Below are 55,369 nucleotides of genomic sequence, written 5' to 3'. Positions count from 1 at the left end.
GCGCCCGCAAGCCAATAGCTCCAGTCCACATAACCGAGCAGGGCCGGTGCGTGGGCGGAAAGAAAGAGATCACTCACCTGGAACGGTTCGCCCGTGGCATCGCGCTTGATGGCCGAGATGGTGCCGACCAGCAGCAGCGTGGCGGCCAGCAGCAGGGCTGCGGGAAAAAGCCGGATGAAGGATGCGAGCACGCCCAGCATCACCATGGCGACGATCATCCGCGTCACGAGGAAATGCCACAGGTCACGGCCTGCGAGATACTCCGGTGTCCAGCGCCCAAGCCAGGCCATCACCGCGAGCAGCAACACATAGGCGGCGATGAATTTCCAAAGATCACGCTTGAGCAAGGCGAGCACGCGTTGCCGCAGGCGCTGCGGCGGCAGGTCCGGCTTGCCCATCGCTATTCCGCCGCCTGCAGAACTGTGGTGATGGCAACGGGCGTGGCGGCGGCTTCATCTTCCTCGGGAATGCGGAAGACGTTGGCGCGCCACAGGGCACGGCCAATGGCAGGATGGCCCGTAGCCCAGGATACGGCGGGGGACAGCACAAGTCCGGCCATGATGGGAAGGAACCACAGGAACGTGGCCCAGGAGATTGCGAAACTCGCAGCCCCCAGGATCAATCCTGCCAGCGCGTGAATGGCGTGGCGGTGCAGTGTTTCGGCAAAGGGCACGGCAGCGTCGTCGCGATTCTGGGTGTTCCAGCCGGAGTCGCGGCCCATGACGATGTCGATCACGAAGCGCGTCTGCAACAGCATCATCACCGGCGACAGCAACATGGAGAGAACGGTTTCGGCGGCAACGCTGCGGATGAGCCCCGTGGCCCCGCCGCAGCCCTTGCGCAGATCGGGGTCGCGCAGCGCCAGCACGAGGCCGAGGCACTTGGGCAGGTAGAGAACGATACCCGTGACGCCGAGGAGGCGCAGCGCCAGCTCCGGATCGAACACGGGCCAGGCCGGGAAGAGCGAGAAGCCCTCCGAGAAATAATTGGGCTCGGTGTAACGCGCCACAAGTGCGAGACCGAGACCCGCCAGCAGCATCAACAGCCACAGCGGCGAAGCGAGATAGGACATGATGCCCTGGACGAGATGCACGCGGCTGACCCAGCTCAGGCCCTTCGCTGCAACGATCTTGATGTGCTGCAAATTGCCCTGGGCCCAGCGTTTGTCACGTGTTGCGAGATCAATCAGCGACGGCGGCGTTTCCTCGTAGGACCCTTGCAGGTGCGGCAGCATGTAGACGGCCCAACCGGCGCGGCGCATGAGGGCAGCCTCGATGAAGTCATGGCTAAGGATGTGGCCGCCGAAAGGTTTCCGTCCCCGCAGTTCGGGAAGTCCCGCAGAGTGCGCGAAGGCTCGCGTCCTGATGATGGCGTTGTGGCCCCAGTAGTTGCCGTCGCGCCCGTGCCAGGCCGCAAGGCCTGCGGCCACGACCGGGCCATAGACCCGTCCGGCAAACTGCGTCATGCGCGCATAGGGACTCCAGCGGTTGCGCAGCAGCGGCAGTGTCTGGATGATGCCCGCAGCCGGGTCCGCCGCCATGGCCGATGCCAGGGATACGAGGAGTGCCCCGCTCATCTCGCTGTCGGCATCGAGGACGATCATGTGATCGTAGGAGCCGCCCCAGCGGCTGACGAAGTCGGCTATGTTGCCGGCCTTGCGGTGATGATTGTCGGCGCGGCGGCGGTAGTAGACGCCCATCTCGCCACGCAGCGCGGTGCGGAGCGACTGGAAGCACTGCAACTCTTCCACCGCCACCGGGTCGTTGCGGGTGTCGCTGAGAATGAAGATGTCGAAATGGCGTTGCGCGCCCTGCCAGATGAGGCTGCGCGCCATGCGTTCCAGCGTGGCGAAGACCTGCTGCGGGTTTTCATTGTAGACTGGCATGAGCAATGCCGTCCGGCCGATTTCCGCGTGCGGCAACGGGGCCGGTGCCTTGTTGCGCAACAGTACGGCGAAGCCCACGATGGCGCTGGCGCAGGCGAAGGAAATCCAGGTGAAGGTCATCGCGAAGACGGCGGCGAAGAAGAGCTGCAGCCACGTGACGTTCACAGGGCTGATCACCTCGTACATGCCATAGGTGCCGGCGCTGGTGAGGAGCGCCGTCAATCCGAACACGAAGATGCGCGCCAGATACACATCCGCCGAAGGGCGATGCGACCGCTCGGGCGCGGTGCACGTCGTGAGGCTTTGCACCGGCATGTCGAGCCGGGATTCCGGCGGCATGTGGATCAAGACCGTGTCCACCTGAAAAGCCACGTCTCACCCGCGATCACGCCGCCGCGCTTGATGACGGCGCGCAGTTCGGCGACGTCGATGCCTGTGGTATCGTGGGCAAAGGAGAGGCGCGTCGTGTTCTTGACCGGATTGGGATAGGTCACGATCTTGCTGATGGTGCCCGCGCTTGCGGTCACGTCCGCGGTGAATTCACCAGCTCCCGGCCCACCATCGAACTCCACCACGTAGAGGCGGAGGTTGGGATCGTAGGCGGGCGGATTGGCGGTGTAGTTGTAGTCCACGCCGGAGCCAGAATAGGACACGAGGCCAACAGGCGGCGGTTGCTCCGCAGGCCAGTGCTCGCACCAGTGCAGCCGGTAAACAAAGGTGTAGCTCGCCCCCGCGGCAAGCGCGTCCTTGGGCTGCCAGTAGGAAACGATGTTGTCGTTGGTCTCAAGCTGCGTCGGGATTTCGAAGAGCTGCACGAAGCCTGCTCCCCAGTCGCCGATCGGTTCAACCCACAGGCTGGGGCGGCGCTCATAGCGGGATTCGAGATCGAGAAAGTCCTCGTAGCGGCGCGTGCGCTGCATCAGGCCAAAGCCGCGCGGGCTCTTGTCCTGGAAGGCGCTTACTTGCAGCGTCTTGGGATTTGAGAGAGGGCGCCAGAGCCATTCCCCGGTTCCCGTCTGCATCATCAGTCCATCCGAATCATGGACGGCGTTGCGATAGTCTTCCACCGGGCGGCCGATGGCGTTGAAAAGGAACATGCTGGTCAGCGGCGCGATACCGACATGCGGCAGGTCACGGCGCGGGAACAGCGTCACTTCCGTGTCCATCTGCGTGTCTTCTCCGGGCTTCACGGAAAAGCGGTAGGCGCCCGTGACCGAGGGACTGTCGAGAAGGGCTTCCACCACGATGATCCCGGTGGCGGGTTCGGGCCTGCGAATCCAGAACGACTTGAAGAAGGGGAACTCCTCGCCAGAGGGCTGGCCCGTGTCGACGGCGAGGCCGCGCGCCGACAAACCATAAAGCAATCCCTTGCCGACGGCGCGAAAGTAGGAGGCGCCCTGGAAAACGAGAAACTCGTCATCGACATCGGGTGAGTTGATGGGATGGCGGAGGCGGAAACCGGCATAATGCAGATCCGTCTTGCCGTCGGGGCGCTTCACCGAAGGGCCGAAGACGAAGAGTGCGGGATCGTAGTTCAGCTTGGCCTGCCGGCCGTCCTGCACGACGTAGATGTCGACCGGACGCGTGAACAGGAATCCGGAGTGAAAGAGGTCGAAGGAGAACTTGTGTTCCTCACCCTTCCAGATCGCCCGGTCCGGGTTGAAACGGATGTCGCGGTACTGGTCGTATGTGCTCACGTCGAATCCGGCGGGCATCTCGATCTTCTCGTCGACGAAGGGCTTGGCCGCGAGATCGCGGGCGAGATTGCGGACGAAGTCGTCACGAAAATCCGTGAACGGTCCATACATGTCTTCGGCGGCGGCTTCGGGTACGAATCCCGACTTGAGGGCGGTGGCGAGCGCAGCGAGTCGCGCTGCCTGCCCGATGAAATTCCTGCGGGACGTGTTCATGTCTTGTACTGTCAGTCTATGCGGCGGACGTGTGGGCTTGCTGGTTATTTTTGTAAAGTGGCATTTTCACAGAGCCGTCATGAACTTGTGGGTCGAATTCGGGTCGCCCTGCACCACGAAAAGAAGGCGAATTCCGGACGCCCGGGCCTGACATGGCGCCGCACCAAACGAACAGGGGGCCAAGAGGCCCCCTGCGCATCCGATGTTCCGAATAGGTTCGCTCAACTCTCGCGATAGGTGCCTGATTTCTTGGCAGCTTCAGTGGCGAGATAGTCCATCAGTGCCGGCGACAGGCAGTCATAGGGCTCAAGGCCAAGCTGCTTGAGGCGCTTGCGGATGGCGGGCATCCTGGAGGGCGGCACGCCGCCTTCGATGGCAGACGAGACGAAAGCTGCGAAGGTGGGCGGCGACCAGCCCTTGTCCCTGGACAGTTCAGTGTGGACGAAGGTCAATCCCTGGAAGGGGTGGCCGGCACGTTCCACGGGACCATGGAGATGGGCGCCGCAGCCGGTGCAGGCATGGCGCTGGATGAGGGCGGAGGGGTCGACGACCTTCAGCTTGTCGCCGTTCTGCACGACCTTCACCTTGTCGCTCGGCACAACGGCCACGACCGAGAAGATGGCGCCTTCCGGCTTCCAGCACTTGGTGCAGCCGCAGGCATGGTTATGCATGCTCTGCGACGACAGTTCGACCACCACCGGGTCGGTGCTGCAGTTGCAGGTGAGCCTGCCGCCCGCGAAGCCCTTCTTGCCGGATTTGGCAACGCCCTTGTCGATCGAGGGATGCAACGCAATTGCCGGAGCGCTTTTCCGCGCGGGCTTGCGTGCTGCCTTCTTTGCCTTTGCGGCCTTCTTAACTGCCTTACGCGCCATTCTCGTTCTCCCTGTGTTTGAACCCGGCTTCCGTAATACTCAGAATACGACGACGCTTCTGATCGACTTGCCTTCGTGCATGAGATCGAAGGCCTTGTTGATGTCTTCCAGCGGCAGGATGTGGGTGATCATGGGATCAATCTGGATCTTGCCGTCCATGTACCAGTCGACGATCTTCGGAACGTCGGTGCGACCGCGGGCACCGCCGAAGGCCGTGCCCTTCCATGTGCGCCCGGTCACAAGCTGGAAGGGACGGGTGGAAATCTCCTGGCCCGCGCCCGCCACGCCGATGATGACCGACTGGCCCCAGCCGCGGTGCGAACATTCCAGCGCCTGGCGCATGACCTTCACATTGCCCGTGCAGTCGAAGGTGTAGTCGGCGCCGCCGATCTGGTCAGCACCACGCTTCGTCATGTTGACGATGTGGGAGACGACGTCGCCCTCGATCTCGGCCGGATTGACGAAATGGGTCATGCCGAAGCGCTCGCCCCACTCCTTCTTGGAGTTGTTGAGGTCCACGCCGATGATCATGTCGGCGCCGGCCATCTTGAGACCCTGGATCACGTTGAGGCCGATGCCGCCGAGGCCGAAGACGGCGGCGGTAGCGCCCTGTTCGACCTTGGCCGTGTTGAGGACCGCGCCCACGCCCGTGGTGACGCCGCAGCCGATGTAGCAGATCTTGTCGAAGGGGGCGGCTGGATTGACCTTGGCCACCGCGATCTCGGGCAGCACCGTGTAGTTCGAGAAGGTCGAACAGCCCATGTAGTGATGAATCTTCTGCCCCTTGTAGGAGAAGCGCGAGGTGCCGTCGGGCATCAGCCCCTGACCTTGCGTCGAGCGAATGGCCGTGCAGAGGTTGGTCTTGCGCGACAGGCAGGAGGGGCACTGGCGGCATTCCGGCGTGTAGAGCGGAATGACATGGTCACCCTTCTTCACGGTGGTCACGCCCGGGCCCACGTCGACCACGACGCCTGCACCTTCATGTCCGAGGATGGCCGGGAACAGGCCTTCGGGATCAGCGCCCGAGAGGGTGAATTCGTCGGTGTGGCAGATGCCGGTGGCCTTCACTTCGACGAGGACTTCGCCTGCCTTCGGGCCCTCCAGATCCACCTCGACAATTTCCAAAGGTTTGCCTGCTGCAAAAGCCACAGCTGCGCGCGTCTTCATGCCTACTCCCCGCGTGATGATTTTTTATGCGCCGGACTATTTCACAAGTGTATGCCTATGTCCATGGAACAGCGTGGCCCAGGGCCTTTGAATGCCATCACGGTCGGGGCATGATCGCGCCAGAGGCAGACATGACCACACTCAGCATCCGAATCGACTTCGGTCCGAACAGCCGCATCGGCCCCGGCAAGATTGCGCTGCTGGAGATGATCGCGGCTGAGGGGTCGATTGCCGCGGGCGGGCGGGCACTCGGCATGTCCTATCGCCGCGCCTGGGAACTGATCGATGAACTGAACGGCATCTTTGGCCGCCCCGTGGTCACGCCCAGGTCGGGCGGCAAGAAGGGGGGCGGTGCCGCGCTCACGCCCCTGGGTGAGGCGCTCATTTCCCGCTACCGCGCCATCGAGCGGGCCGCCACGGCAGCGGCGGCGGAACAGATGGATGCGCTCCGCATAGAACTCCCGGCCCTGCGCCGTTGATCGCCGTCAGGCACCCGGCGGGCGTACCGACATGGCCTTGACCACGGCATAAACCGTCTTGCCCTGCGCCAGGGCGAGGCGGCGGGCCGAGAAGCGGGTGATGCGGGCCGAGAGGAACGTGGCACCCACACCCATCCGCACATCAACGGAGGCACCGTCGCCTTCGGCGATGGCGGCGATGGTGCCCTGCAACACGTTGAGCGCACTCACGCCACTGGGAGGGCTGGTTGCCAGCATCACGTCGGTGGCTCGGATGTGGATGCGCAACGCCTTGCCGGGTGTGCCGACAGCCCCCGCAATCCGTAATTCGCCGAGCGGGGAGGCGAGTGTCGTCAAGCCATCGTCAGAATCATAGGCGCGGACCGAGGCATCGATGAGCGAGCCTGCTTCCTGTGCCAGTTCGCCGCTTGCGGCCGCAAGGGTCGGGAGGACGTCGCGCACGGGTCCGGCGCTGATCACATGGCCCTTCGACATGAGGATGATGTCACTGGCGAGGCGCGTCACCTCACCGAGGACGTGGCTCACATAGACGACCGGAATCTTGACCTCGTCGCGCAGCCGTTCCACGTAGGGCAGGATCTCGTGCTTGCGGGCGTCATCAAGCGAGGCCAGCGGCTCGTCCATGAGCAGCAGGCGCGGAGACTGCAGGAGCGCACGGCCAATCGCCACGCGCTGCCGCTCACCCCCGGAGAGATGGGCGGGGCGGCGCGCGAGCAGGGCAGAGAGTCCGAGAAGTTCCACCACCGCCACCTCGTCCACGTAGCGTGCCGATGCTGCCGTGAACCACCGCCCGTAGCGGAGGTTCTGCTGCACCGTCAGATGGGGCAGGAGGCGCGCGTCCTGGAAGACGCAGCCGATGCGCCGCAGGTGAGGAGGCGTCCAGCGGCCGCTCGCCGTATCGACAAAGACGTCGCCGTCGAGGGCGATGCGCGCTTCCGCCGGGCGCAGCAATCCGGCGATCACATTGATGACGGTGGTCTTGCCGCAGCCGGAGGGGCCAAACAGCGCCGTCAGCCGGCCCATGCTCTCGAAGTTGACGTCGATGTCGAGAGAGGCAAGGCGGTGGCGAATGGAAACGGAAAGGCTCATGCGGCGATCCGCTGTCCGGCGCGCCGGGCCAGAACTTCCGACGCCATGAGGGCCGCGAGTGAAATCATCACCGAGATGGCGGTGAGTCGGAGCGCCTGGGGATCGCCGCCCGGCACCTGCGTGTAGGCATAGATGGCGGTAGGCAATGTTTGCGTTTCGCCGGGAATGTTGGAGACAAAGGTGATGGTCGCTCCGAATTCACCCATGGCTTTGGCGAAACTGAGGATCATGCCTGCGATAATACCGGGCAATGTGAGCGGCAGGGTGACGGTGAGGAACACCCACAGCGGATTTGCACCGAGGGTGGAAGCGGCGTCTTCCAGGCGTGTATCCACTGCTTCAACCGACAGGCGAATGGCCCGCACCATCAGGGGAAAGCCCATCACCGCGCAGGCCAGTGCTGCCCCGGTCCAGCGAAAGGAAAAGACGAGCCCGAAGGCGTCGGCGAGGAAGCTGCCCACAAGTCCCTTCCTGCCGAAGGTGAGCAGGAGCACATAGCCCGTCACCACCGGCGGCAGCACGAGCGGCAGGTGCACCACGCCGTTCAGCAGCGACTTTCCCCAGAATTCACGGCGGGCGAGGAGCAGGGCCACGGCGATGGCAACAGGCAGGCTTGCCACCATCGCGACGGCGGCGACCTTGACGCTCAGCCCGACGGCATTCCATTCATCGGGGCTGAGCGAAAAGAAATCCATGCCTCACTTTGCAGGAGGCACGAGAACTGTAAAGCCCTGGGCCTTGAAAATGGACTGGGCCTTGGCTCCCTGCAGATAGCTGATGAAATCCGCTGCCGACGCGTTCTCCGATGTGGCGACGCGGCCGACAGGATAGACAATGGCGGGGTGGGAAGCGGCAGGGAAGGTTGCCACCACCTTCACCGCAGGTTCGGCCATCGCGTCCGTTTTGTAGACGATGCCGAGCGGTGCCTCGCCCGTCGCAACAAGTTTGAGGGCGGCGCGGACATTCTCCGCCATTGCCACCTTGCCTTCGACGGACGGCCAGAGGCCGAGCTGCTCCAGCGCGGCCTTGCCATATTTTCCGGCGGGGACTCCCTTCACGTCACCCATGGCGAGCTTGCCACTACCCAGTGCCGCAGAAAGGGCGGCACCGTCTCCGAGTGTGACCGCGAGGGATGACTCTTTTGGCGCGATGAGGACGAGGTCGTTGCCCAGCAGCTTGACGATGGAGCCATCGGAAATGTGCTTTTCAACGGCAAGCGTGTTCATCCAATCCATGTCGGCAGACATGAACACGTCCGCTGGCGCACCCTCCTGGATTTGCTTGGCGAGTGCCGAACTTGCGGCATAGGACACCGCCACGTCCATGCCGGTGTCTGCGGTCCAGGCCGCGCCCACGGCATCCAAAGCGTTCTTCAGGCTGGCGGCGGCGAAGACTGTGATCTTGTCTGCGGCAAAGGCTGGTGAAGTCAGCGCGAAAGCCAACGTGCAGACTGCTGCCCAGCGTGCAAGCGATTTCAATACTATTCGGCAAGTCATGAGATTTCCTTTCCGTTATAGCCAATGAACTATAACGGAAAGAAACGCAAGGTACCTTCTCCGGATCAGCCAATGCCTTCGAAGAGCGCGGTCGAAAGGTAGCGTTCGGCGAAGGACGGCACGATGGCGACGATGGACTTGCCCTTGTTCTCCGGGCGCTTAGCCAGTTGCAATGCGGCCCAGATCGCCGCGCCGGAACTGATGCCGCCGGGCAGGCCCTCGGTGCGCGCAAGCTCGCGGGCGGTGGCCAAGGCATCGCCGTTGCTGACGGTCACGACCTCATCGATCACGCTCCGGTCAAGGATGCCGGGCACGAAGCCGGCGCCGATGCCCTGGATCTTGTGGGGGCCTGGGCTTCCCCCGGACAAGATGGGGGAGTCCGCCGGTTCCACCGCCACCATGCGGAGCGAGGGTTTGCGCTGTTTCAATACGCTGCCCACGCCGGTGATGGTGCCGCCGGTGCCCACGCCCGCCACGAAGATGTCGATCTTGCCGCCGGTGTCGTTCCAGATTTCTTCCGCCGTGGTGACGCGGTGGATGGCGGGGTTGGCGGGATTTTCAAACTGCTGGGGAATGATGACGTTCGGATCGGCGGCCTTGATCTCCTCCGCCCTGGCGATGGCGCCCTTCATGCCCTTGGCGGCCTCGGTGAGCACCAGTTCCGCGCCGAGGAGCGCAAACATCTTGCGCCGTTCGATGGACATGGATTCGGGCATCACCAGCTTCAGCCTGTAGCCCCGCGCCGCCGCGACGAAGGCCAGCGCGATGCCCGTATTGCCGGAGGTCGGTTCGACCAGAACAGTGTCCGGCGTCATGCGGCCCGCCTTCTCCAGTGCATCAATCATGGCGACGCCGATGCGGTCCTTCACGCTTGCCAGCGGATTGAAGAACTCCAGCTTGGCGAGAATTTCCGCCTGCGCGCCGTGGGCCTTGGCGTAACGGGACAATCTGACAATCGGCGTGTCCCCGACCGTGTCGGTGATGGAATTGAAGATGCGCCCGCGGCCCGGTTTCTGTGCACTCATTGCCTGTCTCCTTCAGTCCGTTTGCTTCGTGCAAAGAGAAACCAAAGCAGAGACATTTACAATGGGCAGGCGGGAGAAAGGGTGCGGCTGCGTCAATCATGACAGGACAGCCGTGACGCTAGGGACGTCCGGAAAAGAACACGACGATCAGCCCGTAACCGACGAGCAGCGCCAGTACGCTCCAGAACAACACATAGCGCACGTTATGCCCGGTCACACCCTGGCGGGCACGGTTCGTGGGGTCCTGCTTTTCCTGCTGGCGGGTCTGGGGTGATTTATCGTCATCTGATGTCATCGGGACCTCGAAGTTCTCCCACTAAAAATGCCACCGCGCTGCGGAAGTTCCGGGGAACCGGGGGCCGCCTTGCACCGTTCTGTTGGCGGTGTGTTTTGCGTGAAGGAGGATTTCATGCCTGCAGGACGTCGCGCGTACTGGAAGGGGTACCTCCGGCTTTCCCTGGTCTCCGTCGGGATCGAGCTTTTCGATGCCGAGGACAAGAAAAGCCAGATCAGCTTCAACCAGATTCACAAGCCCACCGGACGGCGCATCAATTACGTGAAGAGCGTGCAGGGCGTGGGACCCGTTCCCGCCTCCGAGATCATTTCCGGTTACGAGATCGACAAGGACCGTTACGTCACGCTGGATCCGGACGAACTCACCGCCGTGAAGCTGGAAAGCAAGCGTACCATCGAACTCGGCCGTTTTGCGCCTGCGGCAGAAATCGACTCGCGCTTTGTCGAGCAGCCCTATTACGTGGTACCGTCGGACGAGTATGCGGCGGAGGGCTACATGGTGATCCGCGAGGCATTGGCCAAGACAGGCCGCGCCGGCATCGGCCAGATGACCCATGGCGGCAAGGAACATCTCATAGCCGTGACGGCGCTGGGGGACGGCCTCGTCCTGTACCGGCTCCGCTATGCCAACGAAGTGAAGGCCGCGAAGGATTTCTTCGGCGACCTGCCGCGCGCCAAGCTGGACAAGGAGATGGTTGACCTCGCCAGCGAACTGATCGAGCGCAAGTCCGGTCCCTTCGATCCGGAGGACTACGACGACAAGTATGCGACGGAACTGAAGAAACTCATTGCCCGCAAGGCCAAGGGCGAAAAGATCGTGGCGGCGCCCGAGCCGGAACCGGCCGAGAGCAACGTGATCAATCTCATGGACGCGCTGCGCAAGAGCCTGGGCGACAAGAAATCCGCCCGTCCCGCCGAACGGGAAACCGCCGCTCCAGCGCCGCGCAAGAAAGCTGCGAAGTCGCCGCGGCGAAAGGCGGGATAAAGAGCCATGGCTGTGACGGCACGGAAGACATCCAAGCGGGCGGCGGCGAGCAAGGCGGCCTCGCTCAAGGCCTATCAACGCAAGCGCGACTTCAGCAAGACGACCGAACCGCCCGCGGGTCCGCGCGGCAAAGCCACGGGCCAGCGCTTCGTGGTGCAGAAACATGATGCGCGGCGCCTGCATTTCGACCTGCGGCTGGAACTGGATGGCGTGCTGAAAAGCTGGGCCGTTACCAAGGGTCCGAGCATGACAGCAGGGGTGCGCCGTCTCGCGGTGGAAACCGAGGATCACCCCATCGGCTACATTGATTGGGAAGGTGTCATTCCCAAGGGCCAATATGGCGGCGGCACCATGATCGTGTGGGACCAGGGAAGCTGGACCGCCGAGGGGGACGCTGCAGCCTCGCTGAAAGCCGGAAAGCTGTCGTTTGAATTGAAGGGACAAAGGCTGCACGGGCGCTGGACGCTGGTTCGCATGAAGCCCGAGGGCAAGCGTCACAACTGGCTGCTCATCAAGGGGCACGATGAACACGCGCTGACCGAAGGATCAGCCGAGCCGGTGGAGACCGAAACATCGTCTCTCAAATCCGGACTCGCCAACAGTGATCTTGAGGGCGGTGCTCTGCGCCCCGATCACAAGGCGCGGCAGGCGAAGGCGGGAAAGCTTCCTGCTGTCTCCACCACCAACCTCCGCAAGATCGCCGGAGCCGCGGTCGGCATCCTCCCCGCTTTTGTCGAGCCGAGCCTTGCGCTCAGCGTCACCGGACCGCCCAAGGGCAAACAGTGGATCCATGAGATCAAGCACGACGGCTACCGCATGCAGGCGCGTATCGAAGGCGGCAAGGTCACGCTTCTCACCCGCAAGGGCCTGGACTGGACGGCCCGCTTTCCACCCATTGCGCAGCGGCTTGCCGGGTTGCCCGTGGGCGCGGCCCTGATCGATGGCGAGATCATCGTGCAGGATGCGTCCGGCCATTCCAGCTTCAGCGGCCTGCAGGATGATCTCAAGGCGAAGCGGTACAACCGCCTCGTCTACTTCATGTTCGACATCATGCATTGCAATGGCGTGGACCTCAGGGGAGCACAACTTGCCGACCGCAAGGACGTGTTGCGGCAGGTCATCGCGGCGGCACCTCAATCCTTTGCGCTTCGCTTCAGCGATCATTTCGGCGAGGCCACGAGCAAGGACATTCTTGGCGAAGCCTGCCGCCTGGGCCTGGAAGGCATTGTCTCGAAGCGCGCCGATCTTCCTTACGTGTCGGGCCGGGGCGACCACTGGCAGAAATCCAAGTGCTCGCTGCGACAGGAGTTCATCGTGGTGGGCTTCGTGCGGTCTGCGGCGCAACCGCGTGCTGTGGGATCATTGGTGCTGGCCTATCACGAGGGAGACGCCTTGGTACATGCGGGCCGGGCGGGCACAGGGCTTGATGCCAAGGAAGCAGCGGCGCTGGCCGAGCGGCTGGAGCCGCTCAAGACCACCATGCCGCACTTCGCCAGCGATCCGCCGCCGCTGGCACAGCGTGGCGTCATCTGGGTAAAGCCGCAACTGGCGGCCGAGATCGAATACCGGGGCTGGTCCTCGCAGGGGCTTCTGCGCCAGGCCGCCATCAAGGGCCTGCGCGACGACAAGCCGGAAGCCGAGATCGTGCTGGAACATGCCGAAGCGCCGCATGATGATCCCGCGGGTGCCAAGCCGAAGCGCACCAGCAAGGCAAAGGTTGCCGTGAAGCCCGGCAAAGCTGCGGTGTCTGCTCATGCGTCAGGTGTTCCCACGCTCACACATCCTGACAAGCTGCTGTGGGCGGATGTGAAAGTGAGCAAGCGCATGCTGGCGGACTATTACACGCTGGTGGCCGAGCGCTGCCTTCCCCACGTGGCGGGCCGCGTGCTCGCCTTGCTGCGCTGTCCGGAGGGTACCTCCGGGCAATGTTTCTTCGCCAAGCACGCCTGGATGGGAACATCGCAACATATCCGGCAGGTGGATGCCGGCAGCGAGAAGCCGATGCTGGCGATTGACGATGCGAACGGGCTCATCAGCCTCGTGCAGATGAATGTGCTGGAGATCCATGTCTGGGGATCGCTGGTGACGCACATCGAGAAACCGGACCGCATCATCTTCGACCTCGATCCCGACGAGGCTGTCTCTTGGACAACGCTTCGCGATGCCGCCATCGAGGTGAAGGACCGCCTTTCAAAACTGGGACTGACCAGTTTCGTGAAGAGCACGGGCGGCAAGGGTCTGCATGTCGTCGTACCGGTGCTTCCGGAGGCGGACTGGGATACGGTGAAGAATTTCACCAAGGCCTTCGCCATGATCATGTCGCAGGACAGTCCGGAGAAATATCTCGCCGTGATGAGCAAGACCCGGCGCAAGGGGCGCATCTTCATCGACTACCTGCGCAACGGGCGCGGGGCCACGGCGATCGCCCCCTATTCCACCCGGGCGCGGCCGAAAGCCCCCGTTTCGCTGCCCCTGGACTGGAACGACCTCACGGGGGACAGGCCGCTGTTCACGGTGCCCGACATCTTGAAGGCCGGGAAATTGCCTGTTGATCCGTGGACGGATTTCGCCAAAATCCGCCAGAAGTTGCCGCGTCTGGGCTGACGTCAATTTCGAAACATATTGACATTTCAGAATACAAATGTTCAGTGCGGGCATCCTTTCATCGTCCGCAAGCGAGGAACATCCTGCCGTGAAGGCTGCCGTGCTGAAGCAGGTGAACGACATCAGCTGCACCTCCGTGCCGGAGCCCCGGCTGGAGGCGGGGGACCTCTTGGTGAAGGTCCGGGCGGCGACGATCTGCGGCACCGACATCCGCATCATCCGTGGCCGCAAGACGGCAGGCGTGCGCTACCCCTCCATCCTCGGCCACGAGTTTTCCGGCGAGATCGTCGATACCGGCGGCCATGCCCAGTTCTCCCTTGGCCAGGCCGTTGCCGTTTGTCCGGCCTTTGCCTGCGGCCATTGCGCGGCCTGCATGTCAGGCGCCGAGAACCTCTGTCACAACCTCGTGGCCATGGGCTACGAGATTGATGGCGGATTTGCCGAGTACGTCCGTATCCCGGCCAAAGGCGTGGCGTCGGGCAATGTCTTCGCGCTGCCGGAAGGCATGACCTTTGAAGCCGCCGCGCTGGCAGAGCCGCTGGCTTGCGTGATCAATGGCCAGGAGCGCGTCCGGGTCGGCCTGGGCGATACCGTCGTCGTACTGGGGGCGGGGCCCATCGGTTTGCTGCATGTGCAATTGGCGAAGCTCTCGGGGGCCAGTCGCATCATCGTGAGCCAGCGTAGTGCGGTGCGCCGCGCCGCTGCTCTCGCCGCCGGAGCCGATACGGTGATTGATCCCACAACGGAGAACGTGATCGAGCGGGTGCGTGCGCTGACCGGCGGGCAAGGGGCGGATGTCGCCATCTGCGCCATCGGTGATCCGTCGCTTGCCAATGATGCCATCCACATGGTGCGGCCGCGCGGGCGCGTCAGCCTCTTTGCCGGATTTGCCAAGGGCACGGAAGCACCGCTCGATGTCAATGCCATCCACTACAGCGAACTCCTGGTGACGGGCGCCTTCGGGCTCTCCCGCCTGCAATTCCGTACGGCACTCCAGATGATCGCCAGCGGACACATCAATGCCGCCTCGCTCCTCAGCCACCGCTTCCCGCTGTCGGACTTCACCGCAGCGCTGGCGACGGCGGAGCAAGGCTCCGCCATCAAGGTCTCACTCCTCAACTCCTGATCCATGCCATGACACCAACTGCACCTGCCCCCCTGAAATCCCACTATTCCGTTCTCATCATCGGCGCCGGCATCAATGGTTGCGGCACCTTCCGCGACTTGTGCCTGCAAGGCGTGGATTGCCTGCTCATCGACCGGGGCGACATCTGCGGCGGCGCCAGTGCGGCACCGTCGCGACTCATCCACGGCGGCATCAAGTATCTCGAGACACGCGAATTCCGCCTGGTGCGCGAGTCCGCCATGGAGCGGAACCGGTTGCTGCGCAACGCGCCACATTATGTGAAGGCGCTGGAAACGGTGTTTCCGTCGCGCTCGCTGTTCGCGGGCCTTGTCCCGGCGGCGCTGGGCTTTCTCGGCTTCAACACGACGATCAAGAAGCGCGGCGCCATCCTCATCGAACTCGGATTGCGGATCTATGATTTCTACAGCCGCAAGGTCCAGGCGCTGCCGGACCACTACTCGATGAACAAGACGCGACTGCACAGCGAATATCCGGCGATCACGCCTGATCTCATCGCTGCCGGTGTCTACAACGAAGGCCGTGTCACGCACGCTGAACGCCTCGGCATGGAACTGGTGCAGGATGGTCTTGCGGCCAATCCGGCAAGTGCCCTCGGCACCTATACGCAGGTGACCGGCACAAAGGGCCGCACGCTCTCGCTGAAGCACGAGGTGACGGGGACGGTGCATGAGGTCACGGCCGACGTGATCATCAATGCCGGCGGCGCCTGGATCGACAAGGTCAATGCAGGCATGGGCATTGCCTCCCGGCACATGGGCGGATCGAAGGGCGCGCATCTCATCGTCCGGAATGATGCGCTGGTGGCCGCGCTCAAGGGGCGCATGCTCTATTTCGGCACATCGGATGGGCGCTTCAACCTCATCTATCCTTTCTTCGGCAATGCGCTGGTGGGATCGACCGACATTGCGGTGAAGGATCCGGACCAGGCCTATTGCAGCACGGAAGAGGCGGACTACCTGCTGAACACGGTGCGCGAAATACTTCCGGACATCAAGGTGAGCCGCGACGACGTGGTTCTCACCTATTGTGGCGTGCGGCCGCTGCCGCGCTCCGAGGGCAAGGACATTGGTGTGGTGACGCGCGACCATGCCATCGCGCGCGACACGTTGCCGGGAACGGATGTGCCCGTGCTGTCGCTGATCGGCGGAAAGTGGACGACACACCGGGCCTTTTCCGAGCAGAGCGCGGATGCCGTGCTGGCGCTCCTCAAGCGCGCGCGCAAGCTGACGACAGAGGACCTCGCCATCGGTGGCGGGCGTGATTATCCGAAAGCGGATGAAGCCCGCGCTGCTTTCGTGAGCGGACTTGCGAAAACGCTCGGCGTCGACGCGGCGCGTGCCACGCTTCTGTTCGAGCGCTACGGCACCTCCGCGACGGCGTTGAAGGAGGCCTTCGCCAACGGTGGCAGTGCGCCGCTGTACTCCTTGCCGCACTACAGCAGGGGCGAGATCGTCCACATCTGTGCCACGGAAAATGTCTGCCGTCTCGCGGACCTTCTGTTGCGTCGCACGGCCGTGACCATGGAAGGCTTGCTCAGTGACGCGGCCATTCGAGAGACGGCTGATATTGCCGCTCCTGTTCTGGGCTGGAACACGGCGCGCCGCGATGCCGAGATTGCTTTCGCAGCGGAAGAAATGTCGAGGCGCAATGTGCGCAACACGCGCCCGCAGAAGGCCGCCTGACTCTCACGTCTGGGAGGCGCGTACCTCAGCTGCCAGCAGGTCCGTGATTTTCTGACAGGCGCCGGTGATGGAGTGAACGGGGCTCAGACTGACAATGTCTCCGAAGGTGACGGGATCGAAGGCAACGCCCATGATGCCGTAGGCCTCCGCCACCGCGGCGAGAGCGGCGGGAGACGGCGCAACGGAAATCACGGCGCCGAGATGGTAACCGTGCTTCGCCACGCGCTGGGCAACGCCAACGAGTTTCACGCGGCCACCGGCGTTGACGCTGTAGTCGCCCGCGCAATACTCACCTTCGACGGCGCCGACGCGTGCATCGAGGCCGAGAGAGGCGAGTGCCGATGCGACACTGGCCGAGAAAAGTCGGTAGCGTTCCCGCGTGTGGTCGCGCGGCTGGGCATGGGGTGCCACCAGGTCGATCACCAATGTGGCTTCGTCATAGATTGCAAGTTGTCCACCGGCACCCCGTTCGGCGGGGGCAAAGCCGCGCGCGCCCAGCAGAGAGGTCAGGTGATGATAGTGCGGATGGGTGGTATCCCGCGGTGAAAACGCCGCGGTGGGACGGGGTCGATAGGCACGGAGCGAGGCCGGACTGTCTTGCTCCAGCGACGACAGCATCCGGCGCACGCGGGCCATGTCTTCGGCAGGTGCAAGGGAAGAAGGCTCTTCCACCTGCACACTGCCGATGCCCCCGGCCGCGTGGCCAAATGGCTGTGTCACATCAGCCCCGGGCGGCGGCCTTGCCGGCGCAGCCGTAGAGTTCCATCTTCTCGATGGTCGCAGCGATCATGCGCTTGCGGCCTTCGGCCATGGCCTCTTCGAGTTGATGATCCCCCTTCGACCAGACGTCGAGCATGCCCTGGCGGAAGGCGTGGCGGAGGTCGGTGTCGGCGTTGAACTTGTGAACGCCCGCGGCCTTGGCGGCCTGCACTTCGTCCTCGGGCACTCCGGAGGCGCCATGCAGCACGAGTGGAATCTTTGTGGCGTCGCGAATTTCGAGCGTGCGCTGGATCGACAGCGGTTCCGGCTTGAGACCGGGAATGACGCCGTGCACGATGCCCACGGAAATGGCGAGATAGTCCACACCCGTCTCGGCGACGAAGCGCGTCGCTTCATCGACGGTGGTGTAATAGTCTGCCCAGTTCACGCTTTCGCCCACGTCCGGAATCTTGCCCAGCTCGGATTCCACGGGAATGCCGAAGTCATGGGCGATCTCCACGACGCGCCTCGTCATCTTGATGTTCTCTTCGAACGGCAGATGGGCGAAGTCGCACATGATGGAGTTGAAGCCGAGCTTGATGGCCTCCAGGCATTCTTCCCAGGGACCGTGATCGAGATGGATGACGAATTCGGCATCCGATTCCTCGGCGATGCGCTTGGTCATCTCGAAAGCGCGGGCCACACCCATGTGGGGGACGATGGCGCGGCCAACCTGCAGGAAGACCGGTGCCTTGGCCTGCTCGGCGGCACGGACGAGGGCCTCGGTTGTCTCGGGGTTGTGCATGTTGAAGGCGCCAACGGCATACTTGCCCTTGCGCGCATCGTTGATCAGTTGGCGGGGGTCAGCCCATGGCATGTGCAAATTCCTTGTGAGCGGGTGATCAGGCTTTTTCGATGATGGCGACAGGCGTGCGAACCGCGACAACGGTGCCGGGCTGTTCCAGGATTTCGACGAGCTTTCCGGCGGCAGGCGACTCGATCACCTCCACGGTCTTTTCGGATTCGACTTCCGCCAGCGGCTCATCTTCGGCCACGGTGTCGCCCACGGCCTTGAGCCATTTGACGATGGTGCCTTCACTCATGCCCATGCCCCATTGCGGGAGCAGTACTTTGATGCGTGCCATGGATTTATGCCTTTCGTGTTCCGGCGACCTTGCGGACGGCATCCGCGATCGTTCCGGCGTTGGGGTAGAGTTGCTTCTCCAGCGCGGGGCTGAAGGGGATGTGGGTGTCGGGCGTCGTCACGCGGATGATCGGGGCCTTCAGGCAGTCGAAGGCCTTCTCGGCCACAAGCGCTGAAATCTCGGCCGCTGCACCGCAGGTGCGGTTGGCAGGATCGGCGACGACCAGCCGCCCGGTGCGGGCCACGGAATTGAGAACGGCATCCGAGTCGAAGGGCACAAGCGTGCGCGGATCGATTACCTCGATGGAGATGCCTTCCTTCTCCAGTTGCTGGGCCGCCTGCATCGCGGCGGGAACGGCGCTCGAAATTGCAACGACGGTGACGTCGCTGCCGCTGCGCACGGTCTTGGCGACGCCGAAGGGAATGTGGAATTCGCCATCCTGCACATCTTCCTTCATGCCCCAGAGCATGCAGGCCTCGAAGGACATCACGGGATCGTCCATGTCGATTGCCGTGCGCAACAGGCCCTTGGCATCGCTGGGCGAGGCTGGGACCATGATCTTGATGCCCGGCATGTTCATGAACATGGGGTAGGGACGGTCGGAGTGGTGCGCCGCCGTGCTGAGGCCGTAGAACATGGCCGAGCGGAAGACGACGGGCATGGAGGCCTGTCCACCAAACATGTAGCGGCTCTTGGCTACCTGATTGATGAACTGGTCCATCGCCATGTAGAGGAAGGTGGAATAGGAGAGGTCCACGATGGGGCGAAGGCCCGTCATGGCGGCGCCTGCCGCCGCTCCCACCATGACCTCTTCCGAGATGGGCGTGTTCCGGATGCGGTTCGAACCGAACATCTGCAGGAAGTCACCCTTGTCGGCGCGCGACTTGCCGCCCATGGTGCCATAGACGTTGGCTTCGACGTCTTCGCCGAAGATGATCACGCGCGAGTCGGCCTCCATGGCTTCACGCTGTGCGGCGCCGATGGCGCCCAGATAGCTCATGACAGTCATTGCGCAACTCCGATCGGAACGGTGTAGACATCCTTGAAGGCAACGGACGGATCGGGATCCGGGCTGTCTTCGGCGAACTGCACGGCGGCATCGACTTCGGCAAGGATGTCGGCTTCGATGCTGTCCAGCATGGCGGCATCGGCGACGCCCTGTTCCTGCAGGTAGCTGCGGAACATCTTCACCGGATCGCGTTTGAGCCAGGATTCCTTTTCGGCGGCGTTGCGGTAGTCGACGGCAAGGCGCAGGCCTTCGGAATGTTCGTTGAAACGGTAGGTGACGACCTCGATCAGCGTCGGACCCTTGCCGGCGCGGGCGCGGTCCACGGCCTCGCGCACGGCGTCATAGACCGTGAGCACGCTCTGTCCGTCTTCAACGCGCACGCCCGGCATGCCGAAGCCGTGGGCGCGTTCAGCAACGACGCCCGCCGTCACCGTGTGTTGCGGCGTTGACAGTGCGTACTGGTTGTTCTCGCAGAGGAAGATGATGGGCAGCTTCCACACCGAGGCGAGGTTCATGGCCTCGTAGAGACAGCCCTGGTTTGCCGCGCCATCACCGAAGAAGGCGAGCGAGACTTTGCCGTTGTTCAAGACCTTGCTGGAGAGGGCGGCACCCGTGGCGATGGGGATGGATGAGCCGACGATGCCGGATTCACCGAGGCTTCCCACCTTGAAGTCGGCGAGGTGCATGGAACCGCCCTTGCCCTGGCAGACGCCCCAGGCTTTGCCGACAAGCTCGGCCATCAGGGGCCCGAGCTTCGCGCCCTTGCCGATGGGGTGGCCATGGCTGCGGTGGTTGCCGGTCATGTAGTCGCCCTCGCCCAGCGCCATGCAGGCGCCGACGACCTGGGCTTCCTGCCCGATCGAGGTGTGGACAGTGCCGGGAATTTCACCGCGCTTCACCATCTTGGAAGCGCGTTCGTCGAAGTAGCGGATGCGGAGCATGCGCCGCTGCATCTCCAGCAGCATGTCGTTGGCGAGTGTCATGCGGGTCCTTTCGGAGGTTGGGGTTGGCCGCGGGTGGCGGCGGTGAGGGCGTTGGCGGTGTTCACGTCGGTGACGAGAACGTCGATCCATTGTCCGGCGAGAGCCGCAGCAATGGCGTCGTGCTTGGCGGCGCCGCCCGCCACCACGATCTTGCGGCGGACATGACGGAGCTGATCAAGGGTGATGCCGACCACGAGGCTGTCGAGATGCGTCTTCACGGGCTGGCCCGCGGCATCGATGAAGCGCTGGTGCAACTGGCCGACTGCGCCCGCAGCGCGGACTTCCGCCAGTTGTTCGGCGGTGAAGAAGTTGTCGCCTTCCTCAAGAGGACCGTGGAAATCGGCGGGACCGACACCGACGAAGGCGATGTCGACGGTATCGAGCAGCTTCAGCGTGGCGCGGATGTGGCTGTCGGAGAGGGCCAGTTGGCGGAGGTCCACGCTCGGCATCACGCCCGGTGTGCGCAGGAAGACAGGCTCCGCCCCAAAGGCCCAGGCCACCTGTTGCGTGGCAAGGGCCGCCTCATGCTGCAGGCGCGGCGAACCGAGGTCGCCCAGCATTTCCACCACGCGGGTGATGCCGGTGTTGGCGCGGGGCTGCAGGTGGCGCGCCATTTCGCGGAGCGTGGTGCTCCATGACGTCAGCCCCAGCACGGGGCCGCCCTGCAATTCGCCGCCGAGGCATTGCGCGGCGGCGGCGCCGAGTGCGGTTTCCAGTCCGTCTTCACGGCTGCTCACGTCGACAACGTAGGCGGATTGAAGGCCGTAGGCCGAGACGAGGTTTTCCTCGAGATCAGGATAGAGCCCCTCCGGCGGCACAACGATGGTGCGGACGATGCCGTGTTCTGCCGCAAGGCTGAGGAAGCGCGAGACGCTGGCTTGCGACACGCCCATCTCATCGGCGATTTCGGCCTGGCGCTTGCCTTGCAGGTAATGCAGGCGCGCGGCGCGGGTGATGAGCCGCATCTGTTGCAGGTCAAGCCGCGTGACACGCGCAGGCGAGGTGGAGAGGGCGCGCTTCATGGCGTGGTTCCGTTGAGGAGGCGGAAGGTTTCCTTCAATCCCGGATAGATGCTGCGGTAAGATTCGAAGATGCCGGCATAGCGCGCATGGGATTGCGGGTCGGGTTCGAAGCTCTTGTGCACGCCCGTCATGGCGTCGGCGGCGTCGCGGAGTGATGCATGCAATCCTGCGGCTGCGGCGGCGTGGATGCCGGCGCCCAGTGCCGTGCTTTCCTGTTCGCGGGCGAGCTTCACGGTGCGGCCCAGCACGTTGGCGATGATCTGGCACCAGAGGGGACTGCGTGCGCCCCCGCCGAGCAGGACAATTTCGTCGAGCTGGCGGCCGGTCGCTGCTTCCACGCCCGTGGTGAGCAGGCGTTCTTCCAGCGCAATGGCTTCGAGGATGGCGCGGTACATGTGGCTCTTGCCATGCAGGCCCGACAGGCCAACGAAGGCGCCGCGGGCGTGACCGTCCCAGTAGGGAGTCATGGCACCGGTCCAGTAGGGCAGGCAGAGAAGGCCGGCGGCGCCTTCCGGCACCTTGGCCGCCATCGCTTCCAGCACTTGTTCCGCCGTTTCGCCGGGCTTCAGGGTGGTGGCGTCGAGGCCCGACAGTTGTTCCACGAACCAGACGATGTTCTGCGTGCCACCGCCGATGAAGGTTTCGAGAATGTAGGTCCCGGGCACAGGCCCGCCCATGGTGCGGTAAGCCATGCTGTGGCTGTAGGTGTCGGCGTAGACGCCCGAAACGGTGCCGGTTCCGATGTTGAGGTAGGCGCGGCCCGGCTGCGTGACATTGCAGCCAAGACCGGCCGATTGTCCGTCGCCCGCACCCACGACAACGGGAAGTCCGGCGGGCAGGCCTGTCAACGCCGCCACGTCAGGCGTGAGGCCACCGGCGATGGCGCCGGGTGGCAGGAGCCGGCTCACCTTGCTGCGCGTCAGTCCTGCCTTGTCGAGCAAAGCATCGTCATAGTCGAAGGAGCGGAGGTCCACGAGGCCGAGCGGATCGGCGCAGGCCCATGATGTGGACCATTCCCCGGTGAGCTTGTTGACCAGATAGCCGGCGACATCGACCACGTGGGCCGTGCGCCGGATCGTCTCGGGTTCATGCTTGCGCAGCCAGAGCAGCTTGTACCAGGCGGGCGTGGGGTTGGGCGGCTTGCCGGTGATGCGGTGAACATCAGCGCTGCCATGTTCGCCGACTTCGGCGGTCGCTCGAATGTCCATCCAGGTGATGCCGGGGCGGAGCGGCTTTCCCGCTGCGTCAAGGCAGACGAAGGTTTCGCGCTGGTGGGTGATGGCGACCGCCGCGATGCGATCCGCCTGAACCTGTTTCACCGCATCGGCCAGCGCGGCGGAGGTGGCGGTCCACCAGTCTTCGGCATTCTGTTCGACCCAGCCGGACTGCACATGATCCAGGCCATAGGTGCGGCGGCCGGTGGCGACGGCCTTGCCTGTCCTGTCCCAAACCACGGCCTTGCTGGCCGTGGTGGAACAATCGATGCCAATGACCAGGTCCCTGCTCATGCGGCAGCCTTGCGGCTCACGGATCCTTCCATGGCCCAGGCAATCATGTCTTCCGTCCACAGGCCCATCATGTCGAGCAGGTCAACGAGGTTGAAGCGGTTGCGCATGAGATGGCAATGCTTGACGGCCCAGTGGGCGAGGTCGGGCGAGATGGCGGGGTTCAAATCCGCAAACGTTGCTGGCGATCCTGAGGCCTTCAGTGTCGGGCGGAGAATTTCCGAGGGCTGAACCATCTTGCCGAATTCGCGGGCGTGCGATTTCCAGTCCGCCACGACAGAAACAAAGCGGTCCCAGTTCTGATCCACGAGCTTGAGCTTCTTCTGACAATCGGCCCAGCATTCGGCGGCGATTGCGCCTGCGGGGTCGAGTGGACCGAAGGCATTGCCGATGCGCTGTTCCATCGCCTTTGAATCGGGCTTGCGCAGGCGTTCGGGCGTGATGAGATCGGTGTCGATGGCGCGGCGCCAGAGGCGCGTGGCAACCAGCGTGGCCACACCAACCTGTGCGCCATGCAATCCGGTGGGCCTGTGATGGGCGGCGTGATGCAGGTCGAGCATGTGGCTGATGACGTGTTCAACGCCCGAGAGGCAGGCCGTGGTGTTGGAAACACCCGAGACGATACCGCGAAGGGCGAGGAGGCGCGTCAGGTTCTGGATGGCTTGCTTGTCTCCCGTCGCCACGCCGGCAGCCCAGCCCGGCGGTTCGGCGGCAGCGGCTTTCAGAAGCTCCATCGAGGCGGGATGAAAGGTGTTGTCCAGCCCCACGAGATTGGCGAGGTACCAGTCGGCGGGCGCGGTGAAGAGGGAGATTGCCTCGCCATAGCCGGAGGTGTTCAGTTCCAGCGGGGCATCGGCGATGGTCGTGGCATCGGCCAGCACGACGGTCGGCCAGCGCGAGGGGATGGTGCGCTTCACGCCGTTGCGCAGGATGACGGAAACGTTGTCGGTGAAGCCATCCACGGAAGCGGCCGTCTGCACCGCGACCTGGGGAATGTTGGCATTGCGGTTGGTCGCCACCTTGCCGATGTCGGTCATGGTGCCGGAGCCGATGGTGACGACGAGGTCGGCGCCCTTTACTTCGCGCGTGGCGGCATCGAGTACCTTGTCATCGGCATGGAGCGTGCGATGGCCGTCATCGAGGACAGCCGTGCGCACAGTATGGGTATCCTGCAACTGGCCTTCGACGAAGGCGCGCAGGCTGTGGCCCTGGCGCTTGATCGCCGACTTGTCCACGAGGATCACGATTGCCGCGCGGCCGCTCTTGCCGGCCTGTGCCAGCGCATCACCGACGGCAGCGGCGACGTGGAGATGGGCATCGCCGGAGATCTGCAGGTCCAGCATGTCGAGGGACGCGAGCTTGCCTGCGGCATCTTCCGCCTTCAGATAGCGCCGCAGTCCCGCCAAGTCCGTGGGGTCCGACAGATCGTGCGCGTGTGCCATGAAGCCCTCTTGAAAATTCGCAGCGTCCAGCACCTGCCGGCGTTGTCGTGATTTTTATACATAAGATGAATTTTTATGCAAGGGAGATTTGCAGTGGCGGTGCGGCAAGCAAGGCGTGCCATCGACCGACCAGACCACCGTAAGGAAAAAAATTCAAAAACAGTCGCTTACGCGAGGAGCCTTGTCCTCAGGAACCATTGCGCAGGGCGCGCCAGATGGGCCGCATGGCTTTCCGCGCGGCTACGTATTGCGGGAACACGGCATCGTATTTCGCCGCCAACTGCCCATCCGGTTTCAGAGGTTCGCCGAGGTGCGGATCAATCCAGCGGGCGGCGCAAGCGGCCATGTCCGGGTAGAGGCCCTGCTGCACGGCAGCCATCATCGCGGCACCGGCCGCACCCGCTTCCTCGCGCGTGACGCTCCGCACCTCGGCATTGAGGACGCTGGCAAGTATGAGGCGCAGCACGTTCGAGCGCGCCGCACCACCGGTGATGCGGACCTCCTGCGGCACAGGCCCCATGGCTTCGTAACAATCGCGGGAGGCGAAGGCGAGGCTCTCGAACACGGCGCGCATCATGTCGAAATAATCAGCCGTGGTGTCGAGGCCGTTGAACATGGCGCGGGCGGAGAGGTCCATGAAAGGCCCGCGTTCGCCGGCGCGCGAGATGTAGGGGTGGTAGAGGAGCTTCGCGGGCTCACGCTCAAGCAGTTTGCCGTCCATGCCGGAGAGAAGGTCGGCGCGCGTCTTGCTTATACCGCTGTCGGACAAAACGCCGCGCGCAACGTCCAGCAACCAGTCGATGTTGAGGGTCGAGGCCATGTTGGACTGCATCTGCGCCACGGTGCCAGGTGCCGGAAAGATGCAGGTGAAACCGGAGCGTTCGGCGTTGAGGCGCACATCACCGGCACTCATGCGCAGGCGCTGGTGCATGCCGGTCGATCCGACGATGGTGCAGCCCGAACGGCCGCTGGGATCGAACAACCCACCGCCGAGCCCCGAGCAGACGATGTCGATGTAACCGAGACAAACGGGTGTGCCGGTCTTCAGGTTGGCAGCCTTGGCGGCATCCGCCGACAAGGCGCCCGCGATTTCCGTGCCGTTGACGACGGGCGTCAACAGTCGCCTGGCCGTGCCCGCGCCCATCTGGTCGAGGATGTCAGGCTTGTACGTCTGCGTCTGGTAGTTGCCGAAAGTGAAGTTCGCTTCCGACGGATCGGTGACGCGCTCGCCCGTGAGCTTGAAATAGATCCAGTCCTTGCAATGGAAGGCGTGGCTAGCGCGGGCCAGCATCTCCGGGCGGTGACGCTGCATCCAGGCGAGCTTGCCGCTCATCTGCACGACGGTAAGGCCGGTTCCCGTGCGCGCATAATGCGCCGCGTAGTTTTCCGAGGCAACGAAGTCCTCGACGATGGAGGCGGCGCGGTTGTCGAGCCAGATCGTCGCAGGTCCGACCGGTTCTCCCGCCTTGTCGATGAGCCACATGCCATCGCCTTGTGCGGTGACGGAAATGGCGATGAGACGGGAGGCGAGATCCGGAATCTTCTCGCCCAATTCGCGCAATGTGGCGGCCGCGGCATTCCAGGTCACGTGCATGTCCTGTTCCACGCCGCCATCGGCATGGGTGACATAGACGTTGGGTACTGCGGCGACCGCAAGCTGGGTTCCGTCGCCCGCGAAGGCCACCGATTTGATGACGGACGTGCCCGCGTCAATGCCGATCAGAATTCCGTCGTTCATGAAATGCCCCCGAACTGCGGCCTGGTGTTTGGCGCAAAAGGCTACGCAGGAGCAAGGCGGAACTCAAGGGTGCGTGGCCCGCCATGCGCGTTTCACATCGCGGTATAGCCACCGTCCACGGTGAGAACTGTTCCGGTGATGTAGCTTGCCGCATCCGACGCGAGGAATACAACGGCATTGGCGATTTCATGCGGTTCACCGAGGCGTCCCATCGGCGTCATGCGCATCCATGTCTCGAACCACTCCGGCTTCGAGCGGCCCGCGAGGGTGAGTTCCGTTGCGGTGTATCCGGGGGCGACAGCATTCACGCGCACGCCCTTCTGCGCCCATTCCACAGCGAGGGATTTGGTCAGCAGGTTTACGCCGGCCTTGGCGGCGTTGTAGGCCGCTTGCGGTTGCGGATAGACGGCGACGCTGCCGCAGATCGACGAAATGGAAACGATCGCTCCCCGTCCGGCCTCCACCATGTGCTTGCCGAATCCTTGCGCACAATAGAACACGCCGTTGAGATTGACGTCCATCACGCGCAGCCAATCCTGCTCTGCCAGCGCTTCGGAGGGGGCGTTGTGGACGATCCCGGCATTGTTGACGAGAACATCGAGCGGGCCGTGAAGCGACTTCAGCTCCTGGGCCAATGCTTCAATGGCGGCGCGATCGGTGACGTCGAGGCGGTGAAAGGTGCCGCCGAGGTCCTTTGCGGTCTGCTGTCCCGCGGTTGGATCAACGTCGGCAATCACCACCGTGGCACCCGCCTTGACAAGGGCTTCCGCACAGGCGCGGCCGATTCCTTTTGCGCCGCCCGTGACGAGTGCGCGTTTGCCGTGAAGGGAGAAGGGCTGTGATGACATGGCGGGCTCGTGTTCCTGTGGGTTGAATGCGGAAGACGCGCATCACGCGCCTCTGCGTTGCGTCTTGCCAATGCGGCAGTTTGTGGCAGCATGACCTCGCGAGGGGGAATATGCCATGGCAACCTGTCTGATTGGAATCGATATCGGCTCCTACGAGTCGAAGGGCGTGCTGAGCGACACATCAGGCAAGGTTCTCGCCAAGGCGGCGCTGAAGCACGAATTGCAGTTTCTGCGCCCGGGTTTCGTGGAACAGGATGTGGAAGCGGTATGGTGGGGCGAATTCGTGGAGCTGGTGCGGCTGCTCATGGAGCAGGCCAGGGTGCGGGCGCAGGACGTGGCCAGCGTGGGTCTCAGCGGCATCTATTCCATGGTGCCTGTCGATGCCAATGCCGATCCGTTGCGCTCCGGCGGCATCATGTACGGTGTCGATACACGGTCGGTCGTCGAGATCGAGGACCTGGAAAAGAAACTCGGTGCCGAACAGATTTTCCGGCGCACGGGCAACGGCTTGTCGGCGCAGTCCATGGGGCCGAAGATCCTGTGGCTGCAGCGCCACGAGCCGGAGGTGTTCAAGATGGCGCACAGCTTCCTCCCTTGCGCCAACTTCATCGCAGCGCGGCTGACGGGCAACTTCTTCATCGACCATTTGACGGCCGGATTTTTTGGCCCTCTCTATGAGCCCGCCAGACTGGCCTGGGCCGAAGACCTGTGCGAGGGGATCGTCGATCCACTCCGCCTGCCCGTACCGCGCTGGGCCACGGAACTTGCGGGCCGCGTCACCGCCAGTGCGGCGCGCCGTACCGGGCTGGCTGAAGGCACGGCCGTCACCATCGGCACCTGCGACGTGGCAAGCGAGGCCATGAGCATCGGCGTCCGTTCGCCCGGCGACATGATGCTGATGTATGGCTCAACCGCGTGGATCACGCTCCTGAGCGATGCGCCCATCATGCACGAGAAACTTTTTGCCACGCCGTTCATCTTTCCCGGCACCTACTGCCTGCACGGCGGCATGGCCACCAGTGGCTCGCTCACACGCTGGTTCCGCGACAATATGGGTGCCGACCACGTGGCGGCGGAGAAGGCGGGTGGTGACGAGGCCTATTCGGTTCTCACCAGTCTTGCGTCCAAGGTGCCGCCCGGTTCTGATGGGATCGTCGTGCTTCCGTATTTTTCCGGCGAACGCTCGCCGCTCAACGATGCCGATGCGCGAGGCATGATCTTCGGCCTCGACATCGGCCATGGCCGCGGACATCTCTACCGCGCCGCCCTCGAAGGCGTGGGATATTCCATCAACCATTCGCTGCAGGTGATGAGAGGCGCGGGCGCGCAGCCCCGGATGATGACTTCGGTGGGCGGCGGCACGAAGAACGCGGTGTGGCTGCAATCCGTCTCCGACATCACCGGCCTGCCGCAACGGGTGCCAGCGCTCACCATGGGGGCTTCCTACGGCAACTGCTTCATTGCCGGTTATGCGGCGGGGCTCATCCACGATGCAGCCGCCATTTCGAGATGGGTGGAGATGGATCACACGGTGGAGCCCGACGCCAGCAATGCCGGCGTCTACAGCCGCCGCATGTCCACCTATCTCGATCTTTACACCCGCACAGCAGACCTGATGCACGCGACAAGCCGCGAGCAGCGAACGGTGTCCTGACCTCAGGCTGATGGAAGGTCCGGTGGAGGCGAAAGCGGCGGGACCAGTTTCATGACCTCTCCGAGGAATGGATGCTGCGCCGCGAGGAGGGCGATATCCTCGTCCACGAATTGTCCCCGCAACATTTCCGCCAGCTTGTGGTCGCGCCAGACCGCGCGGGCGCCATTCTCCAGCAACGTGCCGATGACGAAAAGTTTGACCTCGTGGGTGACGTCTTCGAAATCCGGGCGATGGCGATGCTGGTGCAATCCGATGACATGTTCGCTCTCGGCCGTGTTGGAATCATGGAGGCCGCGCCAGCTCAGCATCTCGTCGATGAGCAGGGTTCCGCCAAGCATGTGCGCGCCGTAGGCACAATAGGCATCGGCGAAGTGGCGTACATTCTCCATGTAGGCCTTGCGCCGTAGGAACATCAGCGCGTCCCTTCGGAACATCATGGCGGAGGTGGTGGCCCAGAGCCAGCCATTGTGTTCCGGCGGATAATAGGCCGTGAAGCCGAAGTCGGCGAGGGTGGCCTCGGCGCGTGGCAGCGTACCGCCGGTGAATGCCTTGTACCTGTAACCCACGTAAGTTCGCGCGAGCACGCTGCCGCCGATGCGGAACAGGCCCATCTCGCACGTGGCCACGGGTGCAAAGACGATGGGATTGAGGTGGCAGTCGAGCATCCGTTCGACGAACCGGGGTTCGTAGATGTCATCAGGATCGAGAAGCGCCACAAACTCTCCGCGTGCAACAGCGAGACCTTCGAACACGGCATTGATCTGTCCCTTGTTATGGGGCAGTTCGACGAGGTTTACGCGCGGGTCGCCGATGTCCTTGACGATGGTACGCAGGGCGGCGCGATGCGGCGCATCGGACGAATCATCCACGACGATGATCTCAACCAAAGAATGAGTTTGGGCGAGCGCGCTCTCCAGGGCTGTCTTCACAAAACGTGAATAATTATAATGGGTGACGATGATGGACACGAGGGCATTCCTCGCATCTGGAACACCGTGAAGTGGTCTTGCCTTTGCCGCTGTGTCTTCCGCCATACGAACTGCCGTCATACCTGTCATTTTCGCAACGCTGGTTTCAATCATTCATAATTGCCAGCGTCTCATCACCATGCAACAATTGAGTTTGAGGGGTGTCAACAAAATAGAGGTTTCTCATGAGCCGTACATCCGTCCTTGCCATCTTTGCAGCTGCCGGAATTGCATTTACCGGAGCGATGACGCCTGATGCCATGGCCCTGGCGCGTGCCATCTCTTCCGGCGACATGGGGCAATTGCAGCGCTTCGTGAAACAATATCCCGCCAGTCCCTACACTCCGGCGGCCGTTCGTCTCGCCTGTGAGACCAACTGGGTCAATGGTGCCTGCGGCAGCGATTCCGATCTCAAGGGAATCAACAACGGCAACAGCAGCAGCCCGCCGCCGAAGTCGGGCTATACCACGACCTGACGCTGGAACCTTGCTGGCCGCACGTGCGGCACAGTGCTGAAAAATGCGCCAGAGCATGATGTGCTCTGGCGTTTTCCCGATGATTCTCACGAAGTCACGCCGCACAGCCTTGCGGACGTCAATCATGCGTGCGAAATGCTCATTTGAGGGGCATTGCACACACTTGAACAAGGAACACTCATGAGCCGCACTTCCATTCTCGCGATTTTTGCCGCCGCAGGAATCGCCTTCACAGGCGCCATGACCCCGGACGCCATGGCTCTTGCCCGGGCGATTTCGTCTGGAGACATGGCCCAACTGCAACGCTTCATCACGCAATATCCTGCGAGCCCCTACAAACCGGAGGCCGTTCGCCTCGCGTGCGAAACCAATTGGGTCAACGGCGCCTGCAGCAGCGATTCCGATCTCAAGGGAATCAACAACGGCAACAGCAGCAGCCCGCCGGCGAAGTCGGGCTACGCTTCCGGCTGATCATCGTTCGTTGCATTCTGTTCGCCGGGACTCCCTGAGTCCTGGCGTTTTTTCTCATTCCGTGAAGCGCATTCGCACGTGCTGTGGTCTTGCTATCGGCTTATCCGGGTGGCAAAATGATGAATGGGGGGAGTTCAACATTTGAGGTCACTCACATGAGCCGCACATCCATTCTTGCCATCTTTGCCGCCGCGGGTATCGCCTTCACGGGTGCCATGACGCCTGATGCCATGGCCTTGGCGCGCGCCATCTCTTCCGGCGACATGGGGCAACTGCAACGCTTCATGAAGCAGTATCCAGCCAGTCCCTACACGCCGGATGCGCTTCGTCTTGCCTGCCAGACCAACTGGGTCAATGGTGCTTGCGGCAGCGATTCTGATCTCAAGGGAATCAACAACGGCAACAGCAGCAGCCCCGGCCCGAACTCCGGCTACGCCGCGCCAGCGTAGGACTGTATCACCCGTCAGAATACATGTGCCAGGGCATTCGTGCCTTGGCACGCTTCTGTTCATCTCTGTGCAATTCGACACTCCACCAGTTTCAGTTTCTGCGTGTGGCCGCCATTCTGTCGCACTTGCAGGCTGTAGCAACTGTACCACATGTGCTGTTGAGGGGTTTCAACACACTGAGGTGAACCATGAGTCGCACTTCCATTCTTGCCATCTTCGCCGCTGCGGGCATTGCCTTTACCGGTGCCATGACGCCTGATGCCCTTGCGCTGGCGCGCGCCATTTCGTCTGGAGACATGGGGCAGCTGCAACGCTTCGCGAAGCAGTTTCCTGCGAGTGCCTACAAGGGTGAGGCATTGCGCCTTGCCTGCGTGACGAACTGGGTCAACGGTGCCTGCGGCACGGATGCCGACCTCAAGGGCATCAACAACGGCAACAGCAGCAATACGCACAAGCAGATGTATGGCATGAGCGGCTGAGCGCCCGACTGCAACGTCCCGGAAAGCGCCAGAGCAGAAGTGCTCTGGCGCTTTTCATTTGGGGTGGGCGGGTTTCGTGACATGGGCTTCTATTCGCGATATGGAGTGAACTCTGGAAGCGATGCGGCGCAAACGAAATCACAAGGCCGCGCGATCAGGGAGGGGGAAAGACATGGCGAACAAGGTGATCATTTCGGTTGCGGTGACGGGGTCCATCCACACACCCACCATGTCGCCGCATCTGCCCGTCACGCCCGACGAGATTGCGGAGCAGTCGATCGCGGCGGCGAAGGCGGGCGCTGCCATCATCCACCTGCACGCCCGTGACCCCAAGGATGGGCGGCCGACGCCTGATCCGGAGGTGTTCATGCAGTTCCTGCCGCGCATCAAGCAGAACTGTGATGCCGTCATCAACATCACCACAGGAGGCGGGGCCAACATGACGGTGGACCAGCGCATGGCCGCGCCGCTGGTGGCCAAGCCGGAGATGTGCTCGCTCAACATGGGGTCGATGAATTTCGGCATCTTCGGCCTCGCCGACCGCTACAAGGACTGGAAACACGACTGGGAAGAACCCTTCCTGCGCGGCACCGACAACTTCATCTTCCGCAATACCTTCGGCGACATCACGCGCATCCTCAAGGAACTGGGCGAGACCCATGGCACGCGCTTCGAGCACGAATGCTATGACGTGGGCCACCTCTACACACTTGCCCATTTCGTGGACCGGGGCCTGGTGAAGCCGCCCTTCTTCGTACAGATGATCTTCGGCATTCTCGGCGGCATTGGCGCCGACATGCGCAATCTCATGTTCATGAAGGAAACCGCCGACAAGCTGTTCGGCGACAGCTACCGCTGGTCCGTGCTGGCGGCGGGCAAGAACCAGATGGCTTTCTGCACGCAGGCCGCCATGCTGGGCGGCAACGTGCGCGTGGGGCTGGAGGATTCACTCTGGCTCGGCAAGGGGCAACTGGCGCCCAACAATGCCGCGCAGGTTTCCAAGATCCGCCGCATCATCGAGGAACTGGGACTCGAGGTTGCGACGCCGGCGGAAGCGCGCGCGATGCTCGCCCTCAAGGGCGGCGACCGGGTGGGTTTCTGAACCCTGCCAATCTCAGGCGGACTGGACTTCTTCCATGAAAAAGTCGCGGAGCTTGCGGGTGATGGGCCCTGGCTGTCCGCCGCCCACGCGCTTGCCGTCGATTTCCACGATGGGCATCACGAATTGCGAGGCGGAGGTGAGGAAGGCTTCGTCCGCGGCGCAAGCCTCATCCGGCGTGAAGGCGCGTTCCTCGATCTTCACGCCATGCTCCCTGGCGAGGCGGAAGAGGGCACGGCGGGTGCAGCCCGCGAGGATGCGATTGGACAGGGGCCGCGTGATGACGGTGTTGTCCTTGACGATGTAGGCGTTGGATGACGTGCCTTCGGTGACGAAACCATCCTCCACCATCCAGCCTTCGCTCGCGCCCTTTTCATAGGCTTCCTGCTTGCCCAGCACGGGGGCGAGCAGCATCACCGACTTGATGTCGCGGCGCAGCCAGCGGATATCCGGCGTCGTCACCACCTTCACGCCGGTGCGGGCATTGGGGTTGTCGACGAGCACCATCACCTGCGGGAAGGCGACGAGGGAGGATTTTGCCTCCTTGGGAAAATTGAACTGGCGGTCGGCCACGCCGCGCGTCACCTGCATGTAGATGATGCCTTCGCGGAGGGCATTGCGCTTCACCAGTTCCTCATGCATGGCGCGGAGTTCGGCAGCCGTGCAGGGCCAGGCCATGCGCAATTCCTTGAGGGAGCGGTCGAGGCGCTCGATGTGCGCGTCATAATCCACGAGCCTGCCGTTCACGATCGGCGTCACCTCATACACCCCGTCGGCGAAGAGGAAGCCGCGATCAAAGATCGAAACCTTGGCGTCGGCTTCGGGCAGGTATTGACCGTTGACGTAGGCGATGCGGCTCATGGGGCAAGTCCTGAGTTATGTTGCAGTGCAAACCTGAGGGGTTGAGGTCGCCCCTTAAACCCGGCTAAGGCCATGGTCAACGGAAACAACTTTCAGGTTCATCTTGCCTTCAACCCTTTCGGACATCGCCGTCGAGGCGATGATCACGCGTGAAAAGGCTCACTTCCGGCAACGCAATCCGATTTCAAGGGCGCTCGGTGAGAAGGCGGCTGAGCACTGGCTCCGCGGTGTTCCGATGCACTGGATGGTGGACTGGGGAACGCCCTTTCCCCTGTTTGTGAACCACGCCACGGGCGTCGATCTCACCGATGCGGATGGCAATCACTACATCGACTTCTGCCTGGGCGACACGGGCGCCATGTTTGGACATTCACCACCTGCCGTGGCGGAAACGCTGGCGCGGGAAGGGGCCACCGGCCTCACCACCATGCTGCCGTCGGAAGACGCAGACGAGGTGGGGGGCTTGCTCCAGGACCGCTTCGGCCTTCCCTACTGGCAGGTGACGGCCACGGCCTCCGATGCCAACCGCGCCGTGCTGCGCTGGTGCCGCGCCATCACGGGGCGGAGCAAGATCCTCGTGTTCAATCATTGCTATCACGGCTGCGTGGATGACACCTTCGTCACCGCAGACGATGGCCGGGTGAAGATGGTGGAAGGTCTCGTCGGAGAACCGCGCGACCTCACGGCCTTTACCAAGGTCGTGGAATTCAACGACGAGGCGGCGCTGGAAGCTGCTCTCGCACCTGGCGATGTGGCCTGCGTGCTGGCCGAACCGGTGATGACGAATATCGGCATGGTGCTGCCGGCCCCGGGATTTCTTGAAAAACTCCGTGTGCTGACGGAAAAGACGGGCACGCTGCTGATCCTCGACGAAACGCATACGCTGTCCTCCGGACCCGGCGGCTATACGCGGGAGGCGGGGCTGCGGCCTGATGGTCTCGTGTTCGGAAAGCCCATCGCTGGCGGCATTCCCGCCGCGGCCTACGGTTTTTCAACAGCCGTTGCCATGCGCATCCGCGAATACCTGGCGAGCCGCGGCGAAGGCCGCTCCGGCATCGGCACCACATTGTCAGGCTCGAAGATCCAGATCGCCCTCATCAAGACGGTGCTCAAGACATTCTTCACGCCAGACGCCTTCCTGCCGCTCATCAACCGGGCGCGGCGTCTGGAAAAGGGAATTGCGGATGTCATCATCAAACATGGTGTGCCCTGGCACGTGACCCGCGTGGGAGCCCGCGTGGAATTCATGTGCTGCCCGGGCCGTCCGAAAAACGGTTGCGAGGCGTCGAAGGTGATCCACCGTCCGATTGACGAGGCCGTGCATCATTTTCTCCTGAACCGCGGCGTGGTGATCACGCCGTTCCACAACATGATGCTCATCTGCCCGGCCACCACCGACGACCACGTCGACACACTGATCCGCAACCTGGACCGCTGCATCGCCGAGCTGAAGAGCTGAAATCCCGAAAGGGAGGAGTTCAAAATGTCTTATGTCACCCCCAAGCGTGGCGCCGAGGCGCAAGCCTTCCTGGATGCCAACTCTGATATCGACAGCGTACAGATCGTCTGGACCGATCTGTGCGGCGTCGTGCGCGGCAAGGTGCTGCGCCGCGACGAAGTGGTGCCCGCCTGGAACGACGGCCGCTTCTTCCCCATCTCCGCGCTGGTGCTCGATGCCACCGGACAGGACGTGCCCGAAACGGGGCTGGTCTTTGACGAGGGCGACCGCGATTTGCTGCTCTGGCCCGTGCCGGGGTCACTGCACCGTGTGCCGTGGCTCGAGAACACGGCACAATATGTGGCGGCTATCCACGATCTCGACGGCACACCTGCCTATGCGGACCCGCGCAATGCGCTGGAGAAAATCATCCGCCGCTTCACCGAAGACCTCAAGATGGTTCCTGTCGGTGCGATCGAACTTGAATTCTTCCTCATGGACCGTGCCTCGGCCATGGCGGGCAAGCCCATTCCGCCCCGTTCGCTGATCAACGAGGCCCGGCCGCAACATTACCAGGCCTATTATCTTCAGGACACGGATGATTTCGGCCCGTTCTTCAAGGACCTCTATGCCTGGTGCGATGCGCAGGGGCTTCCTGCCAAGACGCTGATCTCGGAATATGCGCCGGGGCAGATGGAAATCGTCTTGCGTCACCGCGCCGACGTTCTGAAGGCCTGTGACGAGGCCGTCATGCTGAAGCGTGTCATCAAGGCCGCGGCCGAGAAGCACGGGCTTTGCGCAACTTTCATGGCCAAGCCCTATTCGCAATGGACCGGCTCGGGCATGCATGTGCATGTGTCGCTTGGCGATGAAGATGGCAACAATCTCTTTGCCGCCGATGTTCCGGCGGAGAACCAGTTGCTGATGCATGCCATCGGCGGATTGAAGGCGGCCATGGCGGAATCCATGCTGATCTTCGCTCCCAACGCCAATTCCTACCGCCGCTTCCGCCGCAACTCCTATGCGCCGGTTGCTGCCAACTGGGGCGTGAACAACCGCACCGTGAGCCTGCGCATTCCAGCAGGCTCTGCCAAGGCCTGCCACATCGAGCACCGTCCCTCTGGCGCTGATGCCAACCCCTATCTCGTCATGGCGGCAATCCTCGCGGGCATGCATTACGGTATTTCGGAGAAGGAAGATCCCGGCAACCCGGTCGTCGGCAATGGCTATGAAAAGCGCGCAAAATATATTCCCGGCAACTGGTTCGATGCCATTGATGCCTTCTGGCGCGCCTCGATCCTGAAGGAGTATTTCGGCAAGGAGTTCGTGGACACCTTCTGCACGTTGAAGGAGGTGGAGGCGGACCGCTTCTTCGCCGAGCCCACCGTGCGGGATTTCGAATGGTATCTGCGCACGGTCTGAGCAGCGCGCGAAAAAGAAAAGAGAGCGGGGTCTCGCCCCGCTCTTTTCATTTCTTGGTCGTGGCCATCACGCGGTCGATGTAGGCGAGCAGCAGGGCGGACGCGACGAAGGCCATGTGCATGACCGTCAGCCACATGATCTTGTCGCTGGTGTACTGGTTGGCATTGAGGAAGACCTGCAGCAGGTGGATCGAGGAGATGGCCACGATCGTCGATGCCACCTTGATCTTGAGCGAGCCCGCGTCGATCTTGCCGAGCCACGACAGTTCGCCGCTCTTTTCTTCGGCCTCATCGAAGCGGCTGACGAAGTTCTCGTAGCCGGAGATGATCACCATCACCACGAGGCTCGCAACAAGGCTTGCATCGATGAGTGCGAGGATCTTGAGGATGGCGTCGGTCTCCTCCAGCACCATGACCTTCGAGAAATACTCCCACAGCTTGCGGAGGAACGAGATGGCGTACAGCAACAGGGCCATGGCGAGGCCGAGATAGAACACCACCAGGAGCCAGCGCGAGGCCAGGATGATGCGTTCGACCATGAGTTCCAATTGCTTCATGTGTATATCGTTCCGATGCTGAATGTTGGGATGCTATTTGACGAGATCGTGCATGTCGGTGTCCATGGCGGGTTCGTTGCGGGTGCGCCACAGGGAGAAGAGAACACCCGCGGCCAGGATCGCCAGTGTCACGACCAGCGAGAGCAACGTGTCCACCTTCACGCCCAGCGGCACGAGGAAGATCTTGATGCCGACGAGGACGAGGATCGTGGCGAGTGACACCTTCAGGTACTTGAAGCGGTGCATGGCGGCGGCCAGGGCGAAATAGAGCGAACGCAGGCCGAGGATCGCGAAGATGTTTGAAGTGTAGACAATGAAGGGGTCGAGCGTGACGGCGAAGATCGCGGGCACGGAGTCGACCGCGAAGATCAGGTCCACGCATTCGACGAGGATGAGCGCCACGGCGAGCGGGGTGAGCCAGGTGACGAGCTTGCCCGAGGCGGGGTCCTTCTTCCTCACGGTGAAGTCGTGGCCGTGCAGTTCGGAGGTGATACGGAAATGCCGGCGCAGGTATTTCAGCACGGGATTGCTGTCGAAATCGGATTTCTCATCCGTGGCGGCGAACATCTTCACGCCTGTGAACACGAGGAAAGCGCCGAAAAGATAGAGGATCCAGCTGAACTGCGTGACCAGGGCAGCACCGAGCCCGATCATCAGTGCCCGCATGAGGATTGCGCCAAGGATGCCCCAGAACAGCACGCGGTGCTGATAGGCACGGGGCACGGCGAAATAGCCGAAGATGGTGGCGATGACGAAGATGTTGTCCATCGCCAGTGACTGTTCGATCACGTAGCCCGTGTAGAATTCCAGACCGCTCTGGGCACCGCGCGACCACCACACCCAGGCGCCGAAGGCCACGGCAATGCCGACGTAGCCAGCGTAGAGCGCGAAACTTTCACGGGCGGAGATCTCGTGGTCATCCCGGTGCAGGACGCCGAGGTCGAAGACCAGAAGGGCAACAACAATGGTCGCAAAGACCATCCAGAAATAGGCTGGCGTGCCGAAGACGTCGGCAGACAGGAAGGCGAAGAGGATTTCCATGCCGGGCTCTCAATCAGAAGGTTGAACTGATCCAGCTCCGACATCGCAGGAGGGAATCCTGCCAGAGGGGCCCGGCGCTGGTCTCCCCGAAATATAGAGCAATTGCGGATATTCAAGGCCATCCCCGATTAAACATTTGTAAGGTGGCGGGAGTGGCTTTATTCCGGTGCGGCTTCTGCGGAGAACCCCATGGGAACGGTGCCCATTACCTGCCTCGTTGCATCAGCCGACAGCCTCGGCGAAGGCTGCCTGTGGGACCATGACGGCCAATGCCTGTGGTGGATCGACATCGCGCGGCCCAGCACCATTCACCGGTTCGTTCCGTCGACCGGCGATCATCGCATGTGGCACTCGTCCCTGCTGTTGACCACCATCGCGCTCCGCCGCCTGGGTGGCGTCGTGCTGGGCGGGGAAGACGGCGTGTACAGTTTCGATCCTGCGACGGGTGCCATTTCGCCATTTGCTTTTCCCGAGCGCGACCGTCCGCAGAACCGTTTCAATGATGGTGCCTGCGACCCGCAGGGGCGGTTGTGGATCGGCACCATGCACCAGAACATCGGCCCGAACGGCGAGGACCTGCCGATCCCGGCCGATACGGGCGCGCTCTATTGTGTCGATGGGGAGCGCACGTCCCGCCGCGTGGAAGATAGTATCGGCGTTTCCAACGGCCCGTGCTGGTCGCCCGATGGCCGCGTCTTCTATTTCTCGGATTCGAAGAACCAGGTGATCTACGCCTATGACTTCGACGGCGCCACGGGCCAAGTGTCGAACCGCCGCGTGTTCAATGACAGCCGCGCCCATGGTTATCCGGATGGCGCCACCGTCGATGCCGAGGGTTTCGTGTGGAGCGCCCGGTGGGATGGCTCGTGCGTGGTGCGCATCGATCCGCGTGGCCGTATCGATCGCGTGGTCGCCATGCCGGCGCAGCGGCCGACATGCGTGTGCTTCGGCGGAGACAATCTCGACGTGATGTATGTGACGTCATCGCGGGCCCATCTCGATCATGCCTCCCTGATGCGTCATCCGCTGCAGGGCGGACTCTTTTGTTTCAACCCGGGTGTGAGGGGAACGCCCAAGAACAGTTTTGCTGGCTGAGAGGACAACCATGAACATCGTTCAGTACGTCAATGAAAAGGGCAAGCGCCAGGTGGCCGTCGTGAAGGACGGGCAGCTGCACCCCATCAAGGGTCTGCGCACCACGCTGGAACTTGCCGAGCATGCGCTGGTGGAGCGTGCCGGACTTGCAAAACTCGCGGCGTCTCTCGCCTCGTCCAAGGGTGAAGATTATGCCGCCGCGCTGAAGGAACGGCGCGTGCTGCCGCCTGTCGATCACGCAGATCCCGCGCATTGCATCATCACGGGCACGGGCCTCACGCATTTGGGCTCAGCCGCGGCGCGCGACTCGATGCACAAGAAGCTCGACACTGCGGAAGAGACGCTGACTGACAGCCTCAAGATGTTCAAGATGGGCATTGAGGGCGGCAAGCCTGCGAAGGGCGAGGCGGGCGTGCAGCCGGAGTGGTTCTACAAGGGCGATGGCCGCTGGCTCGTCGCCCCAGGTGCGCCGCTGCCACAGCCCTCCTTCGCGCTGGACGGCGGCGAGGAGCCAGAGATTGCCGGACTCTATCTGATTGACGGCAAAGGGCGGCCCGTGCGCCTCGGCTTTGCGCTGGGCAACGAATATTCGGATCACGTGACGGAACGGCAGAACTATCTCTATCTCGCCCATTCCAAGTTGCGCCATTCGGCGATCGGCCCGGAGATGATCATGGGCGCCCTGCCGCAGAACATCGAAGGCAAGAGCCGCATCCTCCGCAAGGGCAAGGTGGTGTGGGAGAAGCCATTCCTCACGGGTGAAGGCAACATGTCCCACACGCTGGCCAACCTCGAATACCATCACTTCAAGTATGAAGCGTTCCGCAAGCCGGGCGATCTGCACATCCATTATTTCGGCACGGCAACGCTTTCGATCGCGGACGGTTTCCGCACGGAAGAGGGCGATGTCTTCGAAATCGAAGCGGCTCCCTTCGGAGCGCCCCTGCGCAATCCGCTGAAGCTGATGAAACCCGACTTCAAGCCGGGCGGCGTGAAGGCGCTGTGATGACGAAGCCCTTCGTCGCGGTCGACTGGGGCACAACGTCCTTCCGCGCCTATCATGTCGATGGCGGCGGGCGGGTCGTGGATGAAGTGGCTGATGGAAACGGGATCCTCGCCGTCAGCGACGGTGCGTTCGATTCGGCTCTGGAACAACGCCTTTCCCGCTGGGACCGGCGGCTGCCCATCCTGGCGGCTGGCATGATCACATCACGGCAGGGCTGGATCGAACTTCCCTACCGTGATTGCCCTGCAGGCCCCGCTGACATGGCGGCGGCTTTGCACCGGCATGAGATGGCTTCGGGCCGTATTGTTCACTTCTCGACCGGCCTCCATTACCTCAGCCCCAGTCTCGGCCATGATGTGATGCGGAGCGAGGAGACGCAGGTCTTCGGGGCCCTCGAATCGGGGGCGAAACATTTCATCACGCCCGGCACGCACTCGAAATGGATCGATGTGGAGGATGGCAGAATCGTCCGCTTCGATACCTATGTGACAGGCGAGATGTATGCGGTCTTGAAAGCCCACAGCATCCTCGGCCGCCTCATCGCGGGCGAAGCAACGGACGAGCCGGCATTCCGGCGCGGTGTGGAAAAAGCGCTGGCTGATCCTGCGGGCCTCAGCCATCTCCTGTTTTCCGCGCGCAGCCTCGCACTCTATGAGGAACTGCCGGGCGCTTCGGTGTCCGCCTACCTCTCGGGTCTCGTTGTCGGGGCGGAAGTGGGCCACGCGCTGATGGGCCGCGATCCCGGTGCCCAATACCTGATCCTCGCCTCGGCAAAGATCGGGGGCGCCTATGCGTCTGCGTTGGAGGTGGCGGGGGCCAAGGCGGGCTATGGAGTTGCCACGGCCATTGTCGCAGGGCTGCGGGCCATCGGGCTGGCAGCGAACATCATCTGAGGGCGGAGCAGGACCATGAAAGTTGCACTGATCACGGGTGCAGGAACCGGTATCGGCCGGGCCTGTGCCGTTGCCCTGTCGGAGGCCGGATTTGCAGTCGTCCTCACGGGCCGGCACATGGACAAGCTGGCGGAGACCAAACGCCTGATCAAGGGCGAGTGCCTGTGCGTCACCGCTGATGTGACCAACCCGGAGAGTGTGCGCGCGCTGTTTGCCGAGACACTCAAGGCCTACGGCCGTCTCGACCTGCTGTTCAACAACGCCGGAACAGGCGCGCCGGGAACAGTGATGCTGGAGGACCTCACCTTCGCGCAGTGGAGTGCGGTGGTGAACACCAATCTCACGGGGCCTTTCCTGTGCACGCAAGAAGCCTTCAAGATCATGAAGGCGCAGGTGCCGATGGGCGGGCGCATCATCAACAACGGCTCCATCTCTGCAACGGCACCCCGCCCCAATTCCGCGCCCTACACGGCGACCAAGCACGCCATCACGGGGCTGACGAAATCAACTGCGCTCGATGGGCGCAAATACAACATTGCCTGCGGGCAGATCGACATCGGCAATGCCGCCACCGACATGACATCGCGCATGACGGATGGCGTTCCCCAGGCCGATGGACGGCTTGCGCCGGAGCCGCGCATGGATGTGGCCCATGTCGCCTCCTCCGTTGTGCACATGGCACAACTGCCGCTGGAGGCCAACGTGTTGTTCATGACCGTCATGGCCACCAAGATGCCGCTGACGGGACGGGGCTGAGCGTTTTGAACAAGGCGCATCTCGCCCTCATCCTCACCTTCGCCGCCTTCGGCTCGGTCGTGGGAACGCATGTGGGGTCCATTCCGGTCTTGATTGCGAAAAGCGGCATCTCGCCCTTTGCCTTCGGCATTGCGGGCAGCCTCGGCATGCTTGTGAACATCGGCTGCATGGCGGCGGGTGGACTGGTCAACCGCATCGCCAGTCCGCGCACGGTGTTGCTGTTCATCGTGCCCGTTTCCATCGCCGTCCTGCTTGCGGCCCTGTCGAGCAATTCGCCGGTCACATTCTTCGTCACCTTCCTGCTGCTCAACGCCTGCATCGGCACCATGGATATCTTCATGAATGCCGAAGCCTCTGTCGTGGAACATGAGTTGTCGCGGCCGGTGTTCAGCACCTATCACGCGTGCGCCATGCTCGCGATTGCCGGCTTTGCGCTGGCGGGGAGCATGACATCGGTTTTGCTGGCGCCCTGGTTTGGAATCGTGCTGGCGGCGGTGCCGCTGCTTCTGGCGTGGGGTGCAATCCACAAGCATTTCCACGAGCGCGGACCGGCCGTTGTCACGGCGGGGCACGAACGCGTTCCCCTGCCGCGTGGATTGCTGACCGTGATCGGGCTTGCCGCTGGCTTCAGTGTCACCTGCGAGGTCGCGGCCATCCAGTGGTCCGGACAATTGCTGGCCAAGGTGGCGCCGGATTTTGCTGCGTTCTCTGGCCTTGGCCTTTGCTTCTTCGGCATCTGCAGCGGCGGCATGCGGTTGTTCGGCGACCGGTTGCGCACGGGCTTCGGCGACTTGCGGGTGATGGCCGTGGGACTGGCGGTTGCCGTTGCCGGCTTTGCCGGGCTCGGCCTTGCGCCGGGGTTCTGGCTTTCGGCACTGGCCTTTGCAGCGGTTGGTTTCGGCGTGTCGCTGGTGTTCCCCTGCCTCTTTGCGCTGGCAGGCCGGCTTGCGCCGCAGGCGCGGGCGGCGGCCATGAGCTATACAGCACTGGTCGGCGGCTTGCCGCGCGTGGCGCTGCCGTGGACGCTCGGCGTGCTCGCGGCGGCGCATTCCGTGAGCACCGTCTTTGCCGCCTGCGCCATCTTCGCGCTGGCCTCACTGCTGCTGATCGTCATGGCCTTTGCGCGCGCAGGGCAAAGGTTGAGCGCCGCCTGACAACAATAAAGGGCAGTGCCTGCGCACTGCCCTCCATTCATTCGGACCTGATCGGAAGAATCAGGCGGCCTTGGCTTCGATGGCCTTCGGCTTGTCCGTCGTGTTGATGGCGATCTGGCGCGGCTTCATGGCTTCCGGAAGCACGCGGGCAAGCGCCACATGCAGGAGGCCATGAGACATCTCCGCACCCTTCACCTCGACGTAGTCGGCGAGCTGGAAGCGGCGCTCGAAGCTGCGTCCGGCGATGCCCTGATGGAGCACTTCCACCGAGGGATCGGCCTTGTCGGCCTTCTTGCCGGTGATCGTCAGGCTGTTGCCCTTGGCTTCAATCGCGATGTCGGCCGGGCCGAAGCCTGCGACAGCGATGGTGATGCGATAGTCGTTCTCGCCGAGGCGCTCGATGTTGTAGGGCGGCCAGGCCTGGGTTTCGACGTTTGCGGCTTCATCGAGCAAACGGAACAGGCGGTCGAAGCCAACGGAGGAACGGTTGAAGGGGGAATAATCAAACATGTCACACTCTCCTTGAAGCAGTGTCTGCGGTTGCCCGCCGGAATGGCCGGGCTTCTGTTGGTTTTGCGTGGCCCCGAGTGGCGGCCACGCCTCTCAGGTAGGGAGGGGGAAGGCGAGTTCAAGGGGGCGGGGCCTGGAAAAATGAACGGCAGATGAATGGAAGGTTGGGCTTCAGTTCAACTTTGCCGCGCTATCTCTGGCGACAACGATGGCCAATCGGGGCTGTCTCTGGAGTGCAAACCATGTTGAAGAAATCCCTCATCGCCGCTGCTGCTGTTGCTGCTGCCGTCGCCGGTTTTTCCGCCACCTCGGCCCAGGCCGGCAAGGTCCATGTGGACGTCGGCATCGGTCTCTATCCGAACTACGGCTACCCGGCCTACGAACCCTACTATGACGGGTATGACAGCTACCCGGTCTATGGCCACGGCCATCACGGCGGTTCGTGGGGCGTGTCTTGCGGCGAAGCCAAGTGGCAGGTGAAGAGCGCCAACTTCCACAAGGTCAACACGCTGGATTGCTCCGGCAAGACCTACACCTTCACCGGCTGGAAGCATGGCGACAAGTACCGCATCAAGGTCAGCCGCAAGTACGGCGAGATCATCTCGGTATCGGCGCTCTACTGAGCAAACGATTGAACGGGGCGCGGCAATTGCCGCGCCCGCCACATTTCCGCCACCATGCTGAACCGCAGATGAACGCGGGGGTTGGTTAACGTTCAGCAAGTTTCTGCCATTTTCGCCCTCTAGGACGGCATCCGTGGTGCGGGGCACGTCCTGTACCGGAGGGCACATCCATGACTATCAAGACGATCATCACCGCCACTGGCCTTGCCGCCATGATGCTTGCGGGCTTTGGCGGAGCAGCGGCGGAAGCCAAGCCGCATCGTCATCTGCAGCGGCCATTCTTCGAATTCGAGGACTATCCCTTCGGCCAGCATTGCATGCGTTTTGGCCATGCCCTGCATTGCTCCGAACCGCGCTGGGGCGGCACCAATCACATCATGCGCCGCGATCCGGGCTACTATTCCTGGTCCAACGATCCGTTCGACCCGGGCTACCGCGTCTACAATGATGATCCGGGCTATTCCTTCAGCCACCGCCTTTCCTGCGGCGAAGCGCGCGAACGCGTGCGCAGCCTCGGTTTCAAGAAGGTCGTGAGCAAGGATTGCAGCGGCAAGAGCTACAGCTTCACCGGCAGCAAGCGCGGTCACCGCTATCTTGTGAAGGTGAACGCCCATACGGGCCGGGTGAAACCGTACGCCATGTGAGTTCGTTGGGAGGGGAGGACATTCCACCCGCCCGCCTAAGTTTGAAGGGGATTACTGCCATGTCATTGTTCCGCGCTGCCGCCGTTTCCGCCCTGGCGCTGGTCGCCGTCCTGCAGACCACCGGTGAGGCGGCCGCCGATCACCGCTACCGCATGCGTGTGCTGTGGCCGAAGATCTACGCGCCGCATCTCTCCGGCTACCTCTACCGCGACGAGACGGATGACGAGGACGTGGGCTTCTTCGATCCGGAGGACGAGGAAGACGTGTTCATTCCGCGCCGCCATCGCGACCGCAACGTGGTGCTCGACTACGGCAACGAGGACGAGGACCTCGACCCCGTATACGAGCCGCCGGTGAAGCGCGTGGTCAAGCCCAAGACCAAGAAGGTTGCCGTGAAGAAGACGCCGGCCAAGCCCGTGCAGACGGCCTCAGCCGTGGTGAAGCCCAAGGTGAAGCCGGTGATCAAGCCTGCCGCGCCTGTGGCGACCAAGGTGTCGGCTTCGTCCAGCGAGGCCGTGACTGTAAAGTCACCGACCAGCACGGCAGCGATCAAGGCCAATCCGCCGCTGACCAGCGCGGCCGTTGTGGCGAAACCTCCGATTCCGGCGGCCAAGACTGTGACGCCTCCGCCGGCAAAGGTGGCGACTGCGGCAACGGCTGCCAAGGCTGCGGCCCCGGCGGGTGCCGGCATCGGTTGCAGCAAGGGTGCCGAGATCGTCTCGGGCTATGGCTTCACCAGCGTGAAGCCGCGGACCTGTTCGGGCGCCACCTACACCTTTGATGCCACGCGCGCCGCCAACGCCTATCTGATCAAGGTGTCATCGGCCACGGGCGAAATCAGCGACGTCCAGAAGCTGAAATAACTCCGTCTTGTCCCCTGCCGTGGCCTTGCCTATAGCTTGGCCCGGCATGGAGCTTTATCCCACACTGGAAAACCGTCTGCCCCCCGGGGCGGAAGTCATTCCGCTCAAGACGGCGGATGGCTATGACCTGCGCGGCATGAAATGCGGCACAGGCGAGCGCGGCACCATCCTGCTGCTCACCGGCCGCAGCGACTTCATGGAACGCTACTTCGAAACCATGCGCGACCTTGCGGCCCGCGGGTTCTGCGTGGCGAGTTTCGACTGGCGCGGGCAGGGCGGCTCCGAACGCCTGCTCAAGGACCGCCTGCGCGGCCACATCGGCAATTTCCGCTCCTTTGACGAGGACCTGCGCACGGCGATGGACCAACTGGTGCGGGCCCATTGTCCTGGGCCTTACTATGCGCTGGCCCACTCCACCGGCGGGCACATCCTTTTGCGCAGCATCTTGCGCGAGACGTGGTTCTCGAAGGCCATTCTCACGGCCCCGCTCATCGACCTCAACTACAATCTCTGGCCGCGCTGGATGGCGCGCTTCCTCAGCTATGTCTTCACCCAGGGCCGCTTCTCGTGGATCCTGCTGCCTGGCATGCGGCGTGAGCCCTTCATGGCCCGCGACTACGTGGACAACCCGCTGACGCTGGAACCGCGACGCTGGGAACGCGACCAGATCACCTTGCAGCGCCATCCCGAACTGGGCCTCGGCGGGCCAACCTTCGGCTGGCTCAATGCGACGATGGACAGCATCGCCTCGCTCGGCGGGAACTGGCCGAAGGGTCCCAAATGCCCGGTGCTCATGGTGCTGGCGGGCCGCGACCGGGTGGTGAACAATGCCGCCGCGCAAACTTTCGCGCGCAGGGTGCCGGGCGTGTCGCTGGTCTATATCCAGGACGCCCTGCACGAAATCCTGATGGAGCGCGACGTCATCCGCCAGGAGTTCCTGGCGGGTCTCGACAGCTACCTTGGCGTGGCCGACGCCACCAGCTGATCGTGGGCGATGTTGATGCGCGCCAACATTGCGGCCGCATAGTCTTTCATCTCAACGGGCAGGTCGAGATTGGCGAAACGGTCGGGATGGTACATCTTCACCAGCGTGCGGTAGGCGGTCTTGATGTCATCCGGTGAGGCCTCCCGGCTCACGCCGAGCACGGCCCAGGGGTTGAAGCCGCTTTGGTCCGAGTTGCGGCGCTGCAAGTTCAGTTCCGCCTTGGGCGGGTTGGCGGCGGCGACCCGGTGGACGAGATCCTTGGAGAGGAAGAACTGCTCGCCCTCCGGCCCCAGCACATCCAGGTAGCGGTCGGCATTGTTCAGGATGTCCGCCAGTTTTCCGGACATGGCGAGCTTGACGCTGGCCATCAGGGTCCGCCCGTCGGCCATGGTCAGGATGACGAGGGATCGTTGCGGGCCGCTTTTCTCGAACATGGCTGGTTTCCTGCAGGGTTCCGGGGCCGGGGAGGCTAGCCGAGAAAAATTGCCAAAGGCTTGCGGCCTGTGCTAACGCCCGGGCCAATTCCCCTTGAGCTTGTAGAGAAAGTCAGGCGCACCCCATGAAACTGCGCAACATCGCCATTATTGCCCACGTCGACCACGGCAAGACCACGCTGATCGACCGGCTGCTTACCCAATCCGGCACCTTCCGCGACAACCAGAAGGTTGCCGAACGCGTGATGGATTCCAATGATCTGGAAAGGGAGCGCGGCATCACCATCCTTGCCAAGGTCACGTCCCTCAACTGGAAGGACACGCGGATCAACATTGTCGACACGCCCGGCCACGCCGACTTCGGTGGCGAGGTGGAGCGCATCCTCAACATGGTGGATGGCGCGGTGCTGCTGGTGGACGCTGCCGAAGGCCCCATGCCGCAGACCAAGTTCGTGCTGCAGAAGGCCCTGAAGATTGGCCTGAAGCCCATCGTGTGCATCAACAAGATCGACCGTCCCGACGAGCGCCACATCGAAGTGGTGAACGAGGTGTTCGATCTCTTCGCGGCGCTGGATGCGAGCGAAGAGCAACTCGACTTCCCGATCATCTATGGTTCCGCCAAGCATGGCTGGATGGCCGACAAGCCCGAGGGCCCCCAGGACAACATGAACGCCCTGTTCGACCTGATCGTGCGCCACTTCGCGCCGCCGATTGTCGAAGACGGCCCGTTCCGCATGCTGGCGACGACGCTGGAAGCCAATCCCTTCCTCGGCCGCATTCTCACGGGGCGCATCCGCTCCGGTTCGGTGAAGCCGAACCAGGCGGTGAAGATCCTGTCGCGTGACGGATCGGTTGTCGAAACAGGTCGCGTCTCGAAGGTGCTCGCCTTCCGCGGCATCGAGCGCGTGCCGGTGGAGGAAGGCGAAGCGGGCGACATCGTGGCCATTGCCGGACTGGTGAAGGCCACCGTCTCCGATACCTTCTGCGACCCGTCGGTGACGGAACCCATTGCGGCAACGCCCATCGACCCGCCGACGCTGGCCATGGCCTTCCGCATCAACGACGGACCGCTTGCGGGCCGCGAAGGCGACAAGGTGCAGAGCCGCGTCATCCGCGACCGCCTGATGCGCGAAGCCGAAGGCAACATCGCGCTCCGCGTGACGCCCTCGGAATCCGAAACGGACGCCTTTGAAGTGGCGGGCCGTGGCGAATTGCAGCTCGGCATTCTCATTGAAACCATGCGCCGGGAGGGCTTCGAACTCACCGTGGGCCGCCCGCGCGTTGTGTTCAAGATCGACGATGCCACGGGCGAGAAGCTGGAGCCGGTGGAAGAAGTGATCATCGACGTCGATGAAGACTACGCCGGCGTGGTGGTGCAGAAGGTTTCGGAGCGCAAGGGCGAACTGCGCGACATGCGCCCCTCGGGCACCGGCCGTCAGCGCCTTATGTTCCACGCGCCGACGCGGGGCCTCATCGGCTACCAGTCGGAACTCCTGTCAGATACGCGCGGCACGGCGATCATGAACCGCCTGTTCCATGCCTATGCCCCGCACATGGGCGAAATCCCGATGCGGCACACGGGCGCGCTCATCTCCAACGGCGAAGGCGAGGCTGTGACCTATGCCATGTTCAATCTGCAAGACCGCGGACCCATGTTCATCGAGCCGGGTGCCAAGGTCTATGCGGGCATGATCATTGGCGAACACACGCGCGGCAATGACCTTGAACTCAACGTGCTGAAGGAAAAGAAACTTTCCAACGTGCGTTCCAAGGGCGCAGAGGAAGCGCAGATCCTCACACCGCCCATCAAGATGTCGCTGGAAAAGGCGCTGGCCTATATCGGCGAGGATGAATACGTCGAGGTGACGCCGAAGTCGATCCGCCTGCGCAAGGCGGTTCTCGATCCGCACGAGCGCAAGCGCATCAGCCGCGCCAAGGAAGCCGCCGCATAAAGTGATCTAGCGCTGGCAGCCGTCGTTGGCGGCGATATTTTCCGTCACCGTGCCGCTGTTTGCGATGATGATGGGCTTGCTGGTCTTGCATGAGAAACTGGTGGCGAAATCGTCCGCCAGTTTCTGTGCGGCTTCATTCGCATTCGGTGCTGCCCCCTCGACGTAGCCCATGTGGCAGGCCTCATCGCCATCAAGCTTCGTCACCACCAGCCAGGTCTTGGTCTTCTCGGCGTTCTCCGGATCATAGGACACTGTCCAGCGCAGGATGGTGGCGATGGGCTTTCCGTCGCGCAGCCGCCATTCGATCTTGTTGCCGATGCTGTTGAAGCCGCTGAAGGTTTGCCGGACCGCACATTGATCGGCGGTGTCCGTGCCGAAGGTGATGTAGCTGCGAAGGTCGCCTTCGAAAAAGGTGACGACATAGTCGCCATAGCCCCGGCATTCATAGGTCGCACTGCCCTCGCCCTCGCCGGGTTGCGGGGCGGGGCTGGTGATCATGCAGGCTTTCTTGTCGTTGAGATCGAGGGCCGTGTAGGCGCTGCTGCTTCCGGCGAAGGCAGGCGATATGGTTGCCATGGCCAGTCCCAGCGCGGCAGCAAAGCATGTCCGGCGCATCTAATCCTCCCGCGCGAGCCCCTCGATCCAAGTCTGGACTGCTTCGCCATGGCTGGCAATGCGGAAGACCTTGTGACGGTCGGTCTCGCCTGCGACCTGTTCGAGCGCGGATTTGGGGATGCGTGCAGTCTTGGCGATCAGCGCCACGATGGCGGCATTGGCCTTGCCCTTCTCGGGCACGGAAGTGACCTTCACGGCCAGCGCCGTGCTGCCATCGGCCAGCGGCACAATCCCCGTGACGCTGTCACGCGAGGCCTTGGGCGTGGCCTTGACGTGAAGGTGCAAGCCCTTGGCCGAGGTGCGGAGCGGCCCTGTCACACGAGCAGGCGGGGCAGGTAATAGGCCACCAGGTATTGCAGGAACTGCAGGCCCAGCAACGCAATGATCGGCGAGATGTCGAGGCCGCCCAGATCCGGCATGACGCGGCGGATCGGACCGAGCACCGGATCGGTCAACCGGTGCAGGGCATAGTCGATCTGGCGGACATAGGGGTTCTGCCGGTTGACGATGCCGAAGGCGACGAGCCAGCTCAACACCACGGTGGCGAGGATGATCCAGAAATAGATGTCGAGAATGGTAAGTATAAGCCAGATGAAGGGATTCATGTTGCACCAGGTTTCGTTTCCCCGGATGTAAGGGCTGGCGCGTCCGCGCGCAAGCCACCGCCTTGACGGCGCAAAAACCCCCTTCTAAAAGCGCCTCACCTTCTTGGAAGGGGCGGTAGCTCAGTTGGGAGAGCGCGGCGTTCGCAATGCCGAGGTCAGGGGTTCGATCCCCCTTCGCTCCACCAGGCAGTCCCGTGGCGGACGCGATTTACACCAGTTCTGCAGAATGGCCCGCATTTGGAGGGCTTTTTCGTGTCCGGGAGCAGCGGATTGGTCTCTGGAGCGGTCTCCGTGCGGGCTTCTAAAGGCAGTTCTGGTGCCGGTCTCAGGACCTCCAACTCTTTTTCCAGATCTCGGAGACAGACCAAACAGAGACCTGTTCGTCACTGTGCTGAGACTGGTTCGCATTGGATGGTGTTGGAGCTGCCGTGGGGCGTTGATGGCTGCGCTATCTGTACCCCGAAACAGCAAGACCCGACAGGATGCCGGGTGCTTGGGACGTGCGGTGAAGAGAATCAGGCCAGCCCGAGCGAGCGTCTCTGCTCTGTCCAGCACGGGGGAAGATCGGTCATCTGCGTGACGGTGATACCGCGAGGAAGTCGGCCTTCGATAGCGGCTTCAACAATGTCAGGTGCGAGCAGGGCGAGGTTGGTAGTTGATCTGGCGCTCCGCTCAGAGAGCCCATTCAGGTTTGCAAGGCTGTGGGTGGTATGGTGTGCGTCGGTGATCAGTGCGTCCAGCCAGACACGACGTTGAGCACGAGCATTGCAAAGTTGATCGCTCTCTTATGGTTCGTAGTGCTCACCGTCGCAAAAAGGTTGAGCGAGTTAATCAGAATTGCGACTGACCAAAACCAGGCAAGGCGAAGCGTGTGCTGCTGCACCCATGTGTCCCCAAGAATCACACGTGCGCCTTGAGCATGGACAATGGGTAGCAAACCGTTGGCAAAGATCATCACTATTGCCCAAGAAAGAGTCTTATTGCTTTTCATTTTAAGCTACCAATACGGGGTGACATAGCGTTCGGAAAAATTGCTCAACGTCCAATACATACGAATTTCTCACTTGCCAGGCGAGAGAGATGCCGCGCTGGTCGAACCACTGTTCCCCATTCACCGATCGCCTGTTGTAAAGCCACAGGTATGCGAAGTGCATCGGCCGAGCAGCACATGCCACCCGCGCTCCACACCCCGTCCGTCTCGAAGTCACCGTAGAATGCAACCCTGTTGGCGGGAAAGCTATCTGTCTCACCCACTGGAATTTCAAAGGGCGGCACGATGTTTTCTTCCGGCGGGTCCTGGTGCGTCACGACAACCGCCCTCCTTGAGCGGGGGTGGCGACATAGGAAAGTTGCGGCCCGTAAGTCAACCATGCAGTCGGACTTATGTCATGTGCCCTCCGCGTTCGTGGCCCGATAGCGCCGCCGTTTAACAAGAAGGGCGTCGAGATAGGCCATGTGTTCGCGCAAGCGCGGATTCCCTGTATTGTGAGCGGGAATGTTATTCACTTCAGGGAATTCACACCTGACACCGGTTCGTCACCGAGTACGCCCACCACCAGGCCTTTGTGCTTTAGCGCTGATTTTTGTGCGATTGGATGCTGTCTCATGCAAAGAGCCGGTATTCGGTCACCTGCCGGTAGACTGCACCTGCCGGGAGCAGCGCTCCGGCGAAATGGGGATGGTGGATGGCATCGGGGAAGCGTTGCGGCTCCAGACAGCAGCCGGCGAAGGGCCGCAAGGTGCCGGAGGGATTTGTGGGATCATCCTGCAGTTTCGCGCCGTCGTAGAATTGCAGGCCCGGTTCCGTGGTCCAGATTTCAAGCGAGAGATCCTGCAAGGGCGAACGCAATCGTGCGGCAAAAGCAGGTTCGTGCCGGGGGGCACCCGCGAGGATGAAGTTGTGATCGAAGCCCGCGGGTGTGCCTTCTCTTTGCGTGCCGATCCGCGACAGCGACGTGAAATCAAAACCCGTTCCGCGTACGGCGAGTTGGCGCCCATCCGGAATGAGATTGGCATCAACCGGCGTGTAGTGCTCAGCCGCAATCTGCAACGCATGGTCCAGCACCGACGACTGTGGCGCGAGAGTGAAATAGGCATGGGCCGCGAGGTTGACGAGAGTCGTTGCGTCCGCCGTGGCCGAGAGCGTGATGCGCAGGCGGTTCCCCGGCAGCAGTTCGTAGCGGCAGGTGCAATCGAGATTTCCGGGGTACCCCTGGTCGGTATCGGGAGAATGGAGCGCGAGGTCGACGCTCTCAGGTGTGTGCGCGACGATATTCCAGAATTTGCGGGAGAAACCTTTTGAGCCTCCGTGCAGATGCGTTTCACCGTTTTCGTTGCGGTCCAGTTGGTGAAGACGGCCGTCGATGATGCATGCGCCGCCACGGATGCGGTTGGCGCAGCGGCCGGCAATGGCGCCGAGATAATGGGGATTGGTGCGATAGGCGTTGGCATCGCTGAGCGACAAGATCAGCGGACGGCGTCCGCTTGGCATGTCCACCGCGAAATCCATGAGGGCCGCACCGACATTCAGGATCGTGGCGGAGAGCCGCCCCGCCGCGATGGTGATGCTCCGGACGTCCTGGTCATCGGCAACAGCCATCTCCGCCTCACGCAGTTCCCTTGAGTGACGACAGCATGGGCCGGAAACGTGCCAGCTGGCTGTCCACCAGAACGCCAAAGAGGATGACAGCACCCATCACCGCGAAATTCAACGAACTGGGAATGCCGAGGAGGTTCACCAGGTTTTGCAGGATCTGCAGCAGCACCGCGCCGAGGATCACGCCGAGGATCGAGCCTTCACCACCGCGCAGGGAGAAGCCACCCAGCACCGCTGCGGCAATGGCGTAGAGTTCGTAGAAGTTTCCGTGCGACGAGGGAGAGATGGAACGGGTGTACATGGCGAAGAACATGGCCGAGATGGCGGTGAGGATGCCGCAGATCACATAGGCCGCGACCACGACGGCGCCGGTGTTGATGCCGGAATAGCGGGCCGCCTCCTCGTTCTTGCCGACGGCATAGAGGTAGCGGCCAAAGACGGTACGGTGCAGGACCGTCCACATCACCGCACCAATGATGACGAGGGCGACGAAGGAATGCGGCACACCGAAGCTGCGGCCCACGGTGAGCCATTCCACGGCGGGAAAGCTCTGGCCGAAACCAAAGCCGGCGGTCGCATCGGCGGTGAAGAAGCGGGCCGCGCCCCGGTAGATGAGAAGGCCGCAGAGGGTCACGATGAACGGCTGAATCCGGAGCTTGACCACCAGCAGGCCGTGGATGAGGCCGATCACCGCGCCGAAGACCGGAATGAGCATCAGCACGAAGGGCCAGGGCAGTTCCACGCCCGCCATCAGGTCCACCATGAGCACGCCGAGAAGGGCGATGACGGAGCCGACGGAAAGATCAATGCCGCCAGTGATGATGACGATGGCCTGGCCGATGGCGAAGATGCCGAAGAGGCCGATGAGGTTTGCCGTGTTGGCCATGTTGGTGGGCGAGAGGAACAGCGGGTTGATCAGCGCCACCGTGCTGCCGACCAGCAGGATGAGGATGAGCAAACCGATATCTTTCTTGTAGGGGATCATCGGGGGGTATCCTCCAGGTGGGCGCGTCCGACGGCCAGTTGCAGCACATTCTGTTCCGAGAAATCCGTGCGCTCCAGCGTGCCGCTGATCCGCCCTTCATGCATGACGGCGATGCGGTCGCTGACGCCGAGGACTTCCTCCATGTCGCTGGAAATGAGCAGCACGGCCGCACCTTCATCGGCAGCCTTTCGCAGGCGGGCGTAGATTTCGTGGCGGGCACCCACATCGACGCCGCGCGTGGGTTCATCGCAGATGAGCACGGCCGGCTTGCGTGGCAGCCACTTCGCGAGAATGACCTTCTGCTGATTGCCGCCAGAAAGAGCGGCAAGCTGTGTCTCAGGCCCCGGCGCGTGCACCGCGAAGGCAGCAATCTGCGTCTCGGCATGCGCTTGCAACCGCGAAGTTTCGACCATGCCGCGGTGGGAGAAGTCCCGCCAGTTGTTGAGGGCGATATTCTCGGCGATGGATTCGCCCAGCATCAATGCGGATTGCTTGCGGTCTTCGGGGATGAGGGCCACACCCGCCGCCATGGCGTCCTGCGGCGTCGCAGCTCGCAGGGGCATGCCATCGATCCGGATTTCGCCGGCAAGCAACGGTTCAATGCCGAAGACGGCCCGGGCGAGTTCCGACCGCCCCGCACCGATCAGCCCGGCAAGGCCGAGGATTTCGCCTTTGCGCACGGCAAGGCTCACTTCCTCGGCGGGGAAGCTGCGGGTGCGCGCGCAATAGAGTGTGAGGCCGTGTTCGCCGCGCGTCGTGGCGGGCGGCAGGTAGAGCGTTTGCAAGGCGCGGCCGATCATGAGGGCGATCATGGCCTGCGGGGTGATCTCCTGCTTCGCCAGTGTTCCCGCAAGCCTGCCGTCGCGCAGAACGACGACACGATCGGCAATCTCCACCACCTCGTTGAGCCGGTGGGTGATGAAGATGACGCTGACGCCACTTTCCCTCAGTTCACGGACGATTTCCAGAAGCCGGCTGGACTCGCTGAGAGTGAGGCTGGAGGTGGGCTCATCCATGATGACGAGGCGCGCATCAAAGGAGAGTGCGCGGGCAATCTCCACAAGCTGACGCTGGGCGATCGACAATTCCGCCACGGGCGTGGAAGGCCGGAAGTCGGCGCGCAACCGTTTCAACAGCGGTTCCACCTGTGCTTCGCTTTGGCGTTGATCGACGAACACATTGAAAGGCCCGCGGCGCGGTTCGCGGCCGATGAGGATGTTCGCCGCAACGCTGAGATTGGTGAAGGAGTTGAGCTCCTGGTGGACGAAAGCAATGCCCCTGTCCATGGATTGGCGTGTCGTGGCAAAGACGGCTTCCGCACCATCCAGCAGAATGCGCCCGGCCGATGGCGCGATGACGCCGCCGAGGATCTTCATCAGGGTCGATTTTCCGGCACCGTTCTCGCCAACGAGCCCGATCACTTCCCCGCGGCCGACGCTGAATGAGACGTCTTCAAGGGCGACCACGGGGCCGAAGTGCTTGGAAACGCCCCGCAGTGCGAGAAGTGCCGCCGTCATGGATGATCTTTGCCCCAAGGTGGCTTTGGTCACAAGCGTGAAGGAATGGCTGGCGCCAGGAGGTTTCCGCCAGCCATTCTCCAACCCTCACTTGCCGATTGCGGCTTTCAGGTCGGCTTCGAACTGATCGACGTTGGCCTTGTCGATCACCTTGGTGGGAACAATGATGAGCTTGTTTTCGGGAATGCCCGACTTG

58 protein-coding genes and 1 tRNA gene (2 of these 59 running past the window's edge) are annotated in these 55,369 nt (G+C 62.8%); 24 read left to right on the top strand and 35 right to left on the bottom strand.

The window, feature by feature from the left end; all coding sequences use genetic code 11:
* The 5 genes from IPM06_04145 to IPM06_04125 form a co-directional block, all read right to left on the bottom strand.
* Nucleotides 1-398, bottom strand: partial view of a sulfatase-like hydrolase/transferase gene (locus IPM06_04145; GenBank protein MBK8769607.1) — the 5' portion only. Its footprint begins 1,279 nt before the window's first position; the window shows 398 of its 1,677 coding nt (coding positions 1-398); its start codon is at nt 396-398; its stop codon lies off the left edge, out of view.
* A gap of 2 nt (nt 399-400) precedes the next feature.
* On the bottom strand, nt 401-2,257 hold the full coding sequence (gene mdoH, locus IPM06_04140) for a glucans biosynthesis glucosyltransferase MdoH (GenBank protein ID MBK8769606.1): 1,857 nt from the start codon (nt 2,255-2,257) through the stop codon (nt 401-403).
* The gene (locus tag IPM06_04135) at nt 2,230-3,795 is read right to left on the bottom strand and encodes a glucan biosynthesis protein G (protein ID MBK8769605.1); all 1,566 of its coding nucleotides are present in this window, start codon (nt 3,793-3,795) and stop codon (nt 2,230-2,232) included. Before IPM06_04135 ends, mdoH begins: the two co-directional genes overlap by 28 nt.
* A gap of 221 nt (nt 3,796-4,016) precedes the next feature.
* On the bottom strand, nt 4,017-4,667 hold the full coding sequence (gene gfa / locus IPM06_04130) for an S-(hydroxymethyl)glutathione synthase (GenBank protein ID MBK8769604.1): 651 nt from the start codon (nt 4,665-4,667) through the stop codon (nt 4,017-4,019).
* A gap of 39 nt (nt 4,668-4,706) precedes the next feature.
* Nucleotides 4,707-5,834: an S-(hydroxymethyl)glutathione dehydrogenase/class III alcohol dehydrogenase gene (locus IPM06_04125; GenBank protein MBK8769603.1), complete on the bottom strand. Its 1,128-nt coding sequence runs from the start codon at nt 5,832-5,834 to the stop codon at nt 4,707-4,709.
* A 131-nt stretch (nt 5,835-5,965) separates the two neighbouring features.
* Between IPM06_04125 and IPM06_04120 the strand changes: the two genes are divergently transcribed.
* On the top strand, nt 5,966-6,313 hold the full coding sequence (locus IPM06_04120; GenBank protein MBK8769602.1) for a LysR family transcriptional regulator: 348 nt from the start codon (nt 5,966-5,968) through the stop codon (nt 6,311-6,313).
* Nucleotides 6,314-6,319: 6 nt separating this feature from the next.
* On the opposite strand, the gene modC is transcribed toward IPM06_04120, so the two are convergent.
* The 5 genes from modC to IPM06_04095 form a co-directional block, all read right to left on the bottom strand.
* Nucleotides 6,320-7,402, bottom strand: a complete 1,083-nt coding sequence (modC, locus tag IPM06_04115; GenBank protein ID MBK8769601.1) for a molybdenum ABC transporter ATP-binding protein — start codon at nt 7,400-7,402, stop codon at nt 6,320-6,322.
* Nucleotides 7,399-8,097 (bottom strand): molybdate ABC transporter permease subunit, encoded by a 699-nt coding sequence (gene modB, locus IPM06_04110; GenBank protein ID MBK8769600.1) that lies wholly within the window; start codon nt 8,095-8,097, stop codon nt 7,399-7,401. The genes modC and modB overlap by 4 nt, the downstream gene beginning before the upstream one ends.
* 3 nt (nt 8,098-8,100) lie before the next feature.
* The gene (modA, locus tag IPM06_04105; GenBank protein ID MBK8769599.1) at nt 8,101-8,898 is read right to left on the bottom strand and encodes a molybdate ABC transporter substrate-binding protein; all 798 of its coding nucleotides are present in this window, start codon (nt 8,896-8,898) and stop codon (nt 8,101-8,103) included.
* A gap of 65 nt (nt 8,899-8,963) precedes the next feature.
* Nucleotides 8,964-9,923 carry a cysteine synthase A gene (gene cysK, locus IPM06_04100; protein ID MBK8769598.1) on the bottom strand — a complete coding sequence of 320 codons (960 nt, stop codon included), beginning with the start codon at nt 9,921-9,923 and terminating at the stop codon, nt 8,964-8,966.
* Nucleotides 9,924-10,041: 118 nt separating this feature from the next.
* Nucleotides 10,042-10,218 carry a hypothetical protein gene (locus IPM06_04095; GenBank protein MBK8769597.1) on the bottom strand — a complete coding sequence of 59 codons (177 nt, stop codon included), beginning with the start codon at nt 10,216-10,218 and terminating at the stop codon, nt 10,042-10,044.
* 114 nt (nt 10,219-10,332) lie between these two features.
* On the opposite strand from IPM06_04095, the gene IPM06_04090 reads away from it, so the two are divergent.
* The 4 genes from IPM06_04090 (at nt 10,333) to IPM06_04075 (ending at nt 16,635) form a co-directional block, all read left to right on the top strand.
* The gene (locus tag IPM06_04090; protein MBK8769596.1) at nt 10,333-11,202 is read left to right on the top strand and encodes a Ku protein; all 870 of its coding nucleotides are present in this window, start codon (nt 10,333-10,335) and stop codon (nt 11,200-11,202) included.
* A gap of 6 nt (nt 11,203-11,208) precedes the next feature.
* Entirely contained in the window at nt 11,209-13,806 is a 2,598-nt protein-coding gene (ligD, locus tag IPM06_04085) for a DNA ligase D (protein ID MBK8769595.1), read from the top strand.
* An 88-nt stretch (nt 13,807-13,894) separates the two neighbouring features.
* Nucleotides 13,895-14,932 carry an alcohol dehydrogenase catalytic domain-containing protein gene (locus tag IPM06_04080; GenBank protein ID MBK8769594.1) on the top strand — a complete coding sequence of 346 codons (1,038 nt, stop codon included), beginning with the start codon at nt 13,895-13,897 and terminating at the stop codon, nt 14,930-14,932.
* Between the two features lie 8 nt (nt 14,933-14,940).
* Nucleotides 14,941-16,635, top strand: coding sequence for a glycerol-3-phosphate dehydrogenase/oxidase (locus IPM06_04075; protein ID MBK8769593.1), 1,695 nt, complete (start codon nt 14,941-14,943; stop codon nt 16,633-16,635).
* Nucleotides 16,636-16,638: 3 nt separating this feature from the next.
* On the opposite strand, the gene IPM06_04070 is transcribed toward IPM06_04075, so the two are convergent.
* From IPM06_04070 to IPM06_04025, 10 genes are all read right to left on the bottom strand, one after another.
* Nucleotides 16,639-17,355: a lipoate--protein ligase family protein gene (locus IPM06_04070; GenBank protein ID MBK8769592.1), complete on the bottom strand. Its 717-nt coding sequence runs from the start codon at nt 17,353-17,355 to the stop codon at nt 16,639-16,641.
* Between the two features lies 1 nt (nt 17,356).
* Nucleotides 17,357-18,211: a class II fructose-bisphosphate aldolase gene (locus IPM06_04065; GenBank protein ID MBK8769591.1), complete on the bottom strand. Its 855-nt coding sequence runs from the start codon at nt 18,209-18,211 to the stop codon at nt 17,357-17,359.
* Nucleotides 18,212-18,236: 25 nt separating this feature from the next.
* Nucleotides 18,237-18,479, bottom strand: coding sequence for a biotin attachment protein (locus IPM06_04060; protein MBK8769590.1), 243 nt, complete (start codon nt 18,477-18,479; stop codon nt 18,237-18,239).
* Between the two features lie 4 nt (nt 18,480-18,483).
* Nucleotides 18,484-19,488, bottom strand: coding sequence for an alpha-ketoacid dehydrogenase subunit beta (locus IPM06_04055; GenBank protein ID MBK8769589.1), 1,005 nt, complete (start codon nt 19,486-19,488; stop codon nt 18,484-18,486).
* Nucleotides 19,485-20,471, bottom strand: a complete 987-nt coding sequence (locus IPM06_04050) for a thiamine pyrophosphate-dependent dehydrogenase E1 component subunit alpha (GenBank protein ID MBK8769588.1) — start codon at nt 20,469-20,471, stop codon at nt 19,485-19,487. Before IPM06_04050 ends, IPM06_04055 begins: the two co-directional genes overlap by 4 nt.
* On the bottom strand, nt 20,468-21,493 hold the full coding sequence (locus tag IPM06_04045) for a sugar-binding transcriptional regulator (GenBank protein MBK8769587.1): 1,026 nt from the start codon (nt 21,491-21,493) through the stop codon (nt 20,468-20,470). The genes IPM06_04050 and IPM06_04045 overlap by 4 nt, the downstream gene beginning before the upstream one ends.
* Nucleotides 21,490-23,001 (bottom strand): carbohydrate kinase, encoded by a 1,512-nt coding sequence (locus IPM06_04040; protein MBK8769586.1) that lies wholly within the window; start codon nt 22,999-23,001, stop codon nt 21,490-21,492. The genes IPM06_04045 and IPM06_04040 overlap by 4 nt, the downstream gene beginning before the upstream one ends.
* Complete coding sequence (locus IPM06_04035; GenBank protein ID MBK8769585.1) at nt 22,998-24,440, bottom strand: iron-containing alcohol dehydrogenase; 1,443 nt, start codon at nt 24,438-24,440, stop codon at nt 22,998-23,000. Before IPM06_04035 ends, IPM06_04040 begins: the two co-directional genes overlap by 4 nt.
* 187 nt (nt 24,441-24,627) lie before the next feature.
* Nucleotides 24,628-26,178: a carbohydrate kinase gene (locus tag IPM06_04030; protein ID MBK8769584.1), complete on the bottom strand. Its 1,551-nt coding sequence runs from the start codon at nt 26,176-26,178 to the stop codon at nt 24,628-24,630.
* Nucleotides 26,179-26,270: 92 nt separating this feature from the next.
* The gene (locus IPM06_04025) at nt 26,271-27,026 is read right to left on the bottom strand and encodes a 3-oxoacyl-ACP reductase FabG (protein ID MBK8769583.1); all 756 of its coding nucleotides are present in this window, start codon (nt 27,024-27,026) and stop codon (nt 26,271-26,273) included.
* Between the two features lie 115 nt (nt 27,027-27,141).
* Here IPM06_04025 and IPM06_04020 point away from each other — a divergent pair, with 115 nt between their 5' ends.
* Entirely contained in the window at nt 27,142-28,680 is a 1,539-nt protein-coding gene (locus IPM06_04020; GenBank protein ID MBK8769582.1) for an FGGY-family carbohydrate kinase, read from the top strand.
* 2 nt (nt 28,681-28,682) lie between these two features.
* Here IPM06_04020 and IPM06_04015 read toward each other — a convergent pair whose 3' ends face one another.
* A complete protein-coding gene (locus tag IPM06_04015; protein ID MBK8769581.1) occupies nt 28,683-29,648 on the bottom strand; it encodes a glycosyltransferase family 2 protein in 966 nt (321 codons plus the stop codon).
* 185 nt (nt 29,649-29,833) lie between these two features.
* Here IPM06_04015 and IPM06_04010 point away from each other — a divergent pair, with 185 nt between their 5' ends.
* The 5 genes from IPM06_04010 to IPM06_03990 all read left to right on the top strand — a co-directional run bounded on the left by IPM06_04010 (nt 29,834) and on the right by IPM06_03990 (nt 32,625).
* Nucleotides 29,834-30,124 carry a hypothetical protein gene (locus IPM06_04010; GenBank protein ID MBK8769580.1) on the top strand — a complete coding sequence of 97 codons (291 nt, stop codon included), beginning with the start codon at nt 29,834-29,836 and terminating at the stop codon, nt 30,122-30,124.
* 180 nt (nt 30,125-30,304) lie between these two features.
* Nucleotides 30,305-30,595 carry a hypothetical protein gene (locus tag IPM06_04005; GenBank protein MBK8769579.1) on the top strand — a complete coding sequence of 97 codons (291 nt, stop codon included), beginning with the start codon at nt 30,305-30,307 and terminating at the stop codon, nt 30,593-30,595.
* 155 nt (nt 30,596-30,750) lie between these two features.
* Nucleotides 30,751-31,044 (top strand): hypothetical protein, encoded by a 294-nt coding sequence (locus IPM06_04000; GenBank protein ID MBK8769578.1) that lies wholly within the window; start codon nt 30,751-30,753, stop codon nt 31,042-31,044.
* Nucleotides 31,045-31,232: 188 nt separating this feature from the next.
* Nucleotides 31,233-31,523, top strand: a complete 291-nt coding sequence (locus IPM06_03995; GenBank protein MBK8769577.1) for a hypothetical protein — start codon at nt 31,233-31,235, stop codon at nt 31,521-31,523.
* 172 nt (nt 31,524-31,695) lie between these two features.
* The gene (locus IPM06_03990) at nt 31,696-32,625 is read left to right on the top strand and encodes a 3-keto-5-aminohexanoate cleavage protein (GenBank protein ID MBK8769576.1); all 930 of its coding nucleotides are present in this window, start codon (nt 31,696-31,698) and stop codon (nt 32,623-32,625) included.
* A 12-nt stretch (nt 32,626-32,637) separates the two neighbouring features.
* On the opposite strand, the gene IPM06_03985 is transcribed toward IPM06_03990, so the two are convergent.
* On the bottom strand, nt 32,638-33,483 hold the full coding sequence (locus IPM06_03985) for a D-amino-acid transaminase (protein MBK8769575.1): 846 nt from the start codon (nt 33,481-33,483) through the stop codon (nt 32,638-32,640).
* Nucleotides 33,484-33,622: 139 nt separating this feature from the next.
* On the opposite strand from IPM06_03985, the gene IPM06_03980 reads away from it, so the two are divergent.
* Both IPM06_03980 and IPM06_03975 read left to right on the top strand, forming a co-directional pair.
* The gene (locus IPM06_03980; protein ID MBK8769574.1) at nt 33,623-34,942 is read left to right on the top strand and encodes an aspartate aminotransferase family protein; all 1,320 of its coding nucleotides are present in this window, start codon (nt 33,623-33,625) and stop codon (nt 34,940-34,942) included.
* 24 nt (nt 34,943-34,966) lie between these two features.
* Nucleotides 34,967-36,343 (top strand): glutamine synthetase, encoded by a 1,377-nt coding sequence (locus tag IPM06_03975; protein ID MBK8769573.1) that lies wholly within the window; start codon nt 34,967-34,969, stop codon nt 36,341-36,343.
* 46 nt (nt 36,344-36,389) lie between these two features.
* On the opposite strand, the gene IPM06_03970 is transcribed toward IPM06_03975, so the two are convergent.
* Entirely contained in the window at nt 36,390-36,899 is a 510-nt protein-coding gene (locus tag IPM06_03970) for a TIGR00645 family protein (GenBank protein ID MBK8769572.1), read from the bottom strand.
* Between the two features lie 33 nt (nt 36,900-36,932).
* Nucleotides 36,933-37,940 carry a TerC family protein gene (locus IPM06_03965; protein ID MBK8769571.1) on the bottom strand — a complete coding sequence of 336 codons (1,008 nt, stop codon included), beginning with the start codon at nt 37,938-37,940 and terminating at the stop codon, nt 36,933-36,935.
* 189 nt (nt 37,941-38,129) lie between these two features.
* On the opposite strand from IPM06_03965, the gene IPM06_03960 reads away from it, so the two are divergent.
* The 5 genes from IPM06_03960 to IPM06_03940 are packed head-to-tail and all read left to right on the top strand — an operon-like array spanning nt 38,130 to nt 42,844.
* A complete protein-coding gene (locus IPM06_03960) occupies nt 38,130-39,035 on the top strand; it encodes an SMP-30/gluconolactonase/LRE family protein (protein MBK8769570.1) in 906 nt (301 codons plus the stop codon).
* 10 nt (nt 39,036-39,045) lie between these two features.
* On the top strand, nt 39,046-40,041 hold the full coding sequence (locus IPM06_03955; GenBank protein MBK8769569.1) for a GguC protein: 996 nt from the start codon (nt 39,046-39,048) through the stop codon (nt 40,039-40,041).
* On the top strand, nt 40,041-40,934 hold the full coding sequence (locus IPM06_03950; protein ID MBK8769568.1) for a 2-dehydro-3-deoxygalactonokinase: 894 nt from the start codon (nt 40,041-40,043) through the stop codon (nt 40,932-40,934). The genes IPM06_03955 and IPM06_03950 overlap by 1 nt, the downstream gene beginning before the upstream one ends.
* Nucleotides 40,935-40,949: 15 nt before the next feature.
* Nucleotides 40,950-41,690, top strand: a complete 741-nt coding sequence (locus IPM06_03945) for an SDR family oxidoreductase (GenBank protein ID MBK8769567.1) — start codon at nt 40,950-40,952, stop codon at nt 41,688-41,690.
* A 5-nt stretch (nt 41,691-41,695) separates the two neighbouring features.
* Entirely contained in the window at nt 41,696-42,844 is a 1,149-nt protein-coding gene (locus IPM06_03940) for a hypothetical protein (protein ID MBK8769566.1), read from the top strand.
* Nucleotides 42,845-42,904: 60 nt separating this feature from the next.
* On the opposite strand, the gene IPM06_03935 is transcribed toward IPM06_03940, so the two are convergent.
* Nucleotides 42,905-43,354 (bottom strand): Hsp20 family protein, encoded by a 450-nt coding sequence (locus tag IPM06_03935; GenBank protein ID MBK8769565.1) that lies wholly within the window; start codon nt 43,352-43,354, stop codon nt 42,905-42,907.
* Between the two features lie 242 nt (nt 43,355-43,596).
* Between IPM06_03935 and IPM06_03930 the strand changes: the two genes are divergently transcribed.
* The 4 genes from IPM06_03930 (at nt 43,597) to IPM06_03915 (ending at nt 46,469) form a co-directional block, all read left to right on the top strand.
* Nucleotides 43,597-43,977, top strand: coding sequence for a hypothetical protein (locus IPM06_03930; GenBank protein MBK8769564.1), 381 nt, complete (start codon nt 43,597-43,599; stop codon nt 43,975-43,977).
* A 170-nt stretch (nt 43,978-44,147) separates the two neighbouring features.
* Entirely contained in the window at nt 44,148-44,621 is a 474-nt protein-coding gene (locus IPM06_03925; protein ID MBK8769563.1) for a hypothetical protein, read from the top strand.
* Nucleotides 44,622-44,680: 59 nt separating this feature from the next.
* The gene (locus IPM06_03920) at nt 44,681-45,484 is read left to right on the top strand and encodes a hypothetical protein (protein MBK8769562.1); all 804 of its coding nucleotides are present in this window, start codon (nt 44,681-44,683) and stop codon (nt 45,482-45,484) included.
* 46 nt (nt 45,485-45,530) lie between these two features.
* Entirely contained in the window at nt 45,531-46,469 is a 939-nt protein-coding gene (locus IPM06_03915) for an alpha/beta hydrolase (protein MBK8769561.1), read from the top strand.
* Here the strand turns inward: IPM06_03915 and IPM06_03910 are convergent.
* Nucleotides 46,439-46,816 carry a J domain-containing protein gene (locus IPM06_03910; protein MBK8769560.1) on the bottom strand — a complete coding sequence of 126 codons (378 nt, stop codon included), beginning with the start codon at nt 46,814-46,816 and terminating at the stop codon, nt 46,439-46,441. The two genes, IPM06_03915 and IPM06_03910, sit on opposite strands and share 31 nt — an antisense overlap.
* A 212-nt stretch (nt 46,817-47,028) precedes the next feature.
* Here IPM06_03910 and typA point away from each other — a divergent pair, with 212 nt between their 5' ends.
* The gene (gene typA, locus IPM06_03905) at nt 47,029-48,855 is read left to right on the top strand and encodes a translational GTPase TypA (protein MBK8769559.1); all 1,827 of its coding nucleotides are present in this window, start codon (nt 47,029-47,031) and stop codon (nt 48,853-48,855) included.
* A gap of 6 nt (nt 48,856-48,861) precedes the next feature.
* Here the strand turns inward: typA and IPM06_03900 are convergent, their stop codons facing one another.
* From IPM06_03900 to IPM06_03890, 3 genes are read right to left on the bottom strand one after another with little or no spacing between them, the layout of a single operon-like run.
* A complete protein-coding gene (locus IPM06_03900; protein ID MBK8769558.1) occupies nt 48,862-49,470 on the bottom strand; it encodes a hypothetical protein in 609 nt (202 codons plus the stop codon).
* Complete coding sequence (locus IPM06_03895) at nt 49,471-49,788, bottom strand: DUF167 domain-containing protein (protein MBK8769557.1); 318 nt, start codon at nt 49,786-49,788, stop codon at nt 49,471-49,473.
* The gene (locus tag IPM06_03890; protein MBK8769556.1) at nt 49,785-50,075 is read right to left on the bottom strand and encodes a YggT family protein; all 291 of its coding nucleotides are present in this window, start codon (nt 50,073-50,075) and stop codon (nt 49,785-49,787) included. Before IPM06_03890 ends, IPM06_03895 begins: the two co-directional genes overlap by 4 nt.
* A gap of 109 nt (nt 50,076-50,184) precedes the next feature.
* Between IPM06_03890 and IPM06_03885 the strand changes: the two genes are divergently transcribed.
* Nucleotides 50,185-50,260: transfer RNA gene (locus IPM06_03885), tRNA-Ala, on the top strand.
* 542 nt (nt 50,261-50,802) lie between these two features.
* On the opposite strand, the gene IPM06_03880 is transcribed toward IPM06_03885, so the two are convergent.
* The 6 genes from IPM06_03880 to IPM06_03855 all read right to left on the bottom strand — a co-directional run.
* On the bottom strand, nt 50,803-51,030 hold the full coding sequence (locus IPM06_03880; GenBank protein MBK8769555.1) for a hypothetical protein: 228 nt from the start codon (nt 51,028-51,030) through the stop codon (nt 50,803-50,805).
* Between the two features lie 80 nt (nt 51,031-51,110).
* Nucleotides 51,111-51,383, bottom strand: a complete 273-nt coding sequence (locus IPM06_03875; GenBank protein ID MBK8769554.1) for a hypothetical protein — start codon at nt 51,381-51,383, stop codon at nt 51,111-51,113.
* 295 nt (nt 51,384-51,678) lie between these two features.
* Nucleotides 51,679-52,674 carry a galactose mutarotase gene (locus tag IPM06_03870; GenBank protein MBK8769553.1) on the bottom strand — a complete coding sequence of 332 codons (996 nt, stop codon included), beginning with the start codon at nt 52,672-52,674 and terminating at the stop codon, nt 51,679-51,681.
* Nucleotides 52,675-52,681: 7 nt separating this feature from the next.
* Nucleotides 52,682-53,656: an ABC transporter permease gene (locus IPM06_03865; protein ID MBK8769552.1), complete on the bottom strand. Its 975-nt coding sequence runs from the start codon at nt 53,654-53,656 to the stop codon at nt 52,682-52,684.
* On the bottom strand, nt 53,653-55,173 hold the full coding sequence (locus tag IPM06_03860; protein MBK8769551.1) for a sugar ABC transporter ATP-binding protein: 1,521 nt from the start codon (nt 55,171-55,173) through the stop codon (nt 53,653-53,655). Before IPM06_03860 ends, IPM06_03865 begins: the two co-directional genes overlap by 4 nt.
* An 87-nt stretch (nt 55,174-55,260) precedes the next feature.
* Nucleotides 55,261-55,369, bottom strand: the end of a protein-coding gene (locus IPM06_03855; protein MBK8769550.1) for a sugar-binding protein. 839 nt of this gene lie beyond the right edge of the window; the window shows 109 of its 948 coding nt (coding positions 840-948); the start codon falls outside the window, past its right edge; its stop codon occupies nt 55,261-55,263.

The sequence above is a fragment of the Hyphomicrobiales bacterium genome, from assembly GCA_016710435.1.
In the GTDB taxonomy this organism is placed as follows: domain Bacteria; phylum Pseudomonadota; class Alphaproteobacteria; order Rhizobiales; family Aestuariivirgaceae; genus Aestuariivirga.
Note: the sequence above shows the minus strand (reverse complement) of the source record. Positions and strands in the feature narration are given on the sequence as shown.

What these genes read in the sequence shown, in the direction of transcription:
- IPM06_04135 (MBK8769605.1), bottom strand. Translation starts at nt 3,795, where the DNA reads ATGAACACGTCCCGCAGGAATTTCATCGGGCAGGCAGCGCGACTCGCT.
- gfa (MBK8769604.1), bottom strand. Translation starts at nt 4,667, where the DNA reads ATGGCGCGTAAGGCAGTTAAGAAGGCCGCAAAGGCAAAGAAGGCAGCA.
- IPM06_04125 (MBK8769603.1), bottom strand. Translation starts at nt 5,834, where the DNA reads ATGAAGACGCGCGCAGCTGTGGCTTTTGCAGCAGGCAAACCTTTGGAA.
- IPM06_04120 (MBK8769602.1), top strand. Translation starts at nt 5,966, where the DNA reads ATGACCACACTCAGCATCCGAATCGACTTCGGTCCGAACAGCCGCATC.
- modC (MBK8769601.1), bottom strand. Translation starts at nt 7,402, where the DNA reads ATGAGCCTTTCCGTTTCCATTCGCCACCGCCTTGCCTCTCTCGACATC.
- modB (MBK8769600.1), bottom strand. Translation starts at nt 8,097, where the DNA reads ATGGATTTCTTTTCGCTCAGCCCCGATGAATGGAATGCCGTCGGGCTG.
- modA (MBK8769599.1), bottom strand. Translation starts at nt 8,898, where the DNA reads ATGACTTGCCGAATAGTATTGAAATCGCTTGCACGCTGGGCAGCAGTC.
- cysK (MBK8769598.1), bottom strand. Translation starts at nt 9,923, where the DNA reads ATGAGTGCACAGAAACCGGGCCGCGGGCGCATCTTCAATTCCATCACC.
- IPM06_04095 (MBK8769597.1), bottom strand. Translation starts at nt 10,218, where the DNA reads ATGACATCAGATGACGATAAATCACCCCAGACCCGCCAGCAGGAAAAG.
- IPM06_04090 (MBK8769596.1), top strand. Translation starts at nt 10,333, where the DNA reads ATGCCTGCAGGACGTCGCGCGTACTGGAAGGGGTACCTCCGGCTTTCC.
- ligD (MBK8769595.1), top strand. Translation starts at nt 11,209, where the DNA reads ATGGCTGTGACGGCACGGAAGACATCCAAGCGGGCGGCGGCGAGCAAG.
- IPM06_04075 (MBK8769593.1), top strand. Translation starts at nt 14,941, where the DNA reads ATGACACCAACTGCACCTGCCCCCCTGAAATCCCACTATTCCGTTCTC.
- IPM06_04065 (MBK8769591.1), bottom strand. Translation starts at nt 18,211, where the DNA reads ATGCCATGGGCTGACCCCCGCCAACTGATCAACGATGCGCGCAAGGGC.
- IPM06_04060 (MBK8769590.1), bottom strand. Translation starts at nt 18,479, where the DNA reads ATGGCACGCATCAAAGTACTGCTCCCGCAATGGGGCATGGGCATGAGT.
- IPM06_04055 (MBK8769589.1), bottom strand. Translation starts at nt 19,488, where the DNA reads ATGACTGTCATGAGCTATCTGGGCGCCATCGGCGCCGCACAGCGTGAA.
- IPM06_04050 (MBK8769588.1), bottom strand. Translation starts at nt 20,471, where the DNA reads ATGACACTCGCCAACGACATGCTGCTGGAGATGCAGCGGCGCATGCTC.
- IPM06_04045 (MBK8769587.1), bottom strand. Translation starts at nt 21,493, where the DNA reads ATGAAGCGCGCCCTCTCCACCTCGCCTGCGCGTGTCACGCGGCTTGAC.
- IPM06_04040 (MBK8769586.1), bottom strand. Translation starts at nt 23,001, where the DNA reads ATGAGCAGGGACCTGGTCATTGGCATCGATTGTTCCACCACGGCCAGC.
- IPM06_04035 (MBK8769585.1), bottom strand. Translation starts at nt 24,440, where the DNA reads ATGGCACACGCGCACGATCTGTCGGACCCCACGGACTTGGCGGGACTG.
- IPM06_04030 (MBK8769584.1), bottom strand. Translation starts at nt 26,178, where the DNA reads ATGAACGACGGAATTCTGATCGGCATTGACGCGGGCACGTCCGTCATC.
- IPM06_04025 (MBK8769583.1), bottom strand. Translation starts at nt 27,026, where the DNA reads ATGTCATCACAGCCCTTCTCCCTTCACGGCAAACGCGCACTCGTCACG.
- IPM06_04020 (MBK8769582.1), top strand. Translation starts at nt 27,142, where the DNA reads ATGGCAACCTGTCTGATTGGAATCGATATCGGCTCCTACGAGTCGAAG.
- IPM06_04010 (MBK8769580.1), top strand. Translation starts at nt 29,834, where the DNA reads ATGAGCCGTACATCCGTCCTTGCCATCTTTGCAGCTGCCGGAATTGCA.
- IPM06_04005 (MBK8769579.1), top strand. Translation starts at nt 30,305, where the DNA reads ATGAGCCGCACTTCCATTCTCGCGATTTTTGCCGCCGCAGGAATCGCC.
- IPM06_04000 (MBK8769578.1), top strand. Translation starts at nt 30,751, where the DNA reads ATGAGCCGCACATCCATTCTTGCCATCTTTGCCGCCGCGGGTATCGCC.
- IPM06_03995 (MBK8769577.1), top strand. Translation starts at nt 31,233, where the DNA reads ATGAGTCGCACTTCCATTCTTGCCATCTTCGCCGCTGCGGGCATTGCC.
- IPM06_03990 (MBK8769576.1), top strand. Translation starts at nt 31,696, where the DNA reads ATGGCGAACAAGGTGATCATTTCGGTTGCGGTGACGGGGTCCATCCAC.
- IPM06_03985 (MBK8769575.1), bottom strand. Translation starts at nt 33,483, where the DNA reads ATGAGCCGCATCGCCTACGTCAACGGTCAATACCTGCCCGAAGCCGAC.
- IPM06_03980 (MBK8769574.1), top strand. Translation starts at nt 33,623, where the DNA reads ATGATCACGCGTGAAAAGGCTCACTTCCGGCAACGCAATCCGATTTCA.
- IPM06_03975 (MBK8769573.1), top strand. Translation starts at nt 34,967, where the DNA reads ATGTCTTATGTCACCCCCAAGCGTGGCGCCGAGGCGCAAGCCTTCCTG.
- IPM06_03970 (MBK8769572.1), bottom strand. Translation starts at nt 36,899, where the DNA reads ATGAAGCAATTGGAACTCATGGTCGAACGCATCATCCTGGCCTCGCGC.
- IPM06_03965 (MBK8769571.1), bottom strand. Translation starts at nt 37,940, where the DNA reads ATGGAAATCCTCTTCGCCTTCCTGTCTGCCGACGTCTTCGGCACGCCA.
- IPM06_03960 (MBK8769570.1), top strand. Translation starts at nt 38,130, where the DNA reads ATGGGAACGGTGCCCATTACCTGCCTCGTTGCATCAGCCGACAGCCTC.
- IPM06_03955 (MBK8769569.1), top strand. Translation starts at nt 39,046, where the DNA reads ATGAACATCGTTCAGTACGTCAATGAAAAGGGCAAGCGCCAGGTGGCC.
- IPM06_03950 (MBK8769568.1), top strand. Translation starts at nt 40,041, where the DNA reads ATGACGAAGCCCTTCGTCGCGGTCGACTGGGGCACAACGTCCTTCCGC.
- IPM06_03945 (MBK8769567.1), top strand. Translation starts at nt 40,950, where the DNA reads ATGAAAGTTGCACTGATCACGGGTGCAGGAACCGGTATCGGCCGGGCC.
- IPM06_03935 (MBK8769565.1), bottom strand. Translation starts at nt 43,354, where the DNA reads ATGTTTGATTATTCCCCCTTCAACCGTTCCTCCGTTGGCTTCGACCGC.
- IPM06_03930 (MBK8769564.1), top strand. Translation starts at nt 43,597, where the DNA reads ATGTTGAAGAAATCCCTCATCGCCGCTGCTGCTGTTGCTGCTGCCGTC.
- IPM06_03925 (MBK8769563.1), top strand. Translation starts at nt 44,148, where the DNA reads ATGACTATCAAGACGATCATCACCGCCACTGGCCTTGCCGCCATGATG.
- IPM06_03920 (MBK8769562.1), top strand. Translation starts at nt 44,681, where the DNA reads ATGTCATTGTTCCGCGCTGCCGCCGTTTCCGCCCTGGCGCTGGTCGCC.
- IPM06_03915 (MBK8769561.1), top strand. Translation starts at nt 45,531, where the DNA reads ATGGAGCTTTATCCCACACTGGAAAACCGTCTGCCCCCCGGGGCGGAA.
- IPM06_03910 (MBK8769560.1), bottom strand. Translation starts at nt 46,816, where the DNA reads ATGTCCGGAAAACTGGCGGACATCCTGAACAATGCCGACCGCTACCTG.
- typA (MBK8769559.1), top strand. Translation starts at nt 47,029, where the DNA reads ATGAAACTGCGCAACATCGCCATTATTGCCCACGTCGACCACGGCAAG.
- IPM06_03900 (MBK8769558.1), bottom strand. Translation starts at nt 49,470, where the DNA reads ATGCGCCGGACATGCTTTGCTGCCGCGCTGGGACTGGCCATGGCAACC.
- IPM06_03890 (MBK8769556.1), bottom strand. Translation starts at nt 50,075, where the DNA reads ATGAATCCCTTCATCTGGCTTATACTTACCATTCTCGACATCTATTTC.
- IPM06_03880 (MBK8769555.1), bottom strand. Translation starts at nt 51,030, where the DNA reads ATGATCTTTGCCAACGGTTTGCTACCCATTGTCCATGCTCAAGGCGCA.
- IPM06_03870 (MBK8769553.1), bottom strand. Translation starts at nt 52,674, where the DNA reads ATGGCTGTTGCCGATGACCAGGACGTCCGGAGCATCACCATCGCGGCG.
- IPM06_03865 (MBK8769552.1), bottom strand. Translation starts at nt 53,656, where the DNA reads ATGATCCCCTACAAGAAAGATATCGGTTTGCTCATCCTCATCCTGCTG.
- IPM06_03860 (MBK8769551.1), bottom strand. Translation starts at nt 55,173, where the DNA reads ATGACGGCGGCACTTCTCGCACTGCGGGGCGTTTCCAAGCACTTCGGC.